The 53,704-nt window shown below is 58.2% G+C and carries 51 protein-coding genes, 1 other RNA gene and 1 riboswitch; of the genes, 31 read left to right on the plus strand and 21 right to left on the minus strand.

Annotated features, from left to right (window positions below):
* Positions 1–112: 112 nt before the first annotated feature.
* The 14 genes from E1297_RS18685 to tkt all read right to left on the minus strand — a co-directional run bounded on the left by E1297_RS18685 (position 113) and on the right by tkt (position 14,196).
* The gene (locus E1297_RS18685; RefSeq protein ID WP_155141015.1) at positions 113–358 is read right to left on the minus strand and encodes a DUF1272 domain-containing protein; all 246 of its coding nucleotides are present in this window, start codon (positions 356–358) and stop codon (positions 113–115) included.
* Between the two features lie 75 nt (positions 359–433).
* Positions 434–1,465 carry a peptidoglycan -binding protein gene (locus E1297_RS18690; protein WP_155141017.1) on the minus strand — a complete coding sequence of 344 codons (1,032 nt, stop codon included), beginning with the start codon at positions 1,463–1,465 and terminating at the stop codon, positions 434–436.
* 3 nt (positions 1,466–1,468) lie between these two features.
* Positions 1,469–2,458 carry a flagellar motor protein MotA gene (locus E1297_RS18695; RefSeq protein ID WP_155141018.1) on the minus strand — a complete coding sequence of 330 codons (990 nt, stop codon included), beginning with the start codon at positions 2,456–2,458 and terminating at the stop codon, positions 1,469–1,471.
* 175 nt (positions 2,459–2,633) lie between these two features.
* The gene (locus tag E1297_RS18700) at positions 2,634–3,428 is read right to left on the minus strand and encodes an inositol monophosphatase family protein (protein WP_155141020.1); all 795 of its coding nucleotides are present in this window, start codon (positions 3,426–3,428) and stop codon (positions 2,634–2,636) included.
* Between the two features lie 69 nt (positions 3,429–3,497).
* Positions 3,498–4,061 (minus strand): elongation factor P, encoded by a 564-nt coding sequence (gene efp / locus E1297_RS18705; RefSeq protein WP_148631915.1) that lies wholly within the window; start codon positions 4,059–4,061, stop codon positions 3,498–3,500.
* Between the two features lie 157 nt (positions 4,062–4,218).
* On the minus strand, positions 4,219–5,373 hold the full coding sequence (locus tag E1297_RS18710) for an SEL1-like repeat protein (protein WP_209015854.1): 1,155 nt from the start codon (positions 5,371–5,373) through the stop codon (positions 4,219–4,221).
* A complete protein-coding gene (locus tag E1297_RS18715) occupies positions 5,357–5,998 on the minus strand; it encodes a thiamine phosphate synthase (protein ID WP_209015855.1) in 642 nt (213 codons plus the stop codon). The genes E1297_RS18710 and E1297_RS18715 overlap by 17 nt, the downstream gene beginning before the upstream one ends.
* Positions 5,999–6,124: 126 nt before the next feature.
* Positions 6,125–7,192, minus strand: coding sequence for a class II fructose-bisphosphate aldolase (gene fba, locus E1297_RS18720; protein ID WP_155141024.1), 1,068 nt, complete (start codon positions 7,190–7,192; stop codon positions 6,125–6,127).
* 245 nt (positions 7,193–7,437) lie between these two features.
* Positions 7,438–8,631, minus strand: coding sequence for a phosphoglycerate kinase (pgk, locus tag E1297_RS18725; RefSeq protein WP_155141026.1), 1,194 nt, complete (start codon positions 8,629–8,631; stop codon positions 7,438–7,440).
* Between the two features lie 21 nt (positions 8,632–8,652).
* Positions 8,653–9,276 carry a LysE family transporter gene (locus E1297_RS18730; RefSeq protein ID WP_155141028.1) on the minus strand — a complete coding sequence of 208 codons (624 nt, stop codon included), beginning with the start codon at positions 9,274–9,276 and terminating at the stop codon, positions 8,653–8,655.
* 128 nt (positions 9,277–9,404) lie between these two features.
* Positions 9,405–9,983 carry a putative glycolipid-binding domain-containing protein gene (locus tag E1297_RS18735; RefSeq protein ID WP_155141031.1) on the minus strand — a complete coding sequence of 193 codons (579 nt, stop codon included), beginning with the start codon at positions 9,981–9,983 and terminating at the stop codon, positions 9,405–9,407.
* A 300-nt stretch (positions 9,984–10,283) separates the two neighbouring features.
* Positions 10,284–10,913, minus strand: a complete 630-nt coding sequence (locus E1297_RS18740; RefSeq protein ID WP_155141033.1) for a LysE family translocator — start codon at positions 10,911–10,913, stop codon at positions 10,284–10,286.
* A 150-nt stretch (positions 10,914–11,063) separates the two neighbouring features.
* Entirely contained in the window at positions 11,064–12,074 is a 1,011-nt protein-coding gene (gene gap, locus E1297_RS18745) for a type I glyceraldehyde-3-phosphate dehydrogenase (protein ID WP_155141036.1), read from the minus strand.
* 124 nt (positions 12,075–12,198) lie between these two features.
* Positions 12,199–14,196, minus strand: a complete 1,998-nt coding sequence (gene tkt, locus E1297_RS18750; RefSeq protein WP_155141038.1) for a transketolase — start codon at positions 14,194–14,196, stop codon at positions 12,199–12,201.
* A gap of 416 nt (positions 14,197–14,612) precedes the next feature.
* Here tkt and E1297_RS18755 point away from each other — a divergent pair, with 416 nt between their 5' ends.
* The 10 genes from E1297_RS18755 (at position 14,613) to E1297_RS18800 (ending at position 22,626) form a co-directional block, all read left to right on the plus strand.
* A complete protein-coding gene (locus tag E1297_RS18755) occupies positions 14,613–14,909 on the plus strand; it encodes a DUF4164 domain-containing protein (RefSeq protein ID WP_155141040.1) in 297 nt (98 codons plus the stop codon).
* Between the two features lie 2 nt (positions 14,910–14,911).
* Positions 14,912–15,283, plus strand: a complete 372-nt coding sequence (locus E1297_RS18760) for a cell division protein ZapA (RefSeq protein ID WP_155141042.1) — start codon at positions 14,912–14,914, stop codon at positions 15,281–15,283.
* 66 nt (positions 15,284–15,349) lie between these two features.
* Positions 15,350–15,506: non-coding RNA, 6S RNA (gene ssrS, locus E1297_RS18765), on the plus strand.
* Between the two features lie 34 nt (positions 15,507–15,540).
* Positions 15,541–16,155, plus strand: a complete 615-nt coding sequence (locus E1297_RS18770) for a 5-formyltetrahydrofolate cyclo-ligase (protein ID WP_155141044.1) — start codon at positions 15,541–15,543, stop codon at positions 16,153–16,155.
* On the plus strand, positions 16,152–16,982 hold the full coding sequence (locus E1297_RS18775) for a TIGR00282 family metallophosphoesterase (protein ID WP_155141046.1): 831 nt from the start codon (positions 16,152–16,154) through the stop codon (positions 16,980–16,982). The genes E1297_RS18770 and E1297_RS18775 overlap by 4 nt, the downstream gene beginning before the upstream one ends.
* Before the next feature lie 119 nt (positions 16,983–17,101).
* Positions 17,102–17,848 carry a YebC/PmpR family DNA-binding transcriptional regulator gene (locus E1297_RS18780; protein ID WP_155141049.1) on the plus strand — a complete coding sequence of 249 codons (747 nt, stop codon included), beginning with the start codon at positions 17,102–17,104 and terminating at the stop codon, positions 17,846–17,848.
* Between the two features lie 59 nt (positions 17,849–17,907).
* The gene (locus tag E1297_RS18785) at positions 17,908–18,249 is read left to right on the plus strand and encodes a MazG-like family protein (RefSeq protein ID WP_209015856.1); all 342 of its coding nucleotides are present in this window, start codon (positions 17,908–17,910) and stop codon (positions 18,247–18,249) included.
* 211 nt (positions 18,250–18,460) lie between these two features.
* Complete coding sequence (locus tag E1297_RS18790) at positions 18,461–19,807, plus strand: sugar porter family MFS transporter (RefSeq protein ID WP_196223357.1); 1,347 nt, start codon at positions 18,461–18,463, stop codon at positions 19,805–19,807.
* Between the two features lie 9 nt (positions 19,808–19,816).
* On the plus strand, positions 19,817–21,184 hold the full coding sequence (locus tag E1297_RS18795) for a sugar porter family MFS transporter (protein ID WP_155141053.1): 1,368 nt from the start codon (positions 19,817–19,819) through the stop codon (positions 21,182–21,184).
* Positions 21,185–21,279: 95 nt separating this feature from the next.
* Positions 21,280–22,626 (plus strand): sugar porter family MFS transporter, encoded by a 1,347-nt coding sequence (locus E1297_RS18800; protein WP_155141055.1) that lies wholly within the window; start codon positions 21,280–21,282, stop codon positions 22,624–22,626.
* Positions 22,627–22,667: 41 nt separating this feature from the next.
* Here E1297_RS18800 and E1297_RS18805 read toward each other — a convergent pair whose 3' ends face one another.
* Positions 22,668–23,429 (minus strand): sulfite exporter TauE/SafE family protein, encoded by a 762-nt coding sequence (locus E1297_RS18805; protein WP_155141057.1) that lies wholly within the window; start codon positions 23,427–23,429, stop codon positions 22,668–22,670.
* A 101-nt stretch (positions 23,430–23,530) separates the two neighbouring features.
* Here E1297_RS18805 and ruvC point away from each other — a divergent pair, with 101 nt between their 5' ends.
* The 16 genes from ruvC (at position 23,531) to serA (ending at position 39,957) form a co-directional block, all read left to right on the plus strand.
* Positions 23,531–24,046 (plus strand): crossover junction endodeoxyribonuclease RuvC, encoded by a 516-nt coding sequence (gene ruvC / locus E1297_RS18810; protein WP_155141059.1) that lies wholly within the window; start codon positions 23,531–23,533, stop codon positions 24,044–24,046.
* Positions 24,043–24,660 (plus strand): Holliday junction branch migration protein RuvA, encoded by a 618-nt coding sequence (ruvA, locus tag E1297_RS18815; RefSeq protein WP_155141061.1) that lies wholly within the window; start codon positions 24,043–24,045, stop codon positions 24,658–24,660. The genes ruvC and ruvA overlap by 4 nt, the downstream gene beginning before the upstream one ends.
* Positions 24,657–24,902, plus strand: coding sequence for an endonuclease (locus E1297_RS18820; protein WP_155141063.1), 246 nt, complete (start codon positions 24,657–24,659; stop codon positions 24,900–24,902). The genes ruvA and E1297_RS18820 overlap by 4 nt, the downstream gene beginning before the upstream one ends.
* Positions 24,892–25,941 (plus strand): Holliday junction branch migration DNA helicase RuvB, encoded by a 1,050-nt coding sequence (ruvB, locus tag E1297_RS18825; RefSeq protein ID WP_155141065.1) that lies wholly within the window; start codon positions 24,892–24,894, stop codon positions 25,939–25,941. Before E1297_RS18820 ends, ruvB begins: the two co-directional genes overlap by 11 nt.
* Positions 25,942–26,089: 148 nt before the next feature.
* Positions 26,090–26,527, plus strand: a complete 438-nt coding sequence (locus E1297_RS18830; protein WP_244327808.1) for a YbgC/FadM family acyl-CoA thioesterase — start codon at positions 26,090–26,092, stop codon at positions 26,525–26,527.
* 268 nt (positions 26,528–26,795) lie between these two features.
* Entirely contained in the window at positions 26,796–27,500 is a 705-nt protein-coding gene (tolQ, locus tag E1297_RS18835) for a protein TolQ (RefSeq protein ID WP_155141069.1), read from the plus strand.
* A gap of 4 nt (positions 27,501–27,504) precedes the next feature.
* The gene (locus E1297_RS18840) at positions 27,505–27,957 is read left to right on the plus strand and encodes a biopolymer transporter ExbD (RefSeq protein ID WP_155141071.1); all 453 of its coding nucleotides are present in this window, start codon (positions 27,505–27,507) and stop codon (positions 27,955–27,957) included.
* Positions 27,958–27,963: 6 nt separating this feature from the next.
* Entirely contained in the window at positions 27,964–28,920 is a 957-nt protein-coding gene (locus tag E1297_RS18845; RefSeq protein ID WP_155141074.1) for a TonB C-terminal domain-containing protein, read from the plus strand.
* A 97-nt stretch (positions 28,921–29,017) separates the two neighbouring features.
* A complete protein-coding gene (tolB, locus tag E1297_RS18850) occupies positions 29,018–30,304 on the plus strand; it encodes a Tol-Pal system beta propeller repeat protein TolB (RefSeq protein WP_244327809.1) in 1,287 nt (428 codons plus the stop codon).
* A gap of 131 nt (positions 30,305–30,435) precedes the next feature.
* Positions 30,436–30,924: a peptidoglycan-associated lipoprotein Pal gene (gene pal / locus E1297_RS18855; RefSeq protein WP_155141078.1), complete on the plus strand. Its 489-nt coding sequence runs from the start codon at positions 30,436–30,438 to the stop codon at positions 30,922–30,924.
* Positions 30,925–31,112: 188 nt separating this feature from the next.
* Positions 31,113–32,030, plus strand: a complete 918-nt coding sequence (gene ybgF, locus E1297_RS18860) for a tol-pal system protein YbgF (RefSeq protein ID WP_155141080.1) — start codon at positions 31,113–31,115, stop codon at positions 32,028–32,030.
* Positions 32,014–33,324: a tRNA lysidine(34) synthetase TilS gene (tilS, locus tag E1297_RS18865; RefSeq protein WP_155141082.1), complete on the plus strand. Its 1,311-nt coding sequence runs from the start codon at positions 32,014–32,016 to the stop codon at positions 33,322–33,324. The genes ybgF and tilS overlap by 17 nt, the downstream gene beginning before the upstream one ends.
* A 213-nt stretch (positions 33,325–33,537) precedes the next feature.
* Positions 33,538–35,457: an ATP-dependent zinc metalloprotease FtsH gene (ftsH, locus tag E1297_RS18870; RefSeq protein ID WP_155141084.1), complete on the plus strand. Its 1,920-nt coding sequence runs from the start codon at positions 33,538–33,540 to the stop codon at positions 35,455–35,457.
* 155 nt (positions 35,458–35,612) lie between these two features.
* On the plus strand, positions 35,613–36,959 hold the full coding sequence (glmM, locus tag E1297_RS18875) for a phosphoglucosamine mutase (protein WP_155141086.1): 1,347 nt from the start codon (positions 35,613–35,615) through the stop codon (positions 36,957–36,959).
* Between the two features lie 169 nt (positions 36,960–37,128).
* Complete coding sequence (locus E1297_RS18880) at positions 37,129–38,307, plus strand: phosphoserine transaminase (protein WP_155141088.1); 1,179 nt, start codon at positions 37,129–37,131, stop codon at positions 38,305–38,307.
* A 63-nt stretch (positions 38,308–38,370) separates the two neighbouring features.
* On the plus strand, positions 38,371–39,957 hold the full coding sequence (gene serA / locus E1297_RS18885) for a phosphoglycerate dehydrogenase (RefSeq protein WP_155141089.1): 1,587 nt from the start codon (positions 38,371–38,373) through the stop codon (positions 39,955–39,957).
* A gap of 26 nt (positions 39,958–39,983) precedes the next feature.
* On the opposite strand, the gene E1297_RS18890 is transcribed toward serA, so the two are convergent.
* Entirely contained in the window at positions 39,984–40,937 is a 954-nt protein-coding gene (locus E1297_RS18890; RefSeq protein ID WP_209015857.1) for a DMT family transporter, read from the minus strand.
* A gap of 223 nt (positions 40,938–41,160) precedes the next feature.
* On the opposite strand from E1297_RS18890, the gene E1297_RS18895 reads away from it, so the two are divergent.
* The 4 genes from E1297_RS18895 (at position 41,161) to E1297_RS18910 (ending at position 47,110) form a co-directional block, all read left to right on the plus strand.
* A complete protein-coding gene (locus E1297_RS18895) occupies positions 41,161–42,453 on the plus strand; it encodes an adenylosuccinate synthase (protein ID WP_155141091.1) in 1,293 nt (430 codons plus the stop codon).
* A gap of 251 nt (positions 42,454–42,704) precedes the next feature.
* A complete protein-coding gene (locus tag E1297_RS18900; RefSeq protein ID WP_155141093.1) occupies positions 42,705–45,110 on the plus strand; it encodes a hypothetical protein in 2,406 nt (801 codons plus the stop codon).
* 39 nt (positions 45,111–45,149) lie between these two features.
* A riboswitch (TPP riboswitch) is annotated at positions 45,150–45,254 on the plus strand.
* Between the two features lie 226 nt (positions 45,255–45,480).
* The gene (locus tag E1297_RS18905) at positions 45,481–46,134 is read left to right on the plus strand and encodes an ABC transporter permease (protein ID WP_244327811.1); all 654 of its coding nucleotides are present in this window, start codon (positions 45,481–45,483) and stop codon (positions 46,132–46,134) included.
* A gap of 28 nt (positions 46,135–46,162) precedes the next feature.
* Positions 46,163–47,110 carry an ABC transporter substrate-binding protein gene (locus tag E1297_RS18910; protein WP_155141097.1) on the plus strand — a complete coding sequence of 316 codons (948 nt, stop codon included), beginning with the start codon at positions 46,163–46,165 and terminating at the stop codon, positions 47,108–47,110.
* 47 nt (positions 47,111–47,157) lie between these two features.
* On the opposite strand, the gene E1297_RS18915 is transcribed toward E1297_RS18910, so the two are convergent.
* The 3 genes from E1297_RS18915 to E1297_RS18925 form a co-directional block, all read right to left on the minus strand.
* Positions 47,158–49,401 (minus strand): CHASE2 domain-containing protein, encoded by a 2,244-nt coding sequence (locus E1297_RS18915; protein ID WP_196223358.1) that lies wholly within the window; start codon positions 49,399–49,401, stop codon positions 47,158–47,160.
* Between the two features lie 140 nt (positions 49,402–49,541).
* A complete protein-coding gene (rpoH, locus tag E1297_RS18920; RefSeq protein WP_155141099.1) occupies positions 49,542–50,429 on the minus strand; it encodes an RNA polymerase sigma factor RpoH in 888 nt (295 codons plus the stop codon).
* A 185-nt stretch (positions 50,430–50,614) separates the two neighbouring features.
* The gene (locus E1297_RS18925; RefSeq protein ID WP_155141100.1) at positions 50,615–51,640 is read right to left on the minus strand and encodes an RluA family pseudouridine synthase; all 1,026 of its coding nucleotides are present in this window, start codon (positions 51,638–51,640) and stop codon (positions 50,615–50,617) included.
* Here E1297_RS18925 and E1297_RS18930 point away from each other — a divergent pair.
* Positions 51,639–51,986 (plus strand): hypothetical protein, encoded by a 348-nt coding sequence (locus E1297_RS18930; protein ID WP_155141102.1) that lies wholly within the window; start codon positions 51,639–51,641, stop codon positions 51,984–51,986. The two genes, E1297_RS18925 and E1297_RS18930, sit on opposite strands and share 2 nt — an antisense overlap.
* A 329-nt stretch (positions 51,987–52,315) precedes the next feature.
* On the opposite strand, the gene E1297_RS18935 is transcribed toward E1297_RS18930, so the two are convergent.
* Together E1297_RS18935 and E1297_RS18940 are read right to left on the minus strand one after the other, a co-directional pair.
* Complete coding sequence (locus tag E1297_RS18935; RefSeq protein WP_155141104.1) at positions 52,316–52,642, minus strand: hypothetical protein; 327 nt, start codon at positions 52,640–52,642, stop codon at positions 52,316–52,318.
* Positions 52,643–52,670: 28 nt separating this feature from the next.
* Positions 52,671–52,988: a hypothetical protein gene (locus E1297_RS18940; RefSeq protein WP_155141106.1), complete on the minus strand. Its 318-nt coding sequence runs from the start codon at positions 52,986–52,988 to the stop codon at positions 52,671–52,673.
* Between the last annotated feature and the right edge of the window lie 716 nt (positions 52,989–53,704).

Raw genomic sequence — 53,704 nt, forward strand, 5'->3', positions numbered from 1 at the left:
AAGTGCAACAAGGTAACGGGACGGTTCGGTCCGCCATAAGGGATTGAGCAGCCTTCATTGTGTTGCACTTCGCGCTTGAATTCGCCGGGGCAGCTGTGTGGACGCAACAGCGTCAAAGGCGGGCACAGCCTCCCGGGTTGAAAACCCGACGGGCAGAGGCAGGGAAACGCTCGAGAAGGGCTTCAGGACGTCTCGGGCGTGCAGAGAAAGCGCCGCCGCAATTGGGGCAGGTCCCTTTCAGCTTGTTATCGACGCAGTCGCGGCAGAAGGTGCATTCAAAGGTACAGATAAAGGCATCCGCCGAGCCGGGCGGCAGGTCCTTGTCGCAGCATTCGCAATTGGGGCGCATCTCGAGCATGGCTGGCTTCCTTGGACATGACGTTGTGACGTTCAGTCTACAAGGAATCCGGCAAGTCACAATCCGGCGATCTTCTCAGCGCTCGGTCAGTTTAAGTTCGATCCTTCGGTTCTTCGCGTAGGCCTCTGGTGTTTCGCCTTCTTCCAATGGCTGAAACTCGCCAAATCCGGCGGCAACCAGACGGGATGGATCAACGCCCTGACCAATCAGATAGCGGACCACCGAGATTGCTCGGGCGGCCGACAGTTCCCAGTTGTTTTGGAACCGGCCGGTGCCGGACAGGGGGCGCGCATCCGTATGCCCGTCGATGCGCAGGACCCAGTTGATCTCATCTGGAATTTGCAGGCTGAGTTGGTTGATTGCCTCGGCAAGCTTGTCGAGTTCTTCCCGGCCTTCCGCGTTGATCTGTTCGGAACCGGAATCGAACAGGACCTCGGACTGGAACACGAACCGGTCGCCTACCACCTGGATATCCGAGCGCTGTGACAGGATTTCCCGGAGACGCCCAAAGAAATCCGAGCGGTAGCGTGACAGTTCCTGCACCCGCTGGACAAGCGCCGCGTTCAGACGCCGCCCGAGGCTCGCAATCTTGGCCTGACTTTCGGTTTCCTTGGCCTCTGCTGCTTCCAGTGCCGCGTTGGCGGCTGCGATCTGTCGGCGGAGCGCGGCGATTTGCTGGTTCAACAGCTCGACCTGCGCAAGAGCGCGCTGGCTGACCTGCTTTTCTTCATCCAGCATGGTTTCAAAACGCGCGGCACGGCCGCCTGCGGCATCGGCTTCGCCCGAACTGCTTTCCAGAAGACCAAGCAACCGGTCCCGTTCGCCGGTCGCATCATCGAGGCTGGACCTGAGGCCGGTGATCGTGTCTTCGAGTTCGCTGGAACTTGCCCGTTCCAGGGCGAGCAACTCGGTCAGTTCGCTGATCTGGGCATTCAGCCTGTTCAGAACGGCGTCGCGGCCGGAAATCTGCTGGCTCAGAAAGAACTGCGCAAGCATGAAGATCGACAACAGGAAAATGATAACCAGCAGCAAGGTTGCCATGGCATCCACGAAGCCGGGCCAGTAGTCGGTTCCCTGATTTCGCCGCCGGGCCCGCAAGCCTGCCATGGACTACTCCTTTGCGCGGTCGAAGGCATCCGCAATGGAGGCCAGCAGGGCCTCGACCCGCTTCTGCTGCTCGGCCTGGGACTCCGCCCAGTCGCGCATCATCTGTTGCTCGGACCTGACGTGTTTGACCAGGCCCTGAATGCCCTCGGCCAGATTGGCCATGGCCTGCGCCGACACCTTGCCGCCGCCTTCCTCAACGGTTTTCTGAAGGTTGGCGATCGCCTCCTGGATCTGGTGTGATCCGGATGCCGGTTCCGCGAACAGAGCACCGTCTTCGGGTTCAATGTCGGTGACGGTCGAGAGCCAATCTTCCAGCTCGGTGTAAAACCGGTTTTGCGCCTGACCTGCCTGAAGGTCCAGAAAGCCGAGGATCAATGAACCGGTAAGACCGAAAAGCGACGAGGAAAAGGCAGTTCCCATACCGGACAGGGGTGCTTCGAGCCCTGCTTTCAGTTCTTCGAAGATCACGTTCGAATCGCCGGATCCGACATCAAGGGACTGGATGGTGCTGCCGACGGCGCTGACCGTTTGCAAAAGACCCCAGAACGTTCCCAGCAGACCGAGGAACACCAGCAATCCCGTGAGATACCGGGAAATCTCGCGGGACTCCTCAAGGCGCATGCCGATGGAATCGAGAATGGTCCGCGCCGTTGACGGCGTCAGAGCCATCTCGCCGACCTTGTTGCCCAGAAGTGTCGCCATTGGCGCCAGAAGAACCGGCGATCTGGTGTCTAGGCTTGGATCACCCATTCGAAAATTGTTGACCCACGCAATCTCGGGAAACAGCCGGATGACCCGCCCGAACAGCAACAGGATCCCGAAAACACCGACAAACACGATCAGGCCGTTGAGGCCCGGGTTGCTCATGAAGGCGGTCTGGATCTGGGGAAACAGGATGAAAGCGATAAAGGCGACGATCACCAGAAAGATGATCATGAAGGATAAGTATGCCCTCGGGCTGGACAGACTGTAGGGATCAAAGTCACGCGCCATCGGTCGCCAAAGCACTCGCCAGTTAACAGGTCATCGATTGATAACGTGATTTCGCGAGGCTTGGAAACCGTTATTCTCGTAACGCCATGGTGTTAACCACGACAAAGCGCCGCAGCTGCGTTCAGGCAGCGCGGCGCTTTGATGTTCAGGTCCCGCGGGAATTGTAGCCCCGGTATCAGGCGGCAGCCTTTTTCAAAAGGCGCAGAAGGCGGCGGTGAGCGTATTCGTTTCCGGCCACAACGTCACCAGACTCAAGCATGCTGTCCTTGCCGGTCATGTCGCTGACATACCCGCCAGCTTCCTTGACCATCAGGATACCGGCAGCAATGTCCCAGGAATTCAGGCTGTGCTCCCAATAGCCGTCCATGCGGCCAGATGCGACCCATGCTAGATCAAGGGCAGCCGCGCCACATCGGCGAATGCCGGCAACTTCGGGCATGACATGGCGCAATTCCTTGAGGGCGCGGCCATGGTCCCCCTTGCCGATGAACGGCAAGCCGGTGGCGATCAGCATGTCGGGCAGGTCTTCACGGGCTGCGACGCGCAAGCGTCGGTCGTTCAGATAGGCTCCGCGCCCGCGCTCGGCGGTGTAAAGCTCGTCCATGACCGGATTGTAGATCACGGCAGCCACGATTTGCCCCTGGCGTTCCAGGGCGATCGAGGTTGCGAAGATCGGCACGCCATGGAGGAAGTTGGTGGTGCCGTCAAGCGGGTCGATATGCCAGCGGTGCTGACCGTCGGTGCCTTCGACTTCGCCGCTTTCTTCCATCACAAGACCGTAGGTCGGACGGGCCTTGGTCAATTCGGCACGCACGATCTCTTCGGCCTTGCGGTCGGCTGCGGAGACGAAATCTCCGGGCCCCTTGCGGGAAACCTGCAGGTTTTCAACTTCGCCGAAGTCGCGAACGAGACTGCGACCTGCCTTGGTCGCGGCCTGAACCATTACGTTTAGGATCGCTGTGCGTGCCATGAATTCTGCCAGTGAAGTAGGGCGCGCCGGTGCAAGGGACCGGCGCGCGGAATATTATGATTAAGGGTGTTAGTCGGCGCGGCGGACGTATTCCAGCGAGCCGGTGTCGACGATGATCTTTTCGCCTGCGGTGATGAACGGCGGGACCATGACGCGGACGCCGTTTTCCATCAGAGCCGGCTTGTAGGAGGAAGACTGGGTCTGGCCCTTGACGACGGCGTCGGCTTCCCGGATTTCGAGCGTGACGAACTGGGGCAGGGTGATGCCGATCGGGCGCTCTTCGTGGAGTTCCACGGTCACCATCATGCCGTCTTGCAGGAATGCGGCGCGGTCGCCGACAAAGTCCGCCTGCAGTTCGAGCTGCTCGTAGGTCTCGGTGTCCATGAAGATCAGCATGTCTTCCTGGGTGTAGAGATACTGGAAGTCCTTTTGCTCCAGCCGGACGCGCTCGACCTTGTCTTCCGACCGGAAGCGCTCGTTCAGCTTGCGGCCATCGATCAGGTTCTTCATCTCGACCTGTGCGAAGGCACCGCCCTTGCCCGGCTTGACGTGCTGGACCTTGACCACTGCCCACAGGGTGTCCTGATGCTGCAGCACGTTGCCCGGCTTGATTTCGTTACCGTTGATTTTCATGGAACGACCAATTGCATTGAATTTTTGACGAAGCGAATGGCGGCAGCAGCTCCGATGCCAAGCGCGCGACCATCCAATGTGCGGCCTGTCCTACACAAATCATGGCGGGTTTCAAGGAAAAAAGCCCTTGCGCCGGTCAGACAGCAGTCCGGAGGTGTCAGGGGGAGGCCATGGACGGATCGTTGGACGGCGGCAGAAGGGTTGCCGTATTGCGCTCGGCTTCCACGCGCGCGGCCTCGAGGACTTCGTTGGGCAGAGTTTCGACGAAGTCATCCAGTTGCAGGTCGTCTACGCCAAGCGCACGCGCCATATAGTGCCAGGCGGCGGCCTTCACCAGATCCTGTTCCCGGCCAGCCCCGTATGCGTAAATCTTGGCCAGCCTGTTCATGGCGACCGGATTTCCGGAAGCGGCCGCGCGTTCGAACCATGCTGCGGCTTCCGCCTGATCAACGTCGACGCCACGTCCCTGAAACCGCAAAATGCCATAGTAGACCTGAGCCGAGGTGTGTCCCCGGCGTGCTGCCCGGCCGAGCCAGAAAGCGCCCAGTCCGGGGTCGTTCAGACCATTCAGGCCCTCCATATAGGCAAGGCCGAGGGCATATTGCGCCTTGGGGTCATTTTGCTGGGCTGACTGGCGCAGGTAGTCCAGTGCCTTGTCCGCATCATAGGGACGGCCGTCGCCTTCCTGATAAATGATGGCGAGATTGTAGAGTGCGTTCGGGTTGCCGGCTTTTGCCGCGATATCGAAGAGGTCGGCGGCCCTCGACTTGTCCTGTTGGACGCCGTCGCCAACCAGATAAAGCTGTGCAAGCCTCAATGCGGCCTGGGGGTCGTTCTTGGCTGCGGCGAGTTTATACCAGTCCGCAGCCTTTTTCTTGTCTTGCTGAATGCCATAGCCGGTTTCGTGCAAGACTCCGAGAAGCGTTTGGGCCGGCGCGTCTCCGGCTTCGGCAAGAGGCGTCGCGATGGAAAGCGCCGTCAGGTACCACCCGCGCTGGAACAGGCCATAAGCAAGGTCCGTGGTCGGTTCTTCTCCCTCCACGAGCTGAGGCAACGGGGCGGTTAGCGGACTTGGAAGAGAGGGTTGTGCGAAGGCTGACTGGTCACCGGCGACCGGAGGCAATCCTTCTATCGTATCGCCCGTCAACGGCTGTGTGGTCACCGGGGCCGCAGGCGCCTCGCTGGCACCGCCGGCCTCTTGCGCAATGGCCGGGGAACCGGCAAATGGCAGGCTTGCCAGCATGGCCGCCGCAACGACCGGTGTTGCTCGCTGGAGTTTCCGTGCCGCCGGATGGTTAGTCGGACTCCTCAAAGGGATAGCCCTCCAAAATCGCATTGATTGCAGCCACAGCCGAAGCCGGACCATCGCTATGGTGCCAGACTGCGTCCTTCATGGCTACGAAATCCGCGCCGGTTTCCGCAGCTGTTTCTGCAGAGGCAATAGTCTTGCCGCCCAGTGCCACACAAGGTGTTTCGAACAGTTCCGCCCACCACTGGGCGCGCGAGACCGTCTTGGGGTGCGGTTCATCCTGTTCATCAAGGTCAAGCCGGCCGTAAAACAGGTAATCGATCCCGGTTTCGGCCCATTCCATGTCCTGATGCTTGAGCTTCGTACCACCTGCGCCGACAATCTTCTCCGGCTGCAGGCTTTCGACGGCCAGTTTGACATCGTCCAGCGAGGTCTCGATATGAGCCCCGTCTGCGCCGGTGCGGCCAGCCACCTGCGTATCGCCGAAAATGATTGCGGCTGCACCGTTTTGCTGAATGATCGGAACCAGTTTTTCGGCGGCCGACTGGAGATCCTTGGCCGGCGCATCGGGCAGATAGATCAGAACGCTTGCAACATCCCCGCCCTGAAAAGCTGAGGCCAGATCGATTGCCAGCTTGTCCGGGTCGAAACTGGAGGGCGTTACAAGAAACAGGCGCGGTCGGTTCACGGGACAAGATCCAGGTTGCTGAGAGAAATGGCGTATCAGCGAACAACGGTTCGCTTGTTGTCCCTAAACACGGCAAAAGAGGGACGCAAGGCCCCTCTTTCGTGAAATTGCAACTTGAGCCGGAAATCAGCCGATTTTCGGGTCGAGGCTACCGTCCGCATAGCGGGCCGCCATTTCCGCGAGGGTTGCAACCCGCTTGATCCTGGAGGCCTGTCCGGCTGTGTTGAAGGCTTCGAGACGCTGTTCGCACAGCTTCTGCATGGCTTCACGGGCGGGCTTCAGATATTTGCGCGGGTCGAACTCGCCCGGATTGTCGGACAGTATCTTGCGGATCTGACCGGTCATAGCCATGCGGTTGTCGGTGTCGATGTTGATCTTGCGCACGCCATTCTTGATGCCGCGCTGGATTTCTTCCACCGGCACACCCCAGGTCTGAGGCATTTCACCACCATACTGGTTGATGATGTCCTGAAGATCCTGCGGCACGGACGAGGAGCCATGCATGACCAGATGCGTGTCCGGCAGGCGGCGGTGGATTTCCTCGATCACATGCATCGCAAGGATGTCACCATCGGGCTTGCGGGTAAACTTGTAAGCGCCGTGGCTGGTGCCCATGGCGATTGCAAGCGCATCGACCTTGGTTTCCTGTACGAACTTGACCGCTTCTTCGGGGTCGGTCAGCAGCTGGTCATGGCTGAGCTTGCCTTCGGCACCATGACCATCTTCCTTGTCGCCCATGCCGGTTTCAAGCGAGCCGAGGACACCGAGTTCGCCTTCAACTGAAATGCCGCCGAGATGGGCCATGTCGGTCACGGTCTTGGTGACACCAACATTGTAGGTCCAGTCCGCAGGGGTCTTGCCGTCGGCTTCGAGCGAGCCGTCCATCATCACGGAGGTGAAGCCGGACTGGATGGCGGTCATGCAGGTGGCCGGGGCATTTCCGTGATCCAGATGCACGCAAACCGGGATATGCGGATAGATTTCGGTGACCGCATCCATCATGTGCTTCAGCATGACGTCGTGAGCATAGGCACGTGCGCCGCGCGAGGCCTGGATGATCACGGGAGAATCGGTCTTGTCGGCTGCCGCCATGATGGCCAGCGCCTGTTCCATGTTGTTGATGTTGAACGCGGGAACCCCGTAATCGTGCTCGGCCGCGTGGTCGAGCAGTTGGCGAAGGGTAATACGAGCCATGCAATTCTCCCAGTGTACCGGCTGACATGGTCTGCGCGTCAGCGCCAAAGCAAATCAGCCGTTTTGCAACGCATTCATGTAACAGGGTTCTAGCAAACTGCGGCCGAGATGGAAGACCGGGGCTTCGGACTTAAATCAATTAAAATCCAAAAACTTGCATGTTTTTTCGTGCTGAATAATTCATCTGGCGAAATAAAACTTGGGAACAGCCAAACCCGGCTTTGCGCCGGGCTTGATATTTGCATTCAGTCTTCCAGGGCTTTCACCCCCGGCAGCTCCTTGCCTTCCAGCCATTCGAGAAAGGCACCGCCTGCGGTGGATACGTAGGAGAAGTCACTTGCAGCTCCGGCATGGTTGAGGGCTGCAACCGTGTCGCCGCCGCCGGCAACCGAGTTCAGTTTTCCGTTCCGGGTTTCCTGTGCGGCGAATTGGGCGGCTGCGACGGTGGCCTTGTCGAAAGGCTCGATTTCGAAGGCACCAAGCGGGCCGTTCCAGACAAGGGTTTCAGCGGCTTCGATCTTGTCCCGAACGGTCTTGATCGAGGCGCTGCCGACGTCGAGGATCATCGTATCGGCCGGAATGGCGTCGAGCGGAACGGTCTCATTTTCGGCACCTGCCTTGAATTCGCGGGCGACCACAGCATCAACCGGCAGAACGATTTCGCAACGGGCCGTTTCTGCTGCGCTCATGATCCTTTTGGCGGTGTCTGCCAGATCATGCTCGCACAGGGACTTGCCGACATCGACGCCCTTGGCGGCGAGGAAGGTGTTGGCCATGCCGCCACCGATCACCAGCATGTCGACCTTGGAAACGAGGTTCTCGAGAAGGTCGATCTTCGAGGATACCTTGGCGCCTCCAACAACGGCGAGAACCGGACGTTTCGGTTTCCCGAGGGCCGATTGCAGGGCTTCGAGTTCGGCCTGCATGGTCCGGCCGACATAGGCGGGCAGAAGGCGGGCAATGCCTTCCGTCGATCCGTGGGCGCGATGGGCTGCGGAAAAGGCGTCATTGACATAGATGTCGCCGTTCGCCGCCAATGCCTCTGCAAAGGCCGGGTCGTTCTTTTCCTCGCCCTTGTGGAAACGGGTGTTTTCCAGAAGCAGAACAGAGCCGTTTTCCATGGCGGATACGGCGGCGCTTGCAACGTCGCCGATGCAATCATCGGCAAAAGCGACCGGCTTGCCGAGCAGATCCGCCACAGCCGGGGCAACCGGTGCCAGAGACATGTCCGCAACCCGTTCGCCCTTCGGGCGGCCAAAGTGGGCCAGAAGAATGACTTTCGCGCCCTTCCCGGACAGTTCGCGAATGGTCGGAAGGACACGGTCGATACGCGTGGTGTCGGTGACGCGGCCATTTTCCATGGGCACGTTCAGATCCACGCGCACGAGCACACGTTTGCCGGCAGTATCGGTCAGATCATCGAGTGTTTTGAATGTCATGAGAGATCCTGAATGCTATTTTTACGGGCGGGAAGAACTGGTAGTGACCGCTATTCCGATACCGAACAGGGTCAGGAGGATGCCGAAAGTGCGTTCCATCCAGAGCTTGATGCTCAGAAAGCCCTGGCGCACGGCAGGAAGAGTGAAGAAACATGTCACCAGCACAAACCAGAGAAACACACCGCTGGCCATGATCATGCCGTAGCCGATCTTGGTCCAGAGCGCGGTTTCAGGGGAAGTGACCTGCAGGAACACGCTCAGCGCAAACATGGTGGCCTTCGGATTGGTCACATTCGTCAGAAAGCCCCAGCGCAAGGCCTTCAACGGCGGCATGGCGTCCGCACCGGAAGCCGCCGGGGCTTGAGGCGATGCGCTCCGGAACATGGTTATGCCGAGAAACACAAGATAGGCGGCGCCGATCAGTTTCAGGATGTTGAACACAAGGATGGACTGGGAGACAAGCAGTCCGATGCCTGCAAGTGCATAGGCAACATGAACGGCAAGCGCCAACCCTATCCCGAGTGCGGTCATGATCCCGGCAAGGCGGCCGCCGATCAAGGCGTTGCGCAGGACAACGGCAAAATCGGGCCCGGGCACGATCGCAACAACAATCGTCAGCGAAATAACAGTCAGAAGTTCAATCATGTTCGGATCTTTGTTTGCAGTCCCGGCTGAAGTGCCTCGCGGGATTGGTCAAGTGGTCAGTTCAAATCAGACCACTACGCGCTTTTTCGGGTCGCGTACAAGACGTCAATCGCTTTTGATGCCGGATTTCAGCCAGCAAGGGGTTTGCGGGTAAAAAGCGTCGGGTAGTCGAAGACGATGCCGTTTTCGTCGACAGGCAGATCTGCCTCAAACGCCCGGTCAATTGCTTCATAACGGTAAAGTTCAAAGGGCTGGATACACGTGTAGGCCTGATCGTCAAGGCGCGGTGCCAATGTATCGAACGGTACATAGAGCATCTTGAACTGTTGCCGGGCTTGAGGTTCGTGTTTTGCCAGCCGTCTGACGGGAAGCGTGTTTGTAAACGGGGTGCCGGCCAGATCGATATCGATTGCCCCCTGGAATCTGGCGAGTTGTTTGCCAGTCGTGTCGGACCAGTTGCCCTCGCCGTCAGACATGAGATGAAGCAGGCGGCCATCCACGCTGAGGACCTTGAAGTTCCGCACCCGCCACTTGGAATCGCAGATGATCTTGTAGGAAATCCCGTACGGAATCCCGCCGCGATTGCCGGCCAGCACGCTTCGAACCTTCACGGCATTGCCGTTTGCCTCGATCCAGAGATGCTCCAGCCCATTCCTGTCTGTCGAAGACCAGCGGTATGTCGCCGTGAATGACGTCCGGAACTTCATGATGTCCTCCAGATTGTGGCTTGCGCTTACACCACTTCGGTTGCCGGGCATAACTCGGCGATGTTCCTGTGTAAAACGAAACAGGCCTTGAGGGGGGAGAGGTACAGTTAAATCTGGCCGCTGATCAAGGATATAGACACATCAGTGTCTTTACTGGTTAATATCAAATGATCGAATTTTCTTGGTGTGGGAGACTATATAGCATTTCTAAAATGAAAATTTTCAGGAACATCGCATTTTGGTTAAGTTTTTTCCGATTATATGAAACAATTCATTTCCAATTTGGTGGGTTTTTCATTCCTAAACAAGGTGAGGTGGCCAGTTGAGTGTTGATGCTATTCCAGCGGCGTACAGTATCAACAGGAGGCCAAAGACGCGTTCCATTTGAGGTCTGATACGTATGAAAAAACCTAAAATGGCTGGAACTGTAAATAGATAACTTACAACGAAAAACCAAATTAAAAAAGAACTGGAGATTATAAAGCCAAGAATTAATTTTTCCGAAAGTCCCATATTTGGTGAAATTATTTGCAAAAAAACAGTTAGTATGAATATAATAACTTTTGGGTTTGTCAGATTTGTAAAAAAACCCCATTTGAATGCTTGGAGGGGTGGCATTCCTGTAGCAAAACTGCTCTTCGGAATATCTGCCCGTGCTGACTGGAACATTCGGATGCTAAGAAATGCCAGATAGCCAGCGCCGATTAATTTAAGTACTTCATATAGGTTGGGGGACCATGTCAGGAGAAATCCGATGCCTGCAATCGTGTAGCTGACATGAACAGCAGCTGCCAGTCCGATGCCGACAGCTGTCATCACCCCTGCTATTCTTCCTCCAGCTAATGAGTTTCTGAGGACGACCGCGAAGTCGGGTCCGGGAGCCATAACAATAATCGCTGTCAAGGAAAGCGCTGCAAAGTAACTATGCATAGTATTTCATTCCTGCGGTTTTTTAATTATTTACATGATTAATTTACTTTTCCTTTGTTATTGATTTTCCGGGTTATTTGGTAGTAGAAAAGGCGGGTGCAATACTGCGCCCGCCTTCGTGACAGAATAGAAATATTGTTTTAGTGGAACTCAGATAAGCTTTGCCATTGCGATGGCCGTGTCGGCCATCCGGTTGGAGAAGCCCCATTCGTTGTCGTACCAGGTCAGGATCCGGACAAACGTGCCGTCCATGACCTTGGTCTGGTCCGTATGGAAGACGGAAGAATGCGGGTCATGGTTGAAGTCCATGGAAACCAGCTTGTCGTCGGTGTAGCCAAGAATGCCCTTCAGCTTGCCGTTGGCTGCTTCCTTGATGGCCGCGTTGACTTCCTCGACCGTGGTTTCGCGCTTGGCGATGAAGTTGAGGTCGACGACCGATACATTCGGGGTCGGTACGCGGATCGCGACACCGTCCAGCTTGCCGTTCAGTTCCGGCAGAACCAGACCAACTGCCTTCGCGGCACCCGTGGAGGTCGGGATCATCGACATGGCTGCCGCACGGGCCCGGTAGAGGTCCTTGTGCATGGTGTCGAGGGTCGGCTGGTCACCGGTATAGGAGTGGATCGTCGTCATGAAGCCCTTTTCAATGCCGACGGCATCGTTGAGGACATAGGCGACCGGGGCCAGGCAGTTCGTGGTGCAGGACGCATTGGAGACGACCAGGTCGTCCTTGGTCAGCGCGCTGTCGTTGACGCCGTAGACGATGGTCTTGTCGGCGCCGGCAGCCGGTGCGGAGACAAGAACACGCTTGGCACCTGCATCGAGATGGGCAACCGCCTTTTCCTTGGCAGTGAAGATGCCGGTGCATTCCATGGCGACTTCAACGCCGAGTTCGCCCCAGGGCAGATCCTTCGGATCGCGGATCGCGGTCACCTTGATCGGCTTGCCGCCACCGACAGTAATCGTGTCGCCGTCAACGGTGACTTCGGCCGGAAAGCGGCCATGAACGGAATCATAGCGCAGGAGATGCGCGTTGGTCTCGACCGGGCCGAGGTCGTTGATTGCGACCACTTCGATATCGGTGCGGCCGGACTCGACGATGGCGCGCAGGACATTGCGGCCGATGCGGCCAAAACCATTGATTGCTACCTTGGTAACCATATTCCACTCCCCGGGATCTTGAGCGCTGGTCTTAACTGGTGGGTGACCGTGAAACGGCCGAAATTCTGGCACCTCGGTGCCGGAAGGGGCAACCACCCGCAGGAGCGGGTGGCGCAAGAAATTGTCAGGCTGCGTCGGCTGCGAGTTTCGACTGGGCCGCTGCGACAATTGCTGCAGCGGTAATGCCGAAATGCTCGTAGAGTTCCTTGTACGGACCGCTGGCTCCAAAACCGGTCATGCCGATGAAGGTGCCGTCTGTTCCGACAAAGCGGTCCCAGCCCATGCGGATACCGGCTTCGACCGCAATCTTGACCGGGCTGTTGCCGATGATCGCTGCCTTGTATTCGTTGGACTGCGCTTCAAACAGTTCGAAGCAGGGGACGGAAACCACACGGGCCGAAATGCCGGCTTCCTGCAGCTTGCCATGAGCCTCAACGGCAATCTCCACTTCGGAACCGGACGCAAACAGGGTCACTTGCGGCTCGTCCTCGCTGTCGACCAGGACATAGGCCCCCTTGGCGCAGAGGTTTTCTTCTTCGAAAGTCTTGCGCTGGGAAACGAGGTTCTGGCGCGTCAGGGCAAGAACGGACGGGCCGTTCTTGTTTTCCAGCGACAGCTGCCAGCATTCCAGCGTTTCGGTGACGTCGGCCGGACGGAAGAAGTTGAGGTTCGGGATTGCCCGCAGGGCGGCAAAATGCTCGACCGGCTGGTGCGTCGGACCGTCTTCGCCAAGGCCGATGGAATCATGCGTCATGACATGGACGACACGCTGGTTCATCAGCGCTGCAAGGCGGATCGACGGACGGCAGTAATCGGAGAAAATCAGAAATCCGCCGGAATAGGGGATCAGGCCGCCATGAAGCGCCATGCCGTTCATCCCGGCTGCCATCCCGTGTTCCCGGATGCCCCAATGAATGTAACGGCCGGAGAAATCATCCGGAGTGACCGGAGCCGTCTGGCTGGTCTTGGTGTTGTTCGAGCCGGTCAGGTCGGCCGAGCCGCCAATGGTTTCCGGCACAACTTCATTGATCACGCCCAGAACCGCCTCGGAGGCCTTCCTGGTCGCCATGGTCGGCTGGTCTTCGGCCAGCTTCTTCTTGTAGGCCATCATGGCCGGTTCGAATTCTGCCGGAAGGTCTCCGCGCAGGCGGCGCTCGAATTCCGCGCGCGTTTCGGCATCCTTGTCCGCAAAACGCTTTTCCCAGTCCTTGTGGGCGATGGCAGACCGCAAGCCGGCAATGCGCCAGGCGTCCAGAATGTCGGACGGGATTTCAAATGCTTCGTGTGGCCAGTTCAAGGCTTCGCGTGTTGCCGCGATTTCCTCGGCTCCAAGCGGAGCCCCATGCACCTTTGCGGTGCCGGACTTGTTCGGGGCGCCGAAGCCGATGGTCGTCTTGGCGGCAATAAGCGTCGGGCGGTCGCTTGCCTGGGCCTGGCGAATTGCGGTGGCAATTGCCGACGGATCGTGACCGTCAATGCTGATCGTGTTCCAGCCGGAGGCGGCAAAACGGGCAACCTGATCGGTGCTGTCGGTGATGTCGACGCGGCCATCAATCGAAATGCCGTTGTCGTCCCAGATCACGATCAGCTTGTTCAGTTTCAGGTGACCTGCAAGAGACAGCGCTTCCTGGCTGATGCCTTCCATCAGGCAACCGTCACCGGCAAGCACGTAGGTGAAGTGGTCGACAATGTCCTTGCCGAACCGTTCTTCCTGCAGACGTTCCGCGATTGCCATGCCGACCGCGTTGCCCAGACCCTGACCGAGGGGACCGGTGGTCGTTTCAATACCTGCGCCGTGGCCAAATTCCGGGTGCCCTGCCGTACGCGCGCCGAGCTGACGGAAGTTCTTCAACTCGTCCAGGGAGAAGTCTTCATAGCCCAGAAGATACAGCAGGCTGTAAAGCAGCATGGAGCCGTGGCCCGCGGAGAGAACGAAGCGATCGCGATCCGGCCAGTTCGGCGCGGTCGGATCGAACTTCAGGAACTCGGTAAACAGAACGGTGGCGATGTCGGCTGCGCCCATGGGAAGGCCCGGGTGTCCCGACTTGGCTTTTTCCACGGCATCGATGGCAAGGAAGCGGATCGCGTTTGCCATGCGCTGGTGTTTTTCGAGGTCGGTCATGGTCTTCCCGTGTCTAAAAGCGGCGTCAAAGCCAGATCATCCAAAGGCATCTTGGGGGCGTTTCACATGTATGGTCCGGCAGAGCGGGTTCAAACGCCTTCCCGAGAGTGAAAAGCGCACGACACATATCAGGAACCTTGCGTCTGTCAATAAAGGCAGGACCGCATGCCGTTCACATGTGTTTTGCAGGTCGGATTGCCGAAACCGTCAAGACCGGCATTGACGCCGGGCAAGGGCGCCGCCTAGTGTTTTGGTGTGCCCTGCGCTGTGGGAGGTGAGCAATGGCGCAAATGGCTGAATTTTTGTGCTGCCCCCTAAAAAGGCTGGAGCAAGCGTTGTTTGGCACATAATGTTTCAATAGATAGCTTACCAAAACGCAATCATGGCCGGATGCCCGGCCCAATAATCGATTTCAGATGACCAAAGCGGCGGCACCGTTGGAAATTAGTATAGACCAGGCTCTGAAACGGCTGGGAGAGGCCGTCGGCGCTCTTGAAACCTCGATCCAGCGCCGGATCGATGCCGATATGTCTTTGCACTCGCTTCAGGACGACCTGCAGCGTCTGGGGGAAGACCGTTCGCAACTGGCGTCCACGCTGGACAAGGCGGAGGCGCGGGCCAACCGGCTTGAAGAAGCCAACAAGGATGTGTCGCGCCGTCTGGTGACCGCCATGGAAAAGATCCGCGGCGTCCTCGAAGCGCATGGAGGCTAGTGATGGTCCAGATCAGTGTCACCATTAATGGCCGCGCTTTCCGCATGGCCTGCGACGATGGCGAAGAAGAACGTCTTCAAAAGCTGGCCGAACGTTTTGATGGCTGGATCGGCGAATTGCGTCAGGCCTTTGGCGAAATCGGCGATCAGCGCCTGACGGTCATGGCCGGTATCATGGCAACCGATCAGCTCGTCGAATTGGAAACGAAAGTCCGGAAGCTCGAGACCGAGCTTGAGGAGTTGCGGTCGGAACGGCAAGAAACGAAAGCGGTTTCCTCACGTCAGGAGGCAGAGATCGCAGGAGCCATCAACGATATGGCTACCCAGATCGAAAGCCTTGCCTCGGGTCTGTTGGCCAGCATGAAACCATCGTGAGTTTTCAATCCGGTTGGCAATTGCCTTGCCGGGCTGGCCAATTTGCATTCGGCAGCTTATATGCAGAGGCGGCTGCCTGATACGTTAGGAAACATTATCCCCGGGGCCTTACGCATTCCTGAGGGAGCTGTCCCTGCTCTGGACCGTGGTCTGTTGCATACGGCGCCCACCTACATTGTAGGTTTCCCGGGATTGCACATTCCGACGGTCGGGCGGCTGTTTTCAAATCTCCTTTGCGCTGATCCGGGCGAGGTTTCATGACAGTATCAAGCGGTGACAATGCCGCTGCGAAACACCAGCTGCGCAAACAGGCGCTTGCGCGCCGGAGCGCCTTGCCCGAGACGTGGCGCATTGAAGCCTCTTTGAAGCTTGCAGATCATGTGGACGCGCTGGAGCTGGATCCGGGCGCAATTGTTGCCGGCTTCTGGCCCATCCGTGATGAAATCGATCCCAGACCGTTGCTCGATCAGCTGCGCAAGCGGGGGCATCGCTTGTGTCTGCCGGTGGTCGCCGAGCCGCATCTTGTTTTCAGGGCATTTGACCGGGAAAGCGATTTCGTTCCAGCCGGTTTCGGCACCATGGCGCCTGGCCCCGGGGCAGAGGAACTGAGACCAGATGTTCTGCTGATGCCTCTTGCCGCGTTCGATGGCGATGGCAACCGGATCGGTTATGGAAAGGGTCACTACGACACGGCAATTTCCGCCCTGGAACAGACAGGCCCGGTCTGCTGTATCGGGCTTGCGTTTGAAACCCAGCGCGTGAACGCGGTTCCAGCCGAGCCGCATGACAAGCCGCTGCACGGGATATTGTGTGAAACCGGGTTCATGCGCTTTGGCGGGAACCGGGCGGATAATTCGGAAAGTGACATATGAGAATTCTGTTTTTGGGGGATCTGGTCGGACGGTCCGGACGGACTGCGGTCATTGACCGGTTGCCAGAGCTGGTGGAACGCAACCAGCTGGACTTCGTTGTGGTCAATGGCGAAAACTCTGCCTCCGGCTTTGGCATCACCGAACAGATCCTTCAGGACGTTCTTGATGCGGGTGCTGATGTTGTCACGACCGGAAATCACGTCTGGGACCAGCGCGACACGCTTGTATATATCGAACGTCAGGACCGCTTGCTGCGCCCGGTGAACTATCCGAAGGGAACGCCTGGACGGGGCGCGCATTTGTTTACCGCGCGCAACGGCGCTCAGGTCATGGTGGCAAACGTCATGGGCCGGGTGTTCATGGAACAGCTGGATGACCCGTTTGCGGCCATCGACCGGGTGGTGAATGATTGCCCGCTGGGACAGGTTGCCGACGCCATTATTATCGACATGCATGCGGAAGCCACGAGCGAAAAACAGGCCATGGGCCATTTTCTGGATGGCCGGGTCAGTCTCGTTGTCGGCACTCACACCCATGTTCCGACCGCCGATCACCAGATTCTGGAAGGTGGAACGGCTTATATGTCGGACGCTGGCATGTGCGGCGATTATGACAGTGTGCTTGGCATGGAAAAGGAAGAACCTGTCAACCGCTTCCAGCGCAAGATACCCGGCAGCCGTTTTACACCGGCGCTCGGCGAAAGCACGATCTGCGGTGTTGCCATCGAAACCGATGACCGGACGGGATTGGCAACAGCTGTTGCGCCGTTTCGCATCGGTGGCCGTCTGGAGCCGGTTGTGCCATCCTTCTGGTCAAAAGCCGCCTGATCACCCTTGGGGCTCCAGCGTCCCGAAATCCTCAAGCGCTTCTGGATTTCGGCCGCCATATTGCCTATAAGCGTTCAAAATTTTGAAGACATAACATCCGCGACAAGCCGAGTAGACCCATGGCAGGACATTCAAAATTCAAGAACATCATGCACCGCAAGGGCCGCCAGGACGCCGCGCGGTCAAAGATGTTCTCCAAGTTATCTAAGGAAATCACCGTTGCCGCCAAGATGGGCGACCCGGATCCAGATGCCAACCCGCGTTTGCGCTTGGCGGTTCAAAACGCCAAGGCCCAGTCCATGCCGAAGGACAATATCCAGCGGGCGATCAACAAGTCCCAGAGCGGCGATGGCGACAATTACGAAGAGATCCGCTACGAGGGATATGGACCTGCAGGCGTTGCCGTCGTTGTCGAGGCACTGACCGACAACCGCAACCGGTCTGCGTCCAACATCCGCTCCTACTTTACGAAATGCGGCGGGTCTCTTGGCGAGACCGGTTCCGTCTCCTTCATGTTCGATCGCGTCGGCGAGATCGTCTACAAGGTGGAAGCCGGTGAGGCGGAAGGCGTTCTGGAGGCCGCGATCGAAGCCGGTGCCGATGACGTCCAGTCCGACGAGAATGGCCATACGATCTATACCGCGTTTGAAGATCTGAACGAGGTTGCCAAGGCGCTTGAAGATGCGCTCGGGGAAGCAGACAGCACAAAGATTATCTGGAAGCCGCAGAACCTGACCCCGGTCGATGCGGATAAGGCGCAGACGCTCTTCAAGCTGATCGACATGCTGGAAGACGATGATGATGTCCAAAACGTCTACACCAATTTCGATGTAGACGAAGAGACAATGGCCAAACTGGCATCTTGAGACTTGAAACCCCGGTCTGGCCGGGGTTTTTTATATCCGCGTTTGCGCGAGGCACTCCGATGACACAGGCAATGAATACTTCCGAGATCTATAACCTCACGCTTCAGGACCGCAAGACCCTCGTACAGCGGGCGTTGAAGTTGTCGGAAGAGGCTGGAGAACTCGCGCAGGCAGTTCTTTCCGCGACCCATGCACCTGGTTGCGATTACAAACAGCTGTCCATGGGAGATGTTCGTGAGGAAGCTGCCGACGTCTTGATTGTGGCGCTGAGTATTCTGGCGCAGGCCAGCGGTGACCAGGATGAATTCGAGCGGGAACTGGCCTCCCTCATGGAAGAAAAATCCCGGAAATGGCGGGCTGTCTGCCAACAAACCAACGACCTGCTTCACGATCATGTTTAGGCCGGTTTTACCGTAGCCGGGACGGGCGGTCTGAGAGGGTTAAGGGTGTGCTGCAAACGTGAAAACGCATCCAACTGCGTGACTTTGAAACGTCGAGTGCGTTGCAGTAGATAATTTCAAATATTTAAATGTCCTAATCTTTTAAAACATGAAATCATGCGTTGGGGTGTGCAACGAATGTCCGGGCAGGGGCATCGTGCGGGAGGGCTCAATGCAATTTTTGTTTATTGTTCTTGGCGCAACGTTCGGTTTTCTGTTCGGCTTCAACATCGCCATTATAGCGGGCGCCTTGCCGCTTTTTTCCAGCGCTTTTGACCTTTCGACATTTCAACAGGGCCTGATTGCCGCAGCCCTTCCTTTTGGTGCGGTCATCGGTGTCGCAGCCGTCATCTTCACGGTCGACCGTTTCGGACGGCGTCCGGTTTTGCTCGGGAGTTCGGTTGCCTTTGCCATCGGCATTCTTCTGGGGGCGTTGGCACCCGAATTTGTCACGCTCTTGCTGGGACGCGCAATTGCCGGCGCGGCTATCGGGGTCTCGACAACGGTGGCGCCGATGTACTTGGCGGAAATCTCGCCCGCCCGTGTGCGGGGCGCAGCGGTTGCCACTTTTCAGCTCATGGTAACAACCGGAATCCTGATTGCGTATTGCATAAGCTGGATCCTGACCGCCTCGGGGGATTGGCGTTTGATGTTTGCAATCGGGCTCATTCCAGCGGCGATTTCCTTTGCCGGAATGGTTTGGGCACCGGAAAGCCCGCGGTGGTTGTTGCTGAGCGGACAAAGCACGAAAGCCCGGAAGATCTTCAAGACCGTCCAGCCGAACATGGAAACGGCCGAGATGGAAAAGATCATCCAGGAGGTGGAAACACTCAAGGTCGAAAGTTCTGGAGATGACTTATGGTCGGCGCTTTTCAGGCCGCCAGTGCTTGCGTTCACGATATTCGCAGCAATGACCTTCTTGCTTCAGCAGCTATGCGGGATCAATGAAATTCTGATTTTCGCGCCGCTGCTGTTCAAGGAGGCGGGGTTGTCCGGAGCCAACAGCCAGCTTCTGGCAACAGTTGGCGTCGGTGTTGTGCTGGTCACCGTCACCATTGTCACCATGCTTGTGATCGACCGGCTCGGACGGCGTCCGCTTTATATCTGGGGCTTCGTCGGCGCGTTCGTATCCATGAGCTTCATCGCGGCCAATTACCTGTTCCCCGGCGTTATGCAGCCTTTGTACGTCGTATTGGCGTTCTTCGCATTCATCGTGTTTTTTTCCATAAGCATCGGTCCTTTGCCCTGGATTTACTTGGCCGAAGTGTTTCCGTTGCCCCTGCGGCGATCCGGAATGGCGGCGGTATCCCTGTTCAACTGGACCTGGTTCTGGATCATCGTTCTGGTCTTTCCAAGTATTTCTGCGGCTCTGGGACCCGGGATCGTGTTTTCCTTCTTCGCTGTCGTGGGCGTTTTCGGCATTTGGTACACTTGGAAATATGCGCCCGAAACCGCCGGTATTGAATTGGAGGAAGTCGAGGATACGATCGAAAAAGACAATCCGAACTACGCCGGTTAGGAGAATGACATGTTTCTGTTTTTCATTGTTCTTGCGGCGATGTTCGGATTTGTTCTCGGCTTTGATCTCGGTGTGATTGCAGATGCCTTGCCTCTGTTTGCGCGCGAATTCTCCTTGAGTTCGTCCTGGCAGGGGGTGATCACCGGAGCGCTGCCCTTTGGAGCGGTTTTGGGCGTCATTTCCGTAAAGTTCGCTGTCGATGCGTATGGCCGAAAACCCGTTTTGCTCGTTTGCTCCGCAGCGCTCTTGACTGGTGCCCTGGTTTGTTCGTTTTCCCCCGATCCCCTGACCCTCCTGATCGGAAGGATGCTGACGGGAGCCGGCATTGGGGCCTCAGCTCTGGTCGCGCCAATGTATCTGGCCGAGATTGCCCCTACCAATGTGCGCGGTGCGGCGGTGACTTGCTATCAGCTGATGATCACTGCCGGTATTCTGGGCGCCTACCTGGCGGATTGGGGTTTGTCCCATACAGGCTCCTGGCGCTTGATGTTTGCCGTCGGCGCTGTTCCGGGCGCCCTCTGCCTGCTTGGAATGCTGAAGGCGCAGGAGAGCCCGCGCTGGCTCGTGTTACGCGGAAAGGTGGATCAGGCGCGTCATGTTTTCCGCTTGGTCCAGCCCGGCATGGATCGAGAGGCGATGGACCGGATTGTCGCCGAAATTCGCTATTCACATCCCGGCAATACGAAATCCAGAAAGTGGACAGACCTGTTCCGTCCGCCTCTTCTTGGCGTGACCGCATTTGCGGCCATGGCATTTGTTTTTCAGCAATTCAGCGGTATTAATGTTGTCTTGAGCTACGGACCCAAAATCTTCGAAAATGCCGGCTTTTCGGGGGCTTCGGATCAGTTCTTTGCGACGACCGGATTGGCGCTCATAAATCTGCTGGGCTCGGTCATTACGATCCTCTTGATTGATCGATTGGGCCGACGCCCTCTCTTCCTGACAGGATTTATCGGGTCCGCGGTGTTTATGTCGATTGTGGCTTTCAGTTTTCTGTTTCCCGATTTGTCAAATGGCCTGGTGCTCGTCGCGGCAATGCTGCTCTTCATCCTGTTCTACTCGATCAGTATTGGTCCATTGCCCTGGGTGTATATGTCCGAATTGTTTCCTCTTGCATTTCGGGGCGCCGGTATGGCCATCGCGTCGGTGGCGAACTGGGGGTTCTTTTTTCTGGTGGTCTCCGCCTATCCGGATTTCGCCCGGCTGACCGGTTTCGGCGGTACCTTTGCCTTCTTTGCTTTTTTCTGTCTGATCGGCAGCTGGTACGCGTGGAGGTTTGCCCCGGAGACATCGGGCGTCGAACTGGAACAGGTGGAAGACGTGGTCGAGAAGGACGGTCCGGAAAATGCCCGGTCCGCCCATGTGCCGAATTCCTGATAACATGAGGCGTGCGGTCCGCAGTAATTTCATTGACTGGCCTTTAGACGCGGCGCGCCACAGCGGGTTGAGCAATGTGACGGGTGGGAGGTCCCATGCAATTCGTGATCATTGGTCTAGCTGCCATATTCGGGTTTTTGTTCGGATTTGATCTTGGCGTCATTGCCGGCGTTCTTCCGCTCATTACAGCGGAGTTTGCGCTCGGATCGGTCCGGGAGGGCATGGTTGCGGCAGCGCTGCCTTTCGGTGCGATCCTTGGCGTTTTGACTGTCACGATTGCAGGCGACCGGTACGGGCGGCGCACGGTTCTTTTTGCAAGCTCGCTTGCTTTTCTGCTTGGGACGCTGGCGGCTGCGCTTGCTCCTGATGTGCCGGTATTTCTGATGGCACGCCTAGTGATCGGTATCGCAATTGGTGCATCGGCGATGGTTGCGCCGATGTATTTGGCTGAAATTGCTCCGGCCCGTACCCGCGGCGCGATCGTTTTGGCGTATCAGCTGATGATCGTAACAGGGATTTTCCTGGCATTCGTCATCGACTGGGGGCTTTCTTCCTTCGAATCTTGGCGGCTTATGATTGGAGTGGGGATCGTACCGGCTCTCATGTGCTTTTTCGGTATCTTGATCGTGCCGGAAAGCCCGCGTTGGTTGTTGATGAACGGCCAGGAAGCCAAGGCGCGTGCTGTTTTCCGGGTCGTGCAGCCCAAAATCGATGCGGCTGAAGTCGAGCTGATTGTTCAGGAGGCCGAAGCCTCTCTTCACACGGGCCCGGCACGCGGAAAATGGCGCGACTTGCTGAAGCCGTCGGTTTCGGGTCTGGCGATTTTTGCAGCCGCCGCGTTTTTTCTTCAGCAATTCAGCGGGATCAATGCGATCTTGAGCTTTGGACCGTCGATCTTGAAATCTGCCGGGATCACTGGTGAGGCCAACCAGCTGCTCGTCACCATCGGCGTCGGCTTTTTGAATATGGCCGGATCCGTCGTGGCGATTTCGCTCGTCGACAGGATCGGCCGGCGTCCGCTTTTCATTGCAGGTTTTCTTGGAACCGGTATTTCCATGTCATTCGTGGCCTTCAGTTTTTTGATGCCCGGATTTTCCAGCCCGCTCCTCGTTCTGGTGGCCTTGTTCGTTTTTGTCATGTTTTTCGCGGTGTCTCTCGGGACACTGCCATGGGTCTACATGTCGGAACTGTTTCCGCTCCCGGTCCGGAGTCTCGGCATGGCCATCGCTTCGCTCAGCAACTGGAGCGGCGACTTCATCGTGATGTTCCTGTTTCCCAATCTCGCCGCATCGTTTGGAGAGGCGGGGGCCATTTTGTTTTTCGCCTTCTGGTGCGTTTTCGGCATCTGGTTCGCGTGGAAATATGCGCCTGAAACCCGTGGCATCGAACTTGAGGAAGTCGACGACCGGATTGCAGGCAACCCGTTGCAGGATATCAGGTAGACAATACCGCGAATCTCGGGATGCCGTTTGGTGTTGATGCGTCAGCGCAGGACGACATCCAGTAGCGGGATGCTGGACACGGCAGCGAGGCCGATAAGGCCATAGGCGATCCAACGGTAGTATTTCGGGTCTGCGGTCCTGAACCCCCGCGAGCCCAGAAAAATCCCGAGCGCATAGGTTGGGACGGCAGCGGTCAGCAGATGCCAGACCTCGATCGTGAAGAAACCATTCACGATATAGGCGATGAATGTCCCGGCACTGGCGAGTGCAAAGAACATGATCAGGTTCGCCCGCACGATCGCCGGGGCCTTTGCACTTGAAAGCCAGAACGCAACCACTGGCGGACCGGAAACCTGACTGATCCCGCCGAGGACACCCGCCGTTGCGCCGACACCCAGTGAAACCGGTCTCGTGGGCTTGCCCTGATAGCGCCACCCGGAGATCAGAAGCGCCAGCAAGCCGGTAACAATCGCAAAGATGGCCCATCTCAACACAAGAACATCGGTGTTTGCCAGAAGCCAGGCCCCCAAATGAACCGACAGGACCGCTCCAACGACAGCTGGCAAAACCGTGCTCCAGTCACAAATCCGGGCGGCGCGCACGATCAGGGGCAGGGCAACAATGCCGTCGATGAACAAAAAGGCGGCGGCCGCGGTTGCCGGGTGGATCAGGCTTGTCGCTACAGGCATGAAAATCATGCCGGCTCCAAATCCGGCAAATCCGCGCACCACTCCTGCGATCAGAAGGATTGCAACCAGGAATGCGAGCAGGGCAGGAGAATAGGAACTGAAGACGTCAAGCATTGATACGGAATCGGCAAAGGGCGTTGAAAACTGTTGTCTGAGGCTGCCTACGCTCCGGTTCTGGTGGCGTCAACACGCAAGTTTTGTTACCGGTTTGTTCCATGACACATGCAATTCGAATTCTCGGCATCGATCCGGGATTGCGGCGGACGGGCTGGGGCGTCATTGATGTCACCGGCAATCGGCTCGCTTTTGTGGCCTCCGGGACTGTCTCCTCCGACAACAAGCGGGATTTGGCAGAGCGGCTGGTGCAGCTGCATGACGGGCTTGGCAAGGTCATGGACTTGCATGGGCCGCAGGAAGCGGCTGTCGAACAGACTTTTGTCAACAAGGATGCGGGTGCAACGCTGAAGCTGGGACAAGCGCGCGGGATTGCATTGCTTGTACCGGCGTTGTCGGGGCTTGCTGTTGCCGAATATGCCCCGAACCTTGTGAAGAAAACCGTCGTCGGCACAGGGCATGCCGAAAAGGATCAAATCCGTGCCATGGTGAAGGTGCTTTTGCCGCTGGCGAAGTTTGACAGTGACGATGCCGCCGACGCGTTGGCCATCGCGATCTGTCATGCACAGCACCGGGGTGCGGCAACGGGGCGTCTGGCTAAAATGGGTGTGGCATGATCGGAAAACTGAAGGGAACTGTCGACAGCTATGGTGAGGATCATGTGATCCTTGACGTGCATGGCGTCGGTTATCAGGTGCATTGCCCGTCCCGGATCCTCCAGAGCCTGCCACGGGCAGGCGAGGCGGCTGTGCTTTTCATCGAAACGATGGTGCGCGAAGACATGATCCGCCTGTTCGGCTTTGCCTCCGAAGCGGAGCGGGAATGGTTTCGCTTGTTGATGACGGTGCAGGGGGTTGGCGCAAAGGTCGCGCTGGCGATCCTCGGTATCCTGAAGGCGGGTGAAGTCGCCAACGCGATTGCGCTGGGTGACAAGGCGACAATCTCCCGGGCTCCTGGGGTTGGCAAGCGGGTTGCGGAGCGGATCATGTCCGAGCTGAAGGACAAGGCGCCCGGGCTTGCCAGCATTGATCAGGAGACAATTGCCGTTTCGCAGACTGTGGCGGACAATGCGGCGGCCCAACCGGTGTCGGAAGCGGTCTCCGCCCTGACCAATCTCGGTTACGGCCAGCCGCAAGCAAGCGCGGCTGTCGCCAAGGCGCTGAAATCGGCAGGCGAGGGGGCTACAACCGAAACACTGATTCGCCTTGGGCTCAAGGAGCTGGCCGGATGACGATGCTGGTGTTTGGTGCAATCGCCGTTGTGTTCGTCCTCGCCGGGCTTGGCGGGATCATGTATATCGATCATCTGTTTGCCACTTCAGTCGATGGCCGCAGCTATGCGGTCAAGGGAAAGAAGGTGGAAACGGATGATCCGTTTGTCCGCAAACAGTTTCGCAAGTTTTATGCAATCAGGGTCGCCTATTCCCTGACATTGCTTGTTCTCCTGATCGTGGTTGTGTCCTATGTCGAATGACAGCCGTCTCGTGACGCCGGAAGTCCGCGGCGATGAAATCGATACCACGATGCGTCCTCAGGCCCTTGGCGATTTTGTCGGTCAGGCAAAGGCGCGGGCGAACCTGAAGGTTTTCATCGAAGCAGCCAAGGCGCGGCAGGAGGCGCTTGATCACGTCCTGTTTGTCGGGCCTCCGGGGCTCGGCAAGACGACACTTGCCCAGATCATGGCCCGCGAACTGGGCGTGAACTTCCGGGCAACTTCCGGGCCGGTCATTGCAAAGGCCGGGGATCTGGCCGCACTTCTGACAAATCTGGAAGATCGCGATGTCCTGTTTATCGATGAGATCCACCGGCTCAATCCGGCTGTCGAGGAAGTGCTTTACCCGGCCATGGAGGACTATCAGCTTGATCTGATCATCGGCGAGGGGCCGGCCGCCCGGTCGGTGAAGATCGATCTGGCGAAGTTCACGCTTGTCGCGGCGACCACGAGGCTGGGTCTGCTGACAACGCCCTTGCGCGACCGGTTCGGAATTCCGGTGCGGCTGCAGTTCTATACGGTTGAGGAGCTGGAGCACATCGTCAAGCGCGGCGCCAAGATCCTCGGCATCGGCATGGCGCCGGACGGGGCAACGGAAATCGCCAAGCGGTCGCGTGGCACGCCGCGCATTGCCGGCCGTCTGCTGCGGCGCGTCCGGGATTTTGCAATCGTTGCGGATGTGGATGCGGTCGACAGTGCGCTGGCCGACCGCGCGCTGTCGCAGCTTGAGGTCGATGCGGCGGGGCTCGACAGTCTTGACCTGCGGTATCTCAACCAGATTGCAGTCAATTTTGGCGGCGGCCCGGTCGGGATCGAAACCATCGCAGCCGCGCTGTCCGAACCGCGCGACGCGATTGAGGAAATCGTGGAGCCCTATCTGATCCAGAACGGTTTCCTGCAGCGCACGCCGCGTGGACGCTTATTGACCCGCCAGGCTTTTCAGCATCTGGGCCTTGCTGTGCCCAGGGAAGTCGAAGCACCGCAATTGGGCCTTTTCGCCGATCCGGACCGCGGAGAGTGACCTGACCGGTTTAGGGCGTGCCGACCGCGTGCAAGGGGATAGCGGATGCTGAAGCAGACCGCAGAGGTGCCGCCCGTTTGGGATCAGCCGGGCTTCCCTAAACTGTGCCGGTATGCGAAGAGCGCCGCCGAAGGCACAGGAGGTAGTTTTGAGCACATGGTCTGATCTATCAGGACGGCTAACGGAGAACGGGCACGTTCTGCCCGTCAGGGTCTATTATGAGGACACCGATTTCACAGGTGCCGTCTACCACGGATCATTCGTCCGGTTTTTCGAACGTGGCCGTTCGGACTATCTGAGACTGCTCGGTGTGCATCACCATAAGCTCAAGCAAGGCGAAAACGGTCTTCCGCTTGCTTTTGCCGTGAAGTCGCTGCAGCTGGATTTTGCAAGACCCGCAAGGATTGACGATGTCATTGAGATCCATACCCGGTTGATCCGGGCAAAGGGGGCGCGGATCGTGCTGGAACAAGTTGCCAGCCGGGATGGGGACGAACTTGCGAGGGCAACGGTTACGGTTGCTGTTATTTCCGAAGATGGGCGCCCGGCACGGCTGCCGGAAACGCTTGCTCTCAAGCTGCGCTGATTTGTCCCGTCTGTGGCCCATCAACCTCTGATTCCAGGTGGGTTTTTCCAAACGTGAACAAAGCTATTCACTTTCCTGGTTCACATTAACACGTCAGTAACCTTAATTGCTTCCTTTGGTGATTACGTCCTTGTCGTTGAATTAGTCGAAGTTTCGCCAAATTCCGCAGCCAGAGAGACAATCTCTTTCAGGCCCCGGCGTAATGGTTTCGTATGTAAACGGCAATCAAGGGCACTGACATCGGTTCGACCAAGGGGTCCAAAACTTTATGAATGATCTTGTTCCAGCGGCTATAGCGCCACAAGGTGGTGTGTCGTTCATTGCCCTGTTTTGGCATGCGCATATCGTCGTTAAAATCGTCATGTTCGGGCTGATCGGTGCGTCCGTCTGGTGCTGGGCGATCGTCATTGACAAGTTCATGCTGTTCGGCCGGATTCGCCGCCAGATGAACCGGTTCGAGACGGTGTTCTGGTCCGGCCAGTCTCTGGAAGACCTTTACGGAACGCTGCATGACCGGAAAAACCATGGCCTCGCGGCGCTGTTTGTGGCTGCCATGCAGGAGTGGAAGCGGTCTCATGAAGGCGCCCGTCCCGCTTTGGCCAGCTTGCAACAACGAATTGACCGGGTGATGGACCTGACCATACAGCGCGAATCGGAGCGGCTGGAAAGCCGTCTGCTTGTTCTGGCCAGTGTCGGGTCCGCCGCACCGTTTATCGGGCTGTTCGGCACGGTCTGGGGCATCATGAACTCCTTTCAGGCGATCGCAGCCTCCGAGAGCACAAACCTGGCGGTGGTTGCCCCGGGCATTGCAGAAGCCCTGTTTGCCACGGCGCTTGGTCTTCTGGCCGCCATCCCGGCCGTTATTGCCTACAACAAGTTCTCCTCGGATGTAGGCAAGTCGGTCGCGCGCATGGAGGGCTTTGCCGACGAGTTTTCCGCCATCCTGTCGCGCCAGATAGACGAAAGGTCCTGACGCTATGGGCATGCAGATGGGCCCAGGAGGGGGATCGGCTGGCGGACGCCGCCGGCGCAGACGCCGCGCGCAACCGATCAGCGAAATCAACGTCACGCCATTTGTCGATGTCATGCTGGTGTTGCTGATCGTTTTCATGGTGGCGGCGCCGCTCCTGACTGTCGGGGTACCGATTGATCTGCCTGAAACCCGGGCCACGGCGCTGGAAGGTGATACTGAGCCGATCACCATCTCGGTCCGGAGCGACGGCACCGTGTTCATTCAGGACACCGAAATCGCAATGGACGAAGTGGTGCCCAAACTCGAAGCGATCGCCCAAAACGGCTATGATGAGCGCATATATGTGCGCGGCGACCAGAATTCGGACTATGGAACCATGATGCGCCTGATGGGGCGGATCAATGCGGCCGGCTTCAAGCGGCTCGGCTTGGTGACCCTCGAGGAACAGGACTCTTAGACCGGAATGCGTATCGGCCTCATTGCGTCTTTGACCGGCCACGCGGCCGTGCTTCTCTGGGGGCTTGTAGCATTACCCGGACCGGAGAGCTTTTCGGTTCCGCAGGTGGAGTCGCTTCCGGTTGAACTGGTGCCCGTGGAAGAGATCACTCAGCTGCGTCTCGGCGAGAGAGACGCCGAGATCCGCGACGTGGCGGCGCTGGAATCGACCGACGAGCCGCAGCCGACGCAAGAGGAAGCGGAGCAGACGCCGGCCGAAGTGAATACCGCGCAACCGACACCGCCGGTGCCATCGCCTGCGCCGGCACCCGCGCCGCCTCCCGAGGCAGCTCCCGCGCCGGTGGCCGAACTTGAACCGGCCCCGGAGCCGGAACCCGCGCCTGCACCGGAACCCCAAGCTGAAGCCGAACCGGCTCCGGAACCCGAGCCGGTTGTCGAGCCGCAGCCTGAGCCCGAACCTGCGCCGCAGCCGGTTGTCGCCAATGTCGTGCCGCGGACTAAACCTGCGCCACCGGTGCGGACGCAACAGCCGCAGCAAGAAGACTTCCGGCCCAACCAGATCGCGGCGCTTCTTAACAAGGTCGAGCCATCGGGCGGCGCAACGGCCCAAAGCAACAATCCGGCGTCTCTGGGCAGCCGGCAGGGACGCGAGAATATCCGGATGACATTGTCGGAACTGGACGCGCTGCGCGCCCAGGTGCAGCAGTGCTGGAGCCCGCCGGTCGGAGCGGTAGGTGCTCAGGATCTGCGTGTCAGTGTACGCTTTAACCTGGATAGAAACGGGCAGGTTTCGGGCAGTCCGGAAGTCATGAATACAAACAGCAATCCCGCCTTCCGCGCGGCCGCCAGCAGTGCGGTGCGCGCAGTCATGCGGTGCGCGCCTTATTCTCTACCCATTGCCAAGTATGAAGCTTGGCAGGAAGTCATTATAAATTTCGATCCCCGCGAGATGCTGGGCGGCTGATATGAACACCAGACTACCAGGAGCAAAAGCATCCATGCGCAGCAAGCAAAGAAGGTCCTCCATTCTGGCCTTTCTGAGGACGGGCGCAGTTGCGGTCATGCTCGGCATCAGCGCTCTGGCCGGGGCACAGCCCGCTCAGGCCCTGATCGAAATTGACATCACGCAAGGAAATATCGAGCCCTTGCCGATTGCATTGCCGAGTTTTGCCGCCGAGGGCGGTGATGCAAAACTGGCTGCGGACATGACCTCGGTCATCGCGGCAGACCTGCAGCGTTCCGGCCTGTTCCGGCCGCTGGATCCGGCAAGTTTCATTCAGAAGAACATGAGCGTGAACACCACGCCGCGTTTTGGCGACTGGCGGACGATCGGAGCCCAGGCCCTGGTCAGCGGGACGGTCATCCAGCAGAGCGACGGCCGGTTGCGGGCTGAATTCCGCCTTTGGGATGTCTTTGCAAACGAACAGATGCTGGGCCAGCAATTTTATACGACGCCGGAAAACTGGCGGCGTCTGGCACATATTATTGCCGATGCGATTTATGAGCGCCTGACGGGCGAAAAAGGTTATTTCGATACGCGGATCGTGTTTGTGGATGAGAGCGGTCCGAAGGACAAGCGCGTCAAGCGTCTGGCGATCATGGATCAGGACGGTGCGAATGTGCGGTATCTGACACGCGGCGATGAACTGGTGCTGACGCCGCGCTTCTCGCCGACCAGTCAGGAAATCACCTACATGTCCTATGATGGGGGGGACCCGAGTGTCTATCTCCTGAACATCGAGACGGGCCAGCGCGAGATCGTCGGCAACTTCCCGGGCATGACGTTTGCGCCACGCTTTTCGCCCGATGGTCAAAGTGTTGTCATGAGCCTGCAGCAGGGCGCCAACGCAAACCTTTTCAAGATGGACTTGCGCTCGCGCCGGACCACCCGGCTCACCAACACGGCAGCAATCGATACCAGCCCGTCCTTCTCACCGGACGGACGCTGGATCGTGTTTGAATCGGATCGCGGCGGCACGCAGCAGCTTTACGTCATGCCGGCCACCGGCGGCGAGGCGCGGCGTATTTCATTCGGTCCGGGCCGGTATTCGACACCTGTCTGGTCTCCGCGGGGAGATCTGATTGCCTTTACAAAACAGCATCAGGGGCGGTTCATGATCGGTGTCATGAACCCGGAAGGCAAGGGCGAGCGCATTCTGACCGAGGGCTATCACAACGAGGGGCCGGCCTGGTCACCAAATGGCCGCGTTCTGGTGTTCTTCCGCGATACGCCGGGAGCCAATGGCGGGCCTCAGGTCTGGACGGTGGATCTCACCGGCTACAACGAACAACGCGTGAATACGCCGGCATTTGCGTCGGATCCGTCGTGGTCACCCCTGATCGATTGATTTGGGGTGTCGGGACGTAGCGGAATCGAGCGCTTAAGCAGGTGTTAACCATGTTTCCAAACGCGGTTTTAACCAAGTTTGGACAGGATCTGTTCACCCTGTCGGGGCGCGCTGGGGATAGGAGAACGAGAATGCTGAATATGGGGTCGATTGCTCGCGGAGCAAAAATCTCGGCTGTGATGGGGGCCATGTTGTTTGTCGCCGCCTGTGCGCAGACCAAGCAAGGGGGCGTTTCGGGCTCCAATGCGCAACCCGGGACCACTCAGGACTTTGTCGTCAATGTCGGTGACCGGGTGTTCTTTTCCGAAGACCAGTCTTCGTTGAGCCCTGCAGCGCGAGCCACACTCGACAAGCAGGCGCAGTGGCTGAACCAGTATCGCAGCTACACCGTCACTATTGAGGGCCATGCGGATGAGCGTGGGACCCGCCAATACAACATTGCGCTGGGTGCCCGCCGTGCCAATTCCGCAAAAGACTATCTTGTCGCGCGGGGCGTTGCTTCAAATCGGGTCCGGACGATTTCCTACGGCAAGGAACGGCCTGTTGCCGTGTGTAACAATGACAGCTGCTGGTCACAGAACCGGCGTGCCGTGACTGTCTTGAACAATGTCACGAACTGATTTGTTTCAGATTGCTGCGCGGGCCGGACTTTCCGGCCCGTTTTCTTATTGATCACGTGCTGGCAATCTTCGGCTGCGGCCTGTAATTGCAGGAGACGCCAAAATTTGGCCGAACTCGACGTGCCCTTTGCGTGCCAACCAAGGTATGATGGGCGCGCGACTTTGTCCGCTGCCAACCGGAGGTAGGAATGATCAAACGGAAAGTGCTGGCCGCTTTGTTGGGCGCCACCGTCCTCATGTCAGCCGTCAGCCCGTCCCAGGCCCAGTTGTTTGGCCGCAGGAACGACGATTCCAGCGTTCGCATCAACGAGATGGAAGAACGCATGCGGGTCCTGAATGGGCAGATTGAACAACTGTCCTATCAGCTGCGTGAGCTGCAGGAGCAGATGCGCCGCATGCAAGAGGACAACGAGTACCGCTTTCAGCAGTTGGAAGGCGGGGGTGGAGCGCCGCGCAACCGGTCTGATGCGGGCCCGGTTTCACCCTCAGGCGGTGGCAGCGAGTTTGCCGGTTCGTCCGGAACGCTTGCTTCGCCGGGATCCGGCGATGGTGAGTGGGCTGCAAGCGGCGGCTATGAGGCTGGAACTGGCGAGGAGTTTTCTGGCAGCGGGCCGATTGACCTGTCCCAGCTTGCCGGAGGACTGGATGCCGGGGGGGCGGTTGCACCGTCTGCGGGATTTGACACCGGCACGGATCAGTACGCCGGGTTGCCGGGAGGCGGAAATCCGCAGTCCGACTATGACCGTGCCTATAATCTGGCCGTGAATGGCCAGTATCCGCAGGCCGAACAGGCATTCCGCTCATTCATTGACACCTACCCGGACAGCCGCTTGTCCGCCAATGCGCAATACTGGCTTGGCGAAAGCCTCCTTGCGCAAAGAAATTACCGGGGCGCCGCCGATGCGTTCCTGAAGACCTACACGGAACATCCGGGAAATGACAAAAGTCCGGACAGCCTTCTGAAACTGGGCGTGTCCTTGCGCAATCTCGGCGAAAACCAAGCGGCTTGCGCAACATTTGCCGAGCTTCTCGCCAAATATCCGGGCGCACCGTCGCCAGTTCTGAGCCAGGCACAGGACGAACGCCAACGTGCACAATGCACCTGAGACACATCAGATCCATTCGCCTCTGACCAACAGTGATGCCGACGCGCTGTTCAGACCGCTACGTGACTTTGAAAGCCTTGCTTTCGCGGTATCCGGAGGAGCGGACTCGACTGCTTTGCTGGTTCTTTTTGACGAATGGGCGTGCAGGAACGGGTGGGCCGGGCAATTCGAGGCCTTCACCGTTGATCATGGTTTGAGGCCGGAAAGCGCACTAGAGGCAGGCGCGGTCGGCGAACTGTGCGCCATCCGGGGAATTCACCACGAGGTCCTGCATTGGCGGGGGGATAAGCCCCAGTCAAACCTTCAGGCAGCCGCCAGGGCAGCGCGATATAGGCTATTGGCTGATGCCATGAAACGGCGGCGCCTCCACGCGCTTGTGCTCGGACATCACCTTGACGATCAGATTGAGACTTTTCTTGATCGGCTGACACGCGGCAGCGGCGTTTACGGTCTTGGCGGCATGGCGCCTGAAAACAAACTCGGCCCTGAGGGGCTGCATTTGCTCCGCCCCATGCTGGAGGTCGGAAAAGCCCGGCTGGCCGCAAGTCTTGAAGCGCGTTCCGTTCCCTGGAGTGAAGACCGGAGCAACCGGGACAAGGCCTACAAGCGGGTGCGCTTGCGCAATCTGGCCCGGCAACTGGCCGAGGAAGGCCTTGAACCGCAGCGCTTGGCACAAACCGCAGAACGCATGCGGCGGGCAAGCAGCGCCTTGCAGGCCTGGGTTCAAAAGGTTTGGTCGGACCATGTTGAAGTCCATCCATCGGGCCCGGTTCGTCTGTCCTACCCGATCTGGGCGGATTTGCCGCTCGAAATACGCCTGAAGCTGTTGGCCGAAATGATCTTGCGGGTCACGGCAAGTCCAACGCCGTCACGGCTTCAGAAGCTTGAGGGGCTTGAAGCGTCGCTACAATCGAGCGGGCACACCAAGTCGTCGCTGGCCGGTGCATTCGTCCAAAGGCGCGACGGTACCTTGTTTGCCTGGAAAGAGGCGGGCCGCCATCCGCCGAGTGTCATGCTGTTGGAGGACGCAAAAGGCGGGGTCTGGGACAATCGCTTTTGCATCGAGGCAGATAGCGGAGTGCCGGAAACTCTGGGCGACCCGCTCTATATTGGCCCGTTTTCGCTGGCGCCTGCGCGGGCGGGGGTGCAATTGCCCAGTGGCTGGCCATCCGAAGCTTTTGACTGCGCGCCGGCACTCTGGTCAAAGGACGCCGTGTTGTTTGTTCCTGAAATTTATTTAGCACCAGTCTTGCACCACAAACCTCACATTTTGTTCAAGAGGTGCTACGAATAAGAGGCGAAGGCCTTGCGGGTGTCGCAGGACCAACGGCAAATGCCCGGAATCTCGTCATAATTTACGTGTTTAATGAGCATTCTCTCATTCCGGACTGCGACTTTGTGACGAATCTTACACTGATGTAATGCATTGGCTTGGCATATGGGTATCAGCGACCTATCTTGGTCCTAACACCAAATAATTGCCGCTTTTTGCGGGCAAGGGAACGAAATGAACGCACATTTTCGCAACTTCGCACTTTGGGTGATCATCGCATTGCTGCTGATCGCCCTGTTCCAGCTGTTTCAGAACCCGTCACAGCGCAACGCGGCCAATGAGATCCCGTTCTCGCAATTCCTCAGTCAGGTTGACCGGGGTGAGGTGGCCGATGTCACGATCCAGCAGCAGAAGATTGCCGGGCACTATAGCAGCGGCGGCGCATTTCAGACCTACGCGCCTGAAAATGCTCAATATATCGAGAAGCTGGAAGCCAAGAAGGTTTTGATCAAGGCTGTCCCGCCGGCAGAAAGCTCCCCGCTCTTGGGAGCATTGTTTTCCTGGCTTCCGATGTTGATCATCCTCGGGATCTGGATTTTCGTGATGCGCCAGATGCAAGGGTCCGGCGGCAAGGCAATGGGCTTTGGCAAATCGAAGGCCAAACTGTTGACCGAGGCGCACGGGCGCGTGACATTCGAAGACGTCGCTGGCATCGACGAGGCGAAGGAAGATCTTCAGGAAATCGTTGAATTCCTGCGCGATCCGCAGAAATTCCAGCGCTTGGGCGGCCGGATCCCGCGCGGCGTGCTGCTGGTTGGTCCTCCGGGAACTGGTAAAACCCTGACCGCGCGTGCCGTTGCCGGTGAGGCGAATGTTCCGTTCTTTACGATTTCCGGTTCGGACTTTGTCGAGATGTTTGTGGGTGTTGGTGCGTCCCGCGTCCGTGACATGTTCGAGCAGGCAAAGAAAAACGCGCCCTGCATTATCTTTATCGACGAAATCGATGCCGTTGGACGTCATCGCGGCGCTGGTCTTGGTGGCGGCAATGACGAGCGCGAACAGACGCTCAACCAGTTGCTGGTCGAGATGGATGGTTTTGAGCCGAACGAAGGCATCATCATCATCGCGGCCACCAACCGCCCGGACGTTCTGGATCCGGCACTTCTGCGTCCGGGCCGCTTCGACCGGCAGATCGTTGTGCCCAATCCGGATGTAACCGGCCGTGAAAAGATCCTTAAAGTGCATATGCGCAAGGTTCCTCTGGCGCCGGACGTTGAGGTGCGTACGCTTGCCCGTGGTACTCCGGGTTTCTCCGGGGCCGATTTGATGAACCTTGTCAACGAAGCGGCTCTTTTGGCAGCGCGTAGGTCCAAGCGCCTGGTGACGATGGCCGAGTTCGAGGACGCCAAGGACAAGGTCATGATGGGCGCTGAACGCCGGACGCTTGTCATGACAGAGGAAGAAAAGAAGCTGACCGCCTATCACGAGGCCGGCCACGCTCTCGTCGCGCTGCATCAGGACGCGTCTGACCCGATCCACAAGGCAACGATCATTCCGCGCGGACGGGCTCTGGGCATGGTCATGCGCTTGCCGGAAAAGGACCAGGTGTCCCTGACCCGTGCCAAGTGTAAGGCTGACCTGGCGGTTGCCATGGGCGGACGTGTCGCCGAGGAAATGATCTTCGGCTACGAAAAGGTCACATCGGGTGCGTCCGGGGACATCCAGATGGCAACGAAACTTGCCCGCGCCATGGCCACCCAGTTCGGCATGTCCGACAAGTTGGGCCCGCTTCTTTACGGTGAAAATCAGGAAGAAGTCTTCCTCGGACACTCGGTCGCCAAGAACCAGCATGTTGCCGACGAAACCCAGAAGATCGTTGACGCGGAAATCAAGTCCTTCGTCAATCAGGGCTATGAAACTGCGAAAAAGATCCTCGGGGACCACGAAGACCAATTGCACACGATCGCAAAAGGCCTTCTGGAATATGAAACCTTGTCGGGTGACGAGATCAAGGATCTGCTGGATGGCACGCCGCCGGTTCGTGACACTGATGACGATCAGCCGATCGGCCGGGCATCTGCTGTACCGAAAGCAGGTGTGAAACGCGGCGGCGGTGAGGCAAGCGGCGGGTTTGAACCTCAACCGCAGGCCTGATTCGGTTCATTTCGTTCAAGAGACACAGAACCCGGCCGCGAGGCCGGGTTTTCTTGTTTGGAAATGGTAACAATTGAACATACAATTTGAACCGTTTCCGGGCACCATCTAGGTTAAACATGCAGCAATTCGAAATTTATGGATAGCTAATAGATATGCGCAAATTTTTTGGAACGGACGGTATTCGTGGTCGCGCCAATACGCATCCAATGACCGCTGAAATGGCGTTGAAAGTTGGAATGGCGGCTGGTCTCATTTTCAAAAACGGGGGACATAAGCATCGCGTGGTGATCGGCAAGGATACGCGACTATCCGGCTATATGATCGAGTACGCGCTCGTTGCCGGATTTACCTCCGTGGGCATGGACGTGTTTCTCCTCGGGCCGATGCCGACGCCTTCGGTTGCCATGCTGACACGGTCCTTGCGTGGGGATTTAGGGGTCATGATCTCGGCATCGCATAATCCGTTCGAGGACAACGGGATCAAGTTTTTCGGTCCGGACGGCTTCAAGCTGAGCGACGAGATCGAAAAAAGGATCGAGGACCTGATGGATCAGGATCTGTCCGGTTCTTTGGCGGGAAGCCGTGATCTGGGACGCGCAAAACGCATAGATGGGGCTCAACAGCGCTATGTCGAGTTTGCGAAGCGGACCTTGCCGCGTGACATGAACCTTGAGGGGCTTCGTGTCGTGATCGACTGCGCGAACGGGGCTGCGTACCGGGTGGCTCCAGAGGCGCTCTGGGAGCTTGGCGCAGATGTGGTTTCCATCGGAGACACGCCGGACGGTTACAATATCAATCAGGACTGCGGATCGACCTCCACACAGGCCTTGTCGCGCAAGGTTCACGAAGTCCGCGCCGATATCGGTATTGCGCTCGATGGAGATGCCGACCGGGTGATTATCGTTGATGAAAACGGTTCCGTGATTGACGGTGATCAGTTGATGGCGACGGTTGCCCAGTCCTGGCATGCTCATGACCGGCTTTCGGCACCGGGGATCGTGGCGACGGTGATGTCAAACCTGGGCCTCGAACGCTACCTGAATAGTCTTAAATTGGATCTGATGCGGACGAAGGTCGGCGACCGCTATGTGGTCGAGCAGATGCGTGCGGGCGGTTATAACCTCGGTGGTGAGCAGTCAGGCCATATCGTCATGACCGATTTCACGACGACCGGTGACGGCTTGATCGCGGCCTTGCAGGTCATGGCTTGCATCAAGGAGCAGAACCGCACTGTTTCCGAGGTCTGCCGGAAGTTCGAGCCCGTCCCTCAGATTCTGAAGAATGTGCGTTACGGCGGCGGGGAGCCGCTGGCCAAGGAAGAGGTTCAGTCGGCCATTCAGGACGGCGAGTCGCGGCTTGGCAACTCGGGCCGGCTGGTCATCCGTGCCAGTGGCACCGAGCCGCTGATCCGTGTCATGGCGGAAGGGGACGATGCGGATCTCGTTAATCAGGTGGTGAACGACATCGCCGGTGTTGTGGCACATACCGCTGCTGCATAAATCTATTGGCAGCGCTCTTTAAACTGGGCGCTGCCGTTCCATTGGATCATGGTGCAAGCATTTTCCGCTGGCTGACAAATTCGTTTGACCGGGCGGCGGTTCGGATCTATCCAGATAAGTGGGACACCCCTCCCCAACGAGGGGCACCTATCTGTAAGGGTAGATTAACATGACAGAACAATTTTCGAAGCCGGCAATGCGTCCGGCAAATCCTCATTTCTCGTCTGGTCCGTGCTCAAAACGGCCGGGTTGGTCTCTCGATAAGCTCGCCGATGCACCGTTGGGCCGCTCCCACAGGGCAAAACCCGGCAAGACCAAGCTGGCGCAGGCGATCGACCTGACGCGCAAGGTCCTTAAAGTCCCGGATGACTATCGCATTGGCATTGTACCGGCGTCCGATACCGGGGCTGTTGAGATGGCCCTTTGGTCGCTTCTGGGCGAACGCCCGGTCGACATGCTTGCCTGGGAAAGTTTCGGTGCTGGCTGGGTCGCGGATGTGGTCAAGCAGCTCAAGCTTGAAAACGCCCGCGCGATCACGGCGGAATACGGGTTTTTACCGGACCTGTCCCGGGTCGATTTCAGCCACGATGTCGTTTTCACGTGGAATGGCACGACGTCGGGTGTTCGAGTGCCCAATGGCGACTGGATTGCGGACGACCGTCAGGGGCTGACAATCTGTGATGCGACCTCGGCTGCATTTGCTCAGGATCTCGCCTTCGACAAGCTCGATGTTGTGACCTTCTCCTGGCAGAAGGTGCTGGGTGGTGAGGCGGCCCATGGTGTTCTGATCCTGAGCCCGCGTGCTGTCGAGCGTCTTGAAACATACGTGCCCGCCTGGCCTCTGCCGAAAATTTTCCGTCTGACCAAGGGCGGCAAGCTGATTGAAGGCGTTTTCCGGGGCGAGACCATCAACACACCGTCGATGCTGTGCGTCGAAGACTATCTGGATGCGTTGAAATGGGCCGATGGACTTGGTGGCCTTGATGCTCTGATAGGCCGGGCAGATGCCAATCTCAAGGTGCTGGCCGATTGGGTCGGCCGGACCTCCTGGGTTGGTTTTCTGGCAAAGGAAGCTGAAACACTGTCGAACACATCGGTGTGTCTTGTGATCACCGATCCGCGCGTGACTGCGCTGCCTGCTGCCGATCAGGCGGCATTTGCCAAATCGATATCCTCCCGTTTGGACAAGGAAGAGGTCGGCTTCGATATCGGCTCCTACCGTGACGCACCTCCGGGCCTGCGCATCTGGTGTGGCGCGACTGTCGAAGCGTCAGACCTTGAGGCGCTGACGCCCTGGCTTGACTGGGCGTTTGAAACCGAACTCGGGCAGCTGACCAAGGCTGCCTGAACCCGGTCTTTTCTTGCGCATGCCGGCCACCGCGCCGGGTTTATCCAGACAAGGGAGTAACACATGGCTCCGAAAGTACTGATCTCGGACAAGCTGTCCGAGGCTGCGGTCAAGATATTTGAGGACCGCGGTATCGATGTCGACTTCAAGCCCGAGCTCGGCAAGGACAAGGACGCCTTGCTGTCCGTCATAGGACGCTATGATGGCTTGGCCATCCGCTCGGCAACCAAGGCGACCGAGAAGGTCATTGCGGCGGCCGGCCGGCTCAAGGTGATCGGACGGGCGGGCATTGGCGTTGACAATGTCGATATACCGAAGGCGACCGAACGCGGCATTATTGTCATGAACACGCCGTTCGGTAATGCCATCACCACGGCCGAACATGCAATTGCCATGATGATGGCCGTTGCCCGGCAAATCCCCGCCGCTGATGCCTCGACCCAGTCCGGAAAATGGGAAAAGTCGAAGTTCATGGGCACGGAGGTGTCCGGCAAGACGCTGGGCTTGATCGGCTGCGGCAATATCGGTTCGATTGTCGCGGATCGCGCGCTTGGCTTGCGCATGAAGGTGCTCGCCTTCGACCCGTATCTGACGCCCGAGCGCGCCCTGGCGCTCGGCGTTGAGAAAGTCGATCTGGAGGATTTGCTGCCGCGGGCCGATTTCATCACTCTGCATACACCGCTGACCGACAAGACCCGGAACATCATTGATGCTGCCGCCATTTCGAAAATGAAACGCGGTGCCTATCTGGTCAATTGCGCTCGCGGCGGACTTGCCGACGAGCATGCGGTGCGCGCAGCACTCGAAAGTGGATACCTCGCAGGCGCGGCCTTTGACGTGTTTGTCGAGGAACCGGCACGGGAAAATATTCTGTTCGGGGCCCCGAATTTTGTGTCGACCCCTCATCTTGGGGCATCGACCAATGAGGCACAGGAAAATGTCGCGCTTCAGGTGGCCGAGCAGATGTGCGACTTTTTGCTCGACGGTGCTGTGACCAACGCGTTGAACATGCCGTCGATCTCGGCAGAGGAAGCACCGAAACTGACGCCCTATGTGCGCCTTGCCGAACAGCTCGGGTCATTTGCAGGCCAATTGACGGAAACGGCGATCAAGAAGGTGCGGCTGGAGTTTTCCGGCGCTGTTGCAGAGATGAATACCAATGCATTGACGGCTGCCGCCCTGACCGGCCTGCTCACGCCGCTTCTGCAAACCGTGAACATGGTGTCCGCGCCGACCCTGGCCAGAAGCCGGGGTATTGCCGTTGAAGAGGTTCGCCGTGAACAACAAGGCGCTTACGAAACCTATATCCGTCTCACGGTGTCCACCGAGCGTCAGGAAAAGTCTGTCGCGGGAACCGTCTTTGCTGACGGCAAGCCCCGGATCATTCAGGTGAAGGGCATCAATATGGAAGCCGAACTCGGGCGCCATATGCTCTACATCACCAATGAGGACAAACCCGGCTTTATCGGCCACCTCGGCATGGAGCTCGGCAGTCACGATGTCAACATCGCGACGTTCAACCTGGGCCGTTTGACTGCTGGCGGTGATGCCATCTGTCTGATTGAAGTGGACGAACCTGTTCCGCAGAGCGTGCTCGACCGGTTGCAGGCCGTCACTCATGTCAAGCAGGTCAAACCATTGAGGTTTTGATCCATATGAGAGCTTCAGCGGCCGGATCAGCGGAATTGTTCCGGCCGCCTGACCAGTGCAAGCAATCGGCCATCGAGCACGAGCAGGCCGGCAAGAAGCAATCCGAGACCGCCCATCTGGATCTGTGTCAGTCCTTCCTCCAGAACGACATGTCCGAGCAGGATGGCGCTGGCGGGTACCAGAAAAGTGACCAGAGAGGCATTTGTCGCACCGGCGTCGGCCAACAGTCGGAAATAAATCAGATAGGCGAGGCCGGTCGCCACAAGGCCAAGGGCTGCGACATATCCCCAAACGTCATAGCTGACGTCCGCCGACGACCAGGATCCGGTCGTCAGCAATGCGGCCGGGAACATCGAGAGCGTCGAGCCGGTTAATTGTCCGGTTGCCGACACAAGTGGCGGCAGCCCCGAGAAGCGTTTTGCATAGGCGGCGGCAAAGGCATAGGAACAGGCGGCTCCAAGGCACGCGAGCTGTGCCCGGAACGGAGCCGCATCCAGACCTGACAGGCTGGCCGATAGCATCAGCACGATGCCTGCAAAACCGAACAGGACGCCAACGGCGCGATGAGGCCGGACCGGTTCCTGCCGCAAAAGCAGCGCTGCAACAAGAAATGTGAACAGAGGCGTTGTGGCATTCAGGATCGCGGCCAGCCCGGCGCCGATCGCCGTCTGCCCCCAAAACAGCAGGGAAAACGGGACGGCATTGTTCAATAAACCCATCACGAGAAATGAGATCAGCATGGAAGGGGTCACCGGAAACTTGTGGCCGCTGAAGCGCAGGATCACGTGTAGCGCCCCACATGCCAGGGCAACGCGCAGGAAAACAAGCATCAGCGGCGGGATCTGCGTGACGGCGATTTTCGCAAACAGGAATGATGCGCCCCATATCCCCCCAAGAAGAAAAAGAAGGATCCAGTTCCACCGGCTCATCATGCGTTGCCCCGCTTGTTGTCTTGCTGCGGACACAGGCGTATCTGCCATTTTATAACCCGGACACCCGTTTTGCGATCCGAACCCGTGCGTCGAGCCAGCGAAATGCCAAATTGTCATGAAATTCGGGTCTTAGGGGGCTCGCAAGTTCGGGAGTGAATGGATATAGTCCGCCGCGTTTGCCCCGGGCGGTATGGCCCGGGGCTTGATGTGTTTGTGCTCCGGTTTTGCTTTGTGTTTCGGGGCTGTTTCGCTTCAGGAGGGCGTTGTCTTCATGGCCAATGTTGTTGTCGTCGGTTCGCAGTGGGGTGACGAGGGAAAAGGAAAAATCGTCGACTGGCTGTCCGAACAGGCTGACGTCATTGTGCGCTTTCAGGGCGGGCACAATGCAGGCCACACCCTGGTCATTGACGGCGTGTCCTACAAATTGTCGCTGTTGCCGTCCGGGGTTGCGCGCGAAGGCAAGCTCTCTGTGATCGGGAACGGCGTCGTTCTCGATCCGCATGCCCTTGTCGAAGAGATCACCCGCCTCGGGGAACAGGGTGTTGTCGTGACTGCGGAAACGCTTCGCATTGCCGAAAACGCGACGCTGATCCTGTCTTTGCACCGTGAACTCGACGCCTTGCGAGAAAGCTCAAACACCGGTACCAGGATCGGCACGACAAAGCGGGGCATTGGCCCGGCTTACGAGGACAAGGTCGGACGTCGCGCAATCCGCTTGATGGATCTGAAGAATCTGACCACGTTGCCGGGCAAGATCGACCGGATGCTGGTGCATCACAATGCGCTGCGCCGTGGTCTGGGCCAGGATGAAATCTCCGCACAGGCGATCTATGACGAGCTGGCAAGCGTTGCCGATCAGGTCTTGCCGTTTGTCGACACGGTCTGGAAACTGCTGGACGATCAACGCCGCGCAGGCAAGCGGATCCTGTTTGAAGGTGCCCAAGGCGCCTTGCTCGACATCGATCACGGTACCTATCCGTTCGTGACGTCGTCCAACACCGTGGCCGGGCAGGCGGCGACAGGCTGTGGTCTCGGGCCGGGTTCTGTCGGCTATGTTCTCGGGATCACCAAGGCCTACACAACGCGTGTCGGCGAGGGTCCTTTCCCGACCGAGCAGGACAATGAGGTCGGCGAATTCCTCGGGACCCGCGGTCACGAATTCGGAACCGTTACCGGCCGCCGCCGCCGGTGCGGATGGTTTGATGCTGTTCTGGTGCGTCAGACCGTGTGCACCTCCGGTATCAACGGCATCGCTCTCACCAAGCTTGATGTTCTTGATGGCCTCGACGAGATCAAGATCTGCGTTGGCTATGAACTGGACGGCGAGCGAATCGATTATCTGCCTGCTTCGCAAGGCGCGCAGGAGCGGGTTGTTCCGATCTACGAAACCATGCCGGGGTGGAAAGAATCCACTGAAGGCGCGCGGTCCTGGGTCGATTTGCCGGCTCAGGCCATCAAGTATGTGCGCCGGGTTGAGGAATTGATCGGGGCGCCTGTCGCCTTGCTGTCGACAAGTCCGGAACGTGACGATACGATCCTCGTCCAGAATCCTTTTCAGGATTAAGCCTTTAGAGGATTGCTTGCAGCAGCAAGAGCTGCAGGCCCGGGTTGGGGGCTGTGGTTCAGCCCCCCGCACGGTCACAGCTGCTTGCTGATGTAGCGAGATGTTTGGATGCGGAGCCTCCGGCCCGGGTAGACAAAATCCGGTCCGGGAACAAGCTAATCAGAACCATGAGGGGTTCGATCTTAGCGCGTCTTGATATAATTCTTTAGCGGGGCAACTATTCACCCGGCAAATGGCCGACAGGCAGGACGATGGCTGACTATTACACGATCTTGAAAAAAACGATTTCGGCGCTCCCCGAAAACAACGGTGCCGCGCGCCGCAGCGTTTACACGAGAGCCCGAAATGCGATTGTAAATCAGCTCAAGGCCTACGAACCGCCCCTGTCCCCAAGCGAGATTACTGCGGAGCAGCTGCGCCTTGAAGAGGCCATTCGCAAGGTAGAAGCCGAAGCAGCGCGCGAGGTGCTTGGACTGGCCCCGGTCTCCAAACCGGCCGCATCGGAAGCCGAACAGCCCAAAACCGAACAGCCGAAAGCTGAAGCGGCCCCGCCCCCCAAAGAGGCTGCCCCTCAGCCGAAGGCCGAGCCTCAAGCTACAAAACAAAATTCGCCGGCCAGCGCCAAACCGGCTGCGCCGGATCCCGCGCCCAAACCTGCGGAGCAGGCGCCGGCTCCAGCACACGCTGCCAAACCGGAGCCGAAAGCCGAGGCGAAACCGCAGGCTCCTGCCAACGCTCCAAAGGCTGCGGCAACACCAGCCGAGCCTAAGCAGCCAACGGCCGAACCGGGAAAGCCGGCCCCGGCGAAGGCCGCTGAACCCCAAGCGCCGCGCCCCAAACCGGATGCGCAGGCTGGCGAAGGAAAGCCGCAGAAGCCTCAGGAAGCCGCTTCAGGGAAACCAGCCGCGCAAGCGGTGAAGCCGGGCTCCGCTCCGGCAGCGGCCAAGGCCGGGCCTAGCGCTCCCAAACACCCTGCCGAGAAGCCGGCGGCCGGACCCGCCCCGAAACCGGCAGCGGAACCACAGCAAAAAGCCCAAGCCGAACAGGCCAAGGCTGCTGCAGCGCCCAAACAACCTGCAGATCCAAAGCAGAACAAACAGGCTCCCGCGAAGCAGGATCCAAGCCCGAAAGTTGAGGCTGCGGCCCCCCAAAAAACGGATGCTGCACAAAAAGCGGCTGCTCAGCCAGCAGCACCGCAAAAGTCCGGCCCGGAGAAGTCCTCTGCGCCCGAGCCTGCTGTATCCAAACCGGCTCAGCCGCAAGCGGCGGCTCCACAGTCACAGGTCCAGCCGCCTAAAAAAGCACCTTCGCCGCTGAAGGACACCATTGAAGCTGCGCAAAAGCTTGGAACGGCCACCCACAAGGCGGCCGAGTCGAGCAAACAGGATATGGCGGCTGCGGCAGCTGGCGCAAAGGGTGAGCGCAAGGAACCCGTTCTTACAGCCGCCAAGCCGACGCCCAAATCGGACCCTGCAAATAGCAAGACCGGCGCGGCAAACGAAAGTGCCGGCACAGCAAGTGCGGAAAAAAAGGCCGGCAAGATCCCGGGCGTGACGCCTGGGGCCCAAAGGAAAAAGCAGACAAAACCGGCTTCCGGCTCGATCGGTCAAAGCAGTGGCCGCTCGATTGTGTCGCTTTTCCTGATCATGGTCGTCATTCTGGTTGGCATCGGCATTTTGGGTGTGGTGTACCTGCAGCGCGCCGTGATTGCCGCGCTGATTTTTGGCGATGACCAGCAAACCGTTGCAATGGCTCCTGACACTGCCGACAGTGTTGAGCCTGCAGAGCCCGCCGAGACAGCCTCCGTAGCGCCATCACCAACGCCAACGGCACCTGCGGCCCCCGAACCCGCCAAGAACGCCGACAGGCTTCTGGATGCAAATGGGGAGCCTGCGGCCGCCCCCGATGCGCGCACTGTCACGACCACGCTGATTACGCCGCAGGATCTTGAAGCTGCGGTCGAGCCTGATACGGCATCTGCGGCACAGGCACCTGCGACCGAAGACAGGGTGCCGCAAGCACCGGATGCGCAAATCGCGGCCCTGACCAGCCCGAGCACAATTGATGATCCGACACAGGCTCTTTCAGGTGCAACGGAAACGCCAGCCCTTTTGGGGTCACAGCGGTCGATCCTCTATGAGGAAGGCGAACAGGCAAACGGTTCGGGAACAGCATCGAATGGCGAGGTTGTCTGGTCGCTGGAAAGTGAAACCGATATCCAGGGCCGTTCGCAAGAGGTCCTGGCCGCCGCTATCCGCATCCCTGAACGCGATCTGAGTGTCAATCTTCGCATCAAGCCGAATGACGACAGCTCTTTGCCAGCGAGCCACCTGGTCGAAATCCGGTATGATTTCCCGGAAAACTTCTCCTCCGGTGATGTCGTGAATGTCCCGGGGCTGGTGATGAAGCCGACGGAAGAAGCGCGCGGAGATGCCCTGCTCGGAGCATCGGTCAAGGTCTCGGAAGGCTATTTCTGGATCGCCCTTTCCAGTCTGGCGAGCGAGCGCGAACGCAACATGGGGCTCCTCAGTGACCGCGGCTGGATCGACATCCCGATGCTGTTCGATACGGGCAAACGCGGAATCCTGACCTTGGAAAAAGGACCGACGGGCACCGAGCTTGTTGAACAGGCGGTCGCTGCATGGCAGCCTCAATAGGAATGACTTGCAATTCATGAAACACCGGGGCATGGTTTGCCCCGGTCCGAGGGGTGTTCCGCAGCGGAACTGAGATGGCTCATAGCCGAACCCTTAGAACCTGATCCGGGTCATGCCGGCGAAGGGACGGAAGCCTTTAGCCTTTCCCGGATCTCCAATATCGAACGCTGAGCCAGTCGGGGCCAGCGCGGGGGGATCCAGCGTGTTGAAACTGAACGCCAGTCTTGGCACCGATCAGGCAGGCCGCATTCCGTTTTCACAAAACGCATTGCGCCAGGTCATATTGCGATTGGTGAGGGTCGGCTTGGGGCTCGCGCTTGCAATCGGCATCTGGGAAGCCGTGGTCCGGATTTTCGCGCTCCCACCATTCATGCTTCCCGGTCCCATGCGTGTAGCGGATGCGTTCCTTTCTCAAAGCGGTTTTCTTTTGCATCATGCGTCCATCACGGCCTTTGAAACCGTTTTGGGATTTATCTGCGGCGTGACAGCCGGCACTGTTTTGGCAATCATGATGTGGTTGTTTCCGCTTTTCCGCAGGGGACTCCTGCCTGCCGTGTTGGTCACCCAGGCGTTGCCGGTTTTTGCAATTGCTCCGATTTTGGTCTTGTGGCTTGGCTTCGGTCTCGCATCCAAGATCGTGATGGCGGTGCTGGTCATCTTTTTCGCGGTGACCTCGACCTTCTATGACGGCTTGCGCCGGGCCGATCCCGGTCTCACGGACCTTGCCCGGCTCTACCGTTTGCCGCGCTGGAAGGAGCTGTTGTACTTCCGGATCCCCGCCGGGCTTCCGGCCCTTGCCTCCGGCATGCGCATTGCCGCAGTCTTTGCACCGATTGGCGCCATTGTTGGTGAATGGGTCGGGGCCAAGGGCGGGCTTGCCTTCATCATGCTTCAGAGCAACGCACGCATGCAGACCGACGTCATGTTTGCAGCGCTCATTCTGTTGGCCATCATGGTGCTGATCCTGCGCTTTCTGGTCGACCATCTCACACGTTTTCTAGTTCCCTGGCAGGTCGAGGATTGATCTGCCCAAATCCATTTGGAGGATACTGATGAAAAAACGCCTGCTCGGCGCGTTGTGCGCAGCCGCATTGACCGTCGGACTATCCGCATCGGCTCAGGCTGCGGAAAAGCTGACCGTCCTGCTGGACTGGTTTACCAACCCGGATCATGCCCCCTTGATCACCGCGCAAGCCAAGGGCTTCTTTGAAGCCGAGGGGATTGAAGTCGAATTTATCGAGCCGGCTGATCCGGCAATGCCGCCGAAGCTTGTCGCCGCCGGACAGGGGGATATCGCGGTTTCCTACCAGCCGACCCTGCATGCGCAGATCAATGAAGGCTTGCCGGTTGCCCGCATCGGCACCTTGGTGGAGACGCCGCTCAACTCCCTGATCGTGTTGAAGGACGGTCCGATCAAGGAACTGTCTGATCTCAAAGGCAAGAAGATCGGCTTTTCCGTCTCCGGTTTTGAAGACGCCATGCTGTCGCAGATGCTGAAGTCCGTCGGCCTGTCGGTGAATGACGTTGAGCTGATCAATGTCAACTTCGCCCTGTCTCCCTCGCTCATGTCCGGTCAGGTCGATGCCGTGATCGGGGCCTACCGGAATTTCGAACTGACGCAGATCGAGATCGAAGGCAAGGAAGGTAAGGCATTTTATCCGGAAGAAAACGGTGTGCCGATCTTCGACGAACTGATCTATGTGGTTCACAAGGACAAGGTCGATGATCCGCGCTATGCCAAGTTCATGGCGGCAATCGAAGCGGCGACGATTTATCTGACCAATCATCCGGACGAAGCCTGGAACGCGTTCATCGAGGCCTATCCGAACCTCAACGACGAGCTGAACAGCCGCGCCTGGGTCGATACCTTGCCGCGGTTTGCCAAGCGCCCGGCCGCACTCGATGAGGGCCGCTATCAGCGGTTCGCCGAGTTCATGCATGAAAACGGCTTGATTGATGAAGTCGTGCCGGTCGACACATATGCGGTCGAAATCCGCTAAGGCCTGAGCCTTGAACGGGTGCTGCCCGCGAGATCCTGACAACGGGATTAGCGGGCGGCGCTTTGTCCGGGTTCCGACCGGTCCGGATCTGCTGGCCTTTTTGCGTTTTCGCGGAGACGCTCCTCGAAACGATCGTAAAATGCCGCGAGTTTTCGGGGCGCAGCCCGGCGGCATGGCCAGAGTTTCCTGAGAGCGGCTTCCGGGCTGCCTTCGGTATCGGCCGCTATGAGCTCCAGATGACAGTCTTGAAGCGTCCGGAAGGGCTCGGATTGTGCGAAAACCTCGTCTCCAACGAGTGCAAACAATTTGACCGGCCGGGATTTGCCCTTGAGCGATATCTCCCCCGCCTCAAGATAGGCAAACATCGGGGCAGCGTCTCGGGTGGCATCGGACACGAGAAGGTCCGCACCGACGGCCTTGCAACTGGACTCGATCCTCGATGCGACATTTACGGCGTCTCCGATGACCGAATAGTTGAACCGGTTGTCTGACCCCATATTGCCGACACAGGCTTCGCCCGAATTGAGACCGATCCCGATCTGTACGGTTTGTGTCTTCAGGGCGCGGGCCTTGAAGCCGAAGCTATCCTCTCCGTTGAGCCGGTCGACAACCCGCAGCATTTTCAATGCCGCGCGGCAGGCATGTTCTGCGTGGTTCGGGATCGCAAGCGGTGCGTTCCAGAATGCCATGATGCTGTCCCCGATATACTTGTCGATGGTGCCGTCTTCGGCCTGAATGGCATTGGAGAGAGGAGAAAGCAAAGCGTTCAGGAACCGGACAAGTTCGGTGGGGGTCAGCTGTTCCGAGATTGGGGTGAAGCCGCGGATGTCCATGAACAGGATGGTCATGTCGCGCATTTCGCCGCCAAGTGTCAGCTGTTCGGGAGACTTCTCGAGCTGTGAAACCAGGTGCGGCGAGAGATATTGGCCAAAAGCCTGACGGACAAAACGTTTTTCTCTAAGCGTGAAGATGTAGAGCAACAATGTCGAGAAGGCGAAAATGATGAACGCGGACAGGCTTGGATAAACCGGGTCAATCAGTATTCCGAAATCGGAAAAGGCAAAGATCGACACGCCGACAACCAGCATGACCAGGATGCCGCCAAGTGCGGCCGTTGCGATCCCGCCGAGGACCGGCAGAGCGGCGATCGTGATGGCGCCGAGGAGGAAGGTGCCAAGGATTTCCGCGCCATTGGCCCAGTCGGGGCGCTCAATAAAGTGCCCACCGATCATTTGCTCGGCGGCCTGCGCATGGATGGAAACGCCCGGTACGACCTCGCCGAGGGGGGTTGCCCGGATATCCAGAAGTCCGGCGGCCGAGGTGCCGACGAATATGATATGACCTTCGACCAGTGGTCTGACCCGGGCATGCTGTGAAGGGTCGAGGATGGCCGCGACAGACACATAGCGGTCTGGCCGGTCCTCGTCGAAATGGATCCACATTTCACCGTGGCGGTTGGTCGGGATCTCGAATGCGCCAACCTTTACGTCGGTTACCGCGGGTATTGCGCCCCTGATTTCTCCGCTGGCTCCGGTGGAGCGGACGAGCAAGCCGCTTGCACCTTGCGCGACCCGGAGCGCCTCGGTGGCGAGGCCTGGATAGACCTGTGATCCATCGCTGAACAGCAAGGGGATTCTGCGCACGATTCCACCCATATCGCTATGGGCCAGAGACATTCCGCCAACTCCGCTCGCAGCCCCCTCGAGAACCGGGAGGTTGGGCAGGGCCGACAGGAATGGCGGAAGGACATTTGCAGGATTGTCGCCGCCGAAGGCAAAGCCGGCCTTGACGGACGGTTTTCCCCCGCTGACATCGGGCACCAGCGCGAACCCCAGCACGACGGGGGCTTGCGAGATCATGTCCGCAAAAACGAGATCATGATCCGGCAAGGCTTCAAGAAGATGCACGACGCTGCTGAGATCATGGGAATGAAAGTTTTCACTCAGCCTGGCAGGAGACGTTCGGTCGGGTTCACTGAAAACAATATCAAACGCGATGACCGCAGCCCCCAGTTCATCGAGATTGCGGACAACTTCGGCAAGCCGTGTTCTTGGCCAGGGCCACTGTCCATATTGCCCGATTGCGTTTTCGTCGATGTCGACGATCCGGACCGGCACCGGTTGATACTCCCGCGGCGCAAACCGTTGATAGGCATCAAAGGTCAGTTCGCGAATGGCGGTCAACAGCTCGGGATTCGCAACGCGGTACAGCGTCAGAAGTGCGAGAAGGGCCGTTGCCACGACCCCGATCAGGAAACGCTTTCCAGAAAATCGTCTGAGCACCGTCCGCATAACACTATTCCGGATGAAATCCGGATTAGCCTATGCGCCTTGTTGAATGCCTTCAAGACGCAGCGTTAGTTTGGTGCGCGCATATGAAAAAGGCGGTCACCCGGACCGCCTTTCGCAGAAAACTGAATTGCCCGGATGTTCTACATCATCGCCGGTGCTTCAAGCGCCTTGGCGCTGTTCCGGACAGCTTTTTGAACTTTTTCGAACGCCCGGACTTCAATCTGGCGGACACGTTCGCGGCTGACACCAAATTCACCGGACAGGTCTTCAAGTGTCATGGGGTCTTCGGACAGGCGCCGGGCCTCGAAAATCCGCCGTTCCCGTTCGTTCAGGACATCCATCGCATTGCTGAGCAACTTGCGGCGCACATCGAGTTCTTCCTGATTGGCGAGAATGGTCTCCTGACTATCGCCCTCGTCGACCAGCCAATCCTGCCACTCGCCGGCATCTGCTTCGGCGCGTACCGGGGCGTTCAGGCTGGCATCCCCGCCAAGCCGGCGGTTCATGGAGATCACTTCATCTTCGGAAACGCCAAGCCGGGTGGCGATCTCCTGCACCTGATCGGGCTTCAGATCGCCTTCGTCCAGTGCCTGGATCTTGCCTTTCAGGCGGCGCAGGTTGAAGAACAGCCGTTTCTGGTTGGCCGTTGTGCCCATCTTGACGAGCGACCAGGAGCGCAGGATGTACTCCTGAATGGCAGCCTTGATCCACCACATGGCGTAGGTCGCCAGACGGAAACCCTTGTCCGGCTCAAATCTTTTGACGGCCTGCATCAAGCCGACATTGCCTTCGGAAACCACTTCGGCAATGGGCAGGCCATAACCGCGGTATCCCATGGCGATCTTGGCAACGAGGCGCAGATGAGAGTTGACGAGCCGTTCTGCGGCTTCTGGATCTTCGTGCTCCTTGTAGCGCTTGGCGAGCATATACTCTTCCTGCGGCTGGAGCATCGGAAACTTGCGGATCTCATCGAGGTAACGGCTCAGGCCGCCTTCCCCCGCTGTGAGCATAGGTATATTCTGGGCCATCAGATGCGCCCCCTTTCTCCCAGTTTGACGTCCCCCATCGACGGGCTTTCCCGGCTTCCTGACGCGACAGCCGGACGCAGCTTTCAAGGCAGACATCCTTGTTCCGGCGTCCGGGTCCGGCACGCCAGCCCCGCTAATATAAGTAGGTTCTAACCGATTACATGGAAAAAAGCTGGAATCATGTTCTAAAAACTTCGTAATGTTTGTAAAAGTTCATTGAAATCAGATGGGTAGGGGCTTGTGAAGCGGAGCGTTTCTCCCGAAATCGGATGCTCGAAGGCCAGTAGTCCGGCATGGAGGGCCTGACGGGAGAATCGGTTCACAACGCTTTTGAGCGGTTCATCCAGACGATTGGTTTTCGTTTTGAAGCCCGAGCCATAGTCCTGATCCCCGATCAGGGGATGGCCGATATGCGCCATGTGCACCCGGATCTGGTGTGTGCGGCCGGTTTCAAGCCGGCATTCGATCAGGCTTGCGAGCGGGTTCTGGTCTTTGGGGCCGAACCGCTCCTGGATCTGCCAATGGGTAACGGCGTGCCGCCCGGCAGTCTTGACCACTGCAATCTTCTGGCGATTGGCCTGAGACCGGGCAAGGTTCGCGTTCACCGTGCCCTTGAGACCTGACGGCGCGCCCCAGACGAGGGCGGCATAGGCCCGCTCCAGAGGCCCTGTCTTTCCGTGATCGGCGAATTGGGCGGACAGTCCCTGATGGGCCCGGTCGGTCTTGGCAACCACCAGCAATCCGCTCGTGTCCTTGTCAATGCGGTGAACAATCCCCGGCCGTTTGACGCCTCCGACGCCGGACAGGCTGTCGCCGCAATGGTGGATCAGCGCGTTGACCAGCGTGCCTGTCCAGTTGCCGGCGCCCGGATGGACGACCAGTCCGGCCGGTTTGTCGACGACGATCAGTGCATCGTCTTCGTAGACGATCGACAGCGGAATGTTCTCCGGCTGCGGGTCCGGATCCTCTGCTTCAGGTAGCCGCAGGACCACGGCATCGCCTTCGTTGACCCTGTGCTTGGGCTCCACTATCTTCGCGCCGCCGACGGTGACTTCACCGGCCTTGATCAGCGCTTGCACGCGATTGCGGCTTAAAGTTTCCAGTTGGCCAGCCAAAACGGCATCGAGCCGTTTGCCGGTGTCCTCACTTGAAACCGTTATGGAAAAGTCCGCGTCAAGCGCGTGCGGATCGTCAGGAGTAATATTTGTCATGTCTCGGCCGGACGTAAGGGATGAAGAACGGGAAGAGCCGCCGCTCGATCCAGCCTCGCAGCGCATTCAGGTAAAACTACGCAGACTGTTGCTCGGCTCGTCCCTGATCATGTTTGTCGGGTTTATCGCCGTCTTTGCAGCAATCTTCTACAAGATCAATAGCGGTGGCCCTGAAGCGGCAATTGAATTTCCGTCTTCAATCGCGGTGACCGCAGGCGGTGAGGTCACTCAGATGGCTACCGGGAACGGTGTTATCCTGTTTGTCGTGAAAGGGACGGATGGTGCGGACAGCCTTGTTCGTGTCGACGCCGAAAGCGGCGCAATCCTCTCCCGGACAAGCATTTGATACCAACCGCCCGAGCCGGAGGAAAACCTTATCAAAAGGGTCAATAGTTCGGGCGGTTGGTAAAAGGGGCTGCCCGGGCGATTTGGCGTGATTTTGTCCGGGTCCGACAGCGATGGACTTCAGAGACCCTTCTGCGGCGTCGATTGCGGTTTGATAGTTTGCTTGGCTTTGGCGAGAACCGAATAAACGCTATCCCGTGGCGCAGCATGGCCTGAATTTTTCCGTGAACGCGCATGCCCGTAATGCGGTTCGAGCGGCCACCCCCGGGGCCTGACCTTTCGGACCGAAGCCGTAAATTCGGCATGGTTTCCGCAGCATGTACGCGGGTCTCAGCCTGGTGCCTTGTGGCGGTCAGGGTCCTGATAGAACTCTATGATGCATGTGCCGGGATCCACGGCGGCGGAATGCTCCACTTGATCTCCTATGGCAAAGGTTTCACCGGCATTGAATACGCAGGGCAGTCCATCGATCACCATGGCAGTCCTGCCCTGCAGAATGACCCCCATTTGGGGGCCATGCCGATGCGTTGGAACCTCGGCCCCGTCTGGAAATTCCCAGAACACGACCTGTCCGTGAGGTCCGGACAACAACCATCCGAAGGTGCCTGCGAAGGGTGTCTCGATCCGAGGCAGTTTCTTGATCCAATCAGGGTACATGGCCAGCAGGGGTCCTTCGTTTGTTTGCCTAAAATTGAAAATCCCTGGCTTGGGAGGGCGTTGCGGCTTCCGGTGAGTGGACGGATTGATAGAGGGTCCACACCATCGTTGGACGGAAGAAGTTGACAGCTTGCAGCGGAAGATCGGAGACCGTGTCAATCGACCCGATGCAAGCATCGAAGTGTCCCGCAGCCGCAGCCTCAACTGCCAATGGTTTTGAATTGAAAAAAGTCATCTCGGCGTTGCCACATATCTGCCGGGCAAAAACGCTCGTGGCCGGATGCAACGCGATTGACCTGACTGATCCTGTATTTGGCACACGCTTGCGGTTGATCGCCAGACACATTGGTTTTGTGGCGCTCTCCCAAAGGCCCACCATATGCATCCTTCCAAGCAGACTAAAATGTGTGTCGACCCAGGAATCGCCTAATGCTCCGGCGTGGAAATCCAGATATCCGGTCGGGACAAGCGCATAGCTTCTGGTGATTTCTGCATGGTCAACGGCGTCGGCGAAGGATTGAAACAACCGGACATGGGAGGAGCACTTGCGGGCTTCATGCGCAGAGTCTGTTCCACTTGGGCCAAGTGTCGAGATCACGCCCTCAATTCGCCTTGGGCTATTGCAGGTTCTCCCAAGCAAGATCAATCTCCTTCACCGTCAATGATAGTACAAGGGGCAGTGTGCGTAATGCCTCGTAGCATGTATGCCGGAGGCTAAATTGAAATCGTTGAGTATCAAGACATTATCTATGGGCTTCATTATGTAAATACAATAAAAACTCAAAATTATAGTTTTATTAATCAGTATTAAAAAACGAAGTATAATAAATTACATGATTTTTGCATCGTATTTATATTTGTCATTATTGTGTTGGGGGCGTTACAGGAAGATGCGAGGCCCTTCAAACAATCGAATATCGCCTGGTCAAGGATCAGAACCCGGCAAAAGCGAATGAGAATGGCGCGGAGTGAATTCAGGCGTGAAGTGCAACACAGTATTGGCTGCTCAATCTGCAGTCTTCTTTTTCAGGAAAGGCCTTCCAAGGCATAATGTGCCTTGAA

This window comes from Roseibium sp. RKSG952 (assembly GCF_009711355.1).

Coding starts and splice junctions, on each gene's coding strand:
- E1297_RS18795 (WP_155141053.1), top strand. CDS start 19,817: ATGTTTCTGTTTTTCATTGTTCTTGCGGCGATGTTCGGATTTGTTCTC.
- E1297_RS18880 (WP_155141088.1), top strand. CDS start 37,129: ATGACAGAACAATTTTCGAAGCCGGCAATGCGTCCGGCAAATCCTCAT.
- tolQ (WP_155141069.1), top strand. CDS start 26,796: ATGAATGATCTTGTTCCAGCGGCTATAGCGCCACAAGGTGGTGTGTCG.
- E1297_RS18805 (WP_155141057.1), bottom strand. CDS start 23,429: ATGCTTGACGTCTTCAGTTCCTATTCTCCTGCCCTGCTCGCATTCCTG.
- fba (WP_155141024.1), bottom strand. CDS start 7,192: ATGGCTCGTATTACCCTTCGCCAACTGCTCGACCACGCGGCCGAGCAC.
- E1297_RS18690 (WP_155141017.1), bottom strand. CDS start 1,465: ATGGCAGGCTTGCGGGCCCGGCGGCGAAATCAGGGAACCGACTACTGG.
- E1297_RS18845 (WP_155141074.1), top strand. CDS start 27,964: ATGCGTATCGGCCTCATTGCGTCTTTGACCGGCCACGCGGCCGTGCTT.
- ruvA (WP_155141061.1), top strand. CDS start 24,043: ATGATCGGAAAACTGAAGGGAACTGTCGACAGCTATGGTGAGGATCAT.
- E1297_RS18915 (WP_196223358.1), bottom strand. CDS start 49,401: ATGCGGACGGTGCTCAGACGATTTTCTGGAAAGCGTTTCCTGATCGGG.
- tkt (WP_155141038.1), bottom strand. CDS start 14,196: ATGACCGACCTCGAAAAACACCAGCGCATGGCAAACGCGATCCGCTTC.
- tolB (WP_244327809.1), top strand. CDS start 29,018: ATGCTCGGCATCAGCGCTCTGGCCGGGGCACAGCCCGCTCAGGCCCTG.
- E1297_RS18925 (WP_155141100.1), bottom strand. CDS start 51,640: ATGACAAATATTACTCCTGACGATCCGCACGCGCTTGACGCGGACTTT.
- E1297_RS18785 (WP_209015856.1), top strand. CDS start 17,908: ATGACACAGGCAATGAATACTTCCGAGATCTATAACCTCACGCTTCAG.
- gap (WP_155141036.1), bottom strand. CDS start 12,074: ATGGTTACCAAGGTAGCAATCAATGGTTTTGGCCGCATCGGCCGCAAT.
- E1297_RS18735 (WP_155141031.1), bottom strand. CDS start 9,983: ATGAAGTTCCGGACGTCATTCACGGCGACATACCGCTGGTCTTCGACA.
- E1297_RS18755 (WP_155141040.1), top strand. CDS start 14,613: ATGACCAAAGCGGCGGCACCGTTGGAAATTAGTATAGACCAGGCTCTG.
- E1297_RS18770 (WP_155141044.1), top strand. CDS start 15,541: ATGACAGTATCAAGCGGTGACAATGCCGCTGCGAAACACCAGCTGCGC.
- E1297_RS18780 (WP_155141049.1), top strand. CDS start 17,102: ATGGCAGGACATTCAAAATTCAAGAACATCATGCACCGCAAGGGCCGC.
- E1297_RS18905 (WP_244327811.1), top strand. CDS start 45,481: ATGCTTCCCGGTCCCATGCGTGTAGCGGATGCGTTCCTTTCTCAAAGC.
- E1297_RS18940 (WP_155141106.1), bottom strand. CDS start 52,988: ATGTGTCTGGCGATCAACCGCAAGCGTGTGCCAAATACAGGATCAGTC.
- E1297_RS18730 (WP_155141028.1), bottom strand. CDS start 9,276: ATGATTGAACTTCTGACTGTTATTTCGCTGACGATTGTTGTTGCGATC.
- E1297_RS18895 (WP_155141091.1), top strand. CDS start 41,161: ATGGCCAATGTTGTTGTCGTCGGTTCGCAGTGGGGTGACGAGGGAAAA.
- E1297_RS18760 (WP_155141042.1), top strand. CDS start 14,912: ATGGTCCAGATCAGTGTCACCATTAATGGCCGCGCTTTCCGCATGGCC.
- E1297_RS18775 (WP_155141046.1), top strand. CDS start 16,152: ATGAGAATTCTGTTTTTGGGGGATCTGGTCGGACGGTCCGGACGGACT.
- E1297_RS18910 (WP_155141097.1), top strand. CDS start 46,163: ATGAAAAAACGCCTGCTCGGCGCGTTGTGCGCAGCCGCATTGACCGTC.
- E1297_RS18890 (WP_209015857.1), bottom strand. CDS start 40,937: ATGGCAGATACGCCTGTGTCCGCAGCAAGACAACAAGCGGGGCAACGC.
- E1297_RS18685 (WP_155141015.1), bottom strand. CDS start 358: ATGCTCGAGATGCGCCCCAATTGCGAATGCTGCGACAAGGACCTGCCG.
- ruvC (WP_155141059.1), top strand. CDS start 23,531: ATGACACATGCAATTCGAATTCTCGGCATCGATCCGGGATTGCGGCGG.
- E1297_RS18740 (WP_155141033.1), bottom strand. CDS start 10,913: ATGCATAGTTACTTTGCAGCGCTTTCCTTGACAGCGATTATTGTTATG.
- ruvB (WP_155141065.1), top strand. CDS start 24,892: ATGTCGAATGACAGCCGTCTCGTGACGCCGGAAGTCCGCGGCGATGAA.
- serA (WP_155141089.1), top strand. CDS start 38,371: ATGGCTCCGAAAGTACTGATCTCGGACAAGCTGTCCGAGGCTGCGGTC.
- pgk (WP_155141026.1), bottom strand. CDS start 8,631: ATGACATTCAAAACACTCGATGATCTGACCGATACTGCCGGCAAACGT.
- ftsH (WP_155141084.1), top strand. CDS start 33,538: ATGAACGCACATTTTCGCAACTTCGCACTTTGGGTGATCATCGCATTG.
- E1297_RS18900 (WP_155141093.1), top strand. CDS start 42,705: ATGGCTGACTATTACACGATCTTGAAAAAAACGATTTCGGCGCTCCCC.
- rpoH (WP_155141099.1), bottom strand. CDS start 50,429: ATGGCCCAGAATATACCTATGCTCACAGCGGGGGAAGGCGGCCTGAGC.
- E1297_RS18935 (WP_155141104.1), bottom strand. CDS start 52,642: ATGTACCCTGATTGGATCAAGAAACTGCCTCGGATCGAGACACCCTTC.
- pal (WP_155141078.1), top strand. CDS start 30,436: ATGCTGAATATGGGGTCGATTGCTCGCGGAGCAAAAATCTCGGCTGTG.
- E1297_RS18695 (WP_155141018.1), bottom strand. CDS start 2,458: ATGGCGCGTGACTTTGATCCCTACAGTCTGTCCAGCCCGAGGGCATAC.
- E1297_RS18800 (WP_155141055.1), top strand. CDS start 21,280: ATGCAATTCGTGATCATTGGTCTAGCTGCCATATTCGGGTTTTTGTTC.
- E1297_RS18790 (WP_196223357.1), top strand. CDS start 18,461: ATGCAATTTTTGTTTATTGTTCTTGGCGCAACGTTCGGTTTTCTGTTC.
- glmM (WP_155141086.1), top strand. CDS start 35,613: ATGCGCAAATTTTTTGGAACGGACGGTATTCGTGGTCGCGCCAATACG.
- E1297_RS18930 (WP_155141102.1), top strand. CDS start 51,639: ATGTCTCGGCCGGACGTAAGGGATGAAGAACGGGAAGAGCCGCCGCTC.
- E1297_RS18840 (WP_155141071.1), top strand. CDS start 27,505: ATGGGCATGCAGATGGGCCCAGGAGGGGGATCGGCTGGCGGACGCCGC.
- E1297_RS18700 (WP_155141020.1), bottom strand. CDS start 3,428: ATGGCACGCACAGCGATCCTAAACGTAATGGTTCAGGCCGCGACCAAG.
- E1297_RS18820 (WP_155141063.1), top strand. CDS start 24,657: ATGACGATGCTGGTGTTTGGTGCAATCGCCGTTGTGTTCGTCCTCGCC.
- efp (WP_148631915.1), bottom strand. CDS start 4,061: ATGAAAATCAACGGTAACGAAATCAAGCCGGGCAACGTGCTGCAGCAT.
- ybgF (WP_155141080.1), top strand. CDS start 31,113: ATGATCAAACGGAAAGTGCTGGCCGCTTTGTTGGGCGCCACCGTCCTC.